This is a genomic window from Enterobacter sp. A103 (assembly GCF_034427535.1).
Lineage (GTDB): Bacteria > Pseudomonadota > Gammaproteobacteria > Enterobacterales > Enterobacteriaceae > Enterobacter > Enterobacter asburiae_B.
On record NZ_JAXQPQ010000009.1, the window covers coordinates 1 to 56,604 of the forward strand.

Sequence of the window (56,604 nt, forward strand, 5' to 3'; positions counted from 1 at the left end):
CACCAGCGCCTGAAGAATTGCCAGTAACAGACTCATGTCAGGCTCCTCGTGAAATCACAATGACCACCAGCACCGCCAGCTCGATGACCGCCAGACGGCGGAACAGCGCGGGTGCGGCGGCGCTCTGCCAGCCGGGTACCCAGCCTACCGGGTTCAGCCAGTGGCGCAGCTTCAGCACGGCGGCGAAGTTCTCCTTCACCGGCATGGCAAAACCGTGGGCGGTGATAACCATCGACTGTTCGTGTTCGTAGCCGCAGGCCCACGCCGCACCGCGCGAGCGGGAGGCGAGCCGGTCGCGTTTGAAGAACAGCATCAGGACGAGCGGCAGCAGCGGTGCGCCAATCAGCAGCAGCGCAATCATGGGCTGAGAGACGGTGGTATTCGCCACGGTCAGCGGCAGAGGAATAGCGTTGCCCAGCAGCGGCAGCAGCCACGGCGCGGCGACGCCGCCCGCGATACAGCACAGCGCCAGCGCGACCACGCTGATGCCCATCAACAAGGGTGCGCAGCAGGCATTTTCCGCTTCGCGGGTGCGCGGCGCGCCGAGGAAGGTCACGCCGTAGACTTTCGCCATGCACATCACCGCCAGCGCCCCGGTAATCGCCAGACCGACCGCCAGCAGCGGGCCGAGCAGGCGTGCGATAAATGCGTCGCTCTGGCCGAGCGCGAAGAAGGACTGATAGATCACCCACTCCCCGGCAAAGCCGTTCAGCGGCGGCAGCGCGGCCATTGCCATCAGCCCGACCAGCATCACCAGCGAAATCACCGGCATCTTTTTGCCAATCCCGCCCAGCTTTTCGATATCCCGATGACCGGTGCGGAACCAGACGCTGCCCGCGCCGAGGAACAGGGTGCTTTTAAACAGGCTGTGGTTGACGAGGTGATAAAGACCGCCGATAAACCCGGCGGCAATCAGCGCCGGATGATTGAGCGCCAGCCCGGTCACGCCCGCGCCAATGCCGAGCAGGATAATGCCGATATTTTCCAGAGTGTGGTACGCCAGCAGGCGCTGGATATTGTGCTCCATCAGCGCGTACAGGCCGCCGACGAACGCGGTAATCATTCCGGCGACCAGCAGCACGACGCCCCACCACAGCGGCGGTTGTCCGCCGGTCAGCGTAATCGCCAGAATCCCGAACAGACCCACTTTCATCACCACCGCAGAAAACAGCGCGGCGGCGGGCGCGGAGGCATTCGCATGCGCCTGCGGCACCCAGCCGTGCAGCGGGATAATCCCGGCGAGCAGGCCAAAGCCGAGCACGCCCAGCAGCCAGACGTCGTTCCCCAGCGGATGGCCGTTGAGCGCAGCGAAGTCCAGCGTGCCGAAGCGGTGCCACACCAGCCAGCAGGCCAGCGCCAGCAGCAGCGTCCCGAGGCGTCCCAGCGCAAACCACAGCTTGCCGGAGGTGCTGCAGCCGGTCAGGAACACGCCGCACAGCGCCATGATTTCCGCCATCACCACCAGCGCGCCGAGGTTGCTGGCGATAACGGTGCAGACCGCCGCCGCCATCAGCAGGTTAACCAGCAGGCCGTTAGCCCTGGCGTGCGGATGGCGGTGCCAGTCGATATTGGACAGGCTGATAAACAGCCCGCACAGGCCAAACGTCACCAGCCAGATGGCGTTCAGCGGCGTGATCGCAACCGTGTGGCGAATCAGCGGCATCACGGCCTCTGCGGACCGGCCGCCGAGCAGGACATCGCCGCCTGCCGCCAGCGTCATCAGGCTAGCAACCGCCCCGCCGAGCCCGGCGATCGCGCCGCTCAGAGTTTTATGGAATGAGAAGATCAGCGCCAGAACAGCGGCGGCAGCAAAACAGGCTACCGCGCTGGTAATCATCATCGCCGCGTTCATTTCGCCCCCTCGTTAAGCGCCTGTAGCAGAGAAAGGTCGCCAAAATCACTGTTGATGGTCAGCTCGCGTTTACGCTTGCTGGTACGGGCGATGTCGCGAATGTTAACCAGAATCAACGCCTTAGTCGGGCAGGTGCGCACGCAGGCCGGGCCCTGTTCATCGAAGCTGCACAGGTCGCATTTCACCGCAACGGCACGGATGCCGGGCACCCAGTCCAGCAGCGTACTTACACGTGCCGGAGCCGGTGGCGCGGGCGGGGCTTTTGGCGAGTTGGCGTTCGCCGGAATATGCAGCGGACGGCTGCCGGAAAATTCAATCGCGCCGAACGGGCAGGCAATGCCGCACAGCTTGCAGCTTACGCACAGGCTTTCGTTCAGCTGGACAGCGCCATCAACGCGGGTGATGGCATTCACAGGGCAGACACCCGCGCAGGGGGCGTCTTCACAGTGATGGCAGAGCTGCGGGGCAGACTCTTTTTCATTACGCATGACGTGCAGGCGCGGCATGGACTGCAGCCCATGCAGGCGATGTGTTTCCGAACACGCCGCCTCACAGGTTCGACAGCCAATACAGACCGTCGAGTCGGCAATTACAAAACGGTTCACCGGGTTATCCTCTGGTGATAGTCATTTTTGACGAAAAACTGTCTTGTCGACACTTCTCGACACGCAGGAGTCAGGCCACGTTCGCTGAGGCATTTCCGTCCATCAGCTGCTTCAGGTTGACCGGGAGATCGTGTTCAACGGCGGCGTACAGGCCGTTATAGACCGGCGCGATTTTTTCCAGATAGTGCTCCAGCACCTGCTGGCGATCGCGGTTGCTGACGTGGCCGTCCACCATGCCATCGGCCATCAGCTGCGCCTTCGCAATACACTGTTTTTCTCCGTCTTTTGTCTCGAGGTGGTACTCAATGGTGTGGCTGTTGAAGTTATCCGCCAGGGTAACGTTGATGATGAAATGGCCGAACAGGACGAAGCGCATGTCGCCCTGCGCCGCGCAGCTCATCGCGTGGTGAAGACGCGCTTTCGAGAGGGTTATGCCCTGAACCAGAGAGTTGCAGTAGAGGTGCCACTGGTCCTGCAGCTGCTGATGACGCTGCGCGATGTAATCCGCTTTTTCGCTGATTTCCCAAATAGTCATAGAAGGTATCCGGTTAATGGAGATAGCGGCTGTTAAGCAGATTCCATGCCAGTTTTTATATTGCTGATTTTAAATAGATTTAATTACAAAACCGCTGTCAACGCCGCGGTGTCGACGTGTCATTTCGACAGCGTTGACATCGTCACGCCTTAACAAAAATCAAGCTGGCACCGTTATTGCATTCAATGGCGCAATTCATTGAGGAGGCGTCATGCACGAAATCACCCTCTGCCAGCGGGCCCTGGAGCTTATCGAACAGCAGGCAGTGCAAAACCACGCGAAACGCGTCACCGGCGTCTGGCTGAAGGTCGGGGCGTTTTCCTGCGTCGAGCCCAGCGCCCTGCATTTCTGTTTTGAGCTGGTTTGTCGCGGCACGCTGGCGGAAGGCTGCGAGCTCCATATTGAAGAGCAGCAGGCGGAGTGCTGGTGCGAGCAGTGCCAGCAGTACGTCACCCTGCTGTCATCAAAGGTTCAGCGCTGTCCGCAGTGTCAGAGCACCGGTCTTCGCATCGTGGCGGACGACGGCATGCAGATCCAACGCCTCGAAATCGAGAAGGAGTAAAGTATGTGTAGCACCTGCGGTTGCGCCGAAGGCAACCTGTATATAGAAGGGGATGAACACCGTCCCCATTCCGCGTTTCGCTCCGCGCCCTTTTCGCCTGCCCCGCGGCCAGCTGCGGCTTTAACCGGTATCACCTTCGCCCCGCAGCGCTCCGCTGCGGGCGATCTGCACTACGGCCACGGCGAAGCGGGTACCCACGCGCCGGGCATCAGCCAGCGCCAGATGCTGGAGGTGGAAATCAACGTGCTGGACAAAAATAACCAGATCGCCGCCCGCAACCGCGCGCGCTTTGCCGCCCGCAAACAGCTGGTGCTGAACCTGGTCTCCAGCCCCGGCTCCGGCAAAACCACGCTGTTAACGGAAACGCTCAAACGCCTGAACGGGCGCGTCTCCTGCGCGGTGATTGAAGGCGACCAGCAAACCGTTAACGACGCGGCGCGCATTCGCGAAACCGGCACCCCGGCGATTCAGGTCAATACCGGCAAAGGCTGCCACCTGGATGCGCAGATGATTGCCGACGCCGCCCCGCGTCTGCCGCTGGCGGATAACGGCATTCTGTTTATTGAAAACGTCGGCAATCTGGTCTGCCCGGCGAGCTTCGATCTGGGCGAACGCCACAAGGTGGCGGTGCTTTCGGTGACCGAAGGCGAAGACAAGCCGCTGAAGTACCCGCATATGTTTGCCGCCGCGTCCATCATGCTGCTGAACAAAGTCGACCTGCTGCCGTACCTGAACTTCGACGTGGATAAGTGCCTGTCCTGCGCCCGGGAAGTGAATCCCGAGATTGAGATCCTGCTGGTATCCGCCACGCGCGGCGACGGCATGGACGCCTGGCTGAACTGGCTGGAGAGTGAACGATGTGCATAGGCGTACCGGGACAAATCCATTCCATTGACGGGAACCAGGCCAAAGTGGAGGTCTGCGGCATCCTGCGCGACGTGGACCTGACGCTGGTGGGCAGCAGCGATGAAACGGGCGCATCGCGTCTCGGCCAGTGGGTGCTCGTCCACGTGGGGTTTGCCATGAGCGTGATTAACGAAGCGGAAGCCCGCGACACGCTGGATGCCCTGCAAAACATGTTCGACGTGGAGCCGGACGTGGGCGCGCTGCTGTACGGCGAGGAGCGTTAGCCATGCGTTACGTTGATGAATACCGCGCGCCGGAGCAGGTGCTGCAGCTTATCGGGCACCTGAAAACGCGCGCGGCGCTGCTGGACTACACCAAAGAGAGACCGCTGCGGATCATGGAGGTGTGTGGCGGACACACGCACGCCATCTTCAAATTTGGCCTCGACCAGCTGCTGCCGGAGAACATCGAGTTTATCCACGGCCCCGGCTGCCCGGTGTGCGTGCTGCCGATGGGGCGCATCGACAGCTGTATTGAAATTGCCAGCCAGCCCGACGTCATTTTCTGCACCTTTGGCGACGCGATGCGCGTGCCGGGGAAAAACGGCTCGCTGCTGCAGGCAAAAGCGCGCGGGGCCGACATCCGGATCGTCTATTCGCCGATGGATGCCCTGACGCTGGCGGAGGACAACCCCGCGCGCAAGGTGGTGTTTTTTGGCCTGGGGTTTGAAACCACCATGCCCGCCACCGCCATCACGCTGCAGCAGGCGAAAGCGCGCGGCGTCAGGAATTTTTTCTTCTTCTGCCAGCACATTACGCTCATCCCCACGCTGCGCAGCCTGCTGGAAGAGCCGGGAAACGGCATTGACGCCTTTCTGGCACCGGGGCATGTCAGCATGGTAATTGGCACAGACGCCTACGGTTTTATCGCTGAACAGTACAATCGTCCGTTAGTGGTCGCTGGTTTCGAACCACTTGATCTACTGCAAGGTGTCACCATGCTGGTTGAGCAGAAAATAGCGGCCCTGAGTGCAGTGGAAAACCAGTACCGCCGCGTGGTGCCGGATGCGGGAAATGAACGAGCGCAGCAGGCGATAGCCGACGTGTTCAGCGTTGAGGGCGACAGCGAATGGCGTGGCCTGGGTCTGATTGCCGAATCCGGCGTGCGCCTGACGCCGGCCTATCGCGCGTTCGACGCCGAAGCGCATTTCCGCCCGCAGCCGCAGCAGGTTTGCGACGATCCCCGGGCCCGCTGCGGCGACGTGCTCACCGGTAAATGCAAACCGCATCAATGCCCGTTATTTGGCAATACCTGTAACCCGCAAACGGCGTTTGGCGCGCTGATGGTCTCCTCCGAAGGGGCGTGTGCCGCGTGGTATCAGTATCGCAACCAGGAGAGTGAAGCATGAATACGGTTGAAATGGCGCACGGCAGCGGCGGACAGGCGATGCAGCAGCTGATTAACCGGCTGTTTATGGAAGCCTTCAACAACCCCTGGCTCGCCGAACAGGAAGACCAGGCGCGCATTGACCTCGCGACCCTCACCGCGCAGGGCGACAGGCTGGCGTTCTCCACCGACAGCTACGTGATTGACCCGCTGTTCTTCCCCGGCGGCGATATCGGCAAGCTCGCCGTCTGCGGCACGGCCAACGACGTGGCGGTAAGCGGCGCCATTCCGCGCTACCTCTCCTGCGGGTTTATCCTCGAAGAGGGGTTACCGATGGAGACGCTCACGGCAGTGGTCAACAGCATGGCGCAGACCGCGCGCGAGGCGGGGATAGCTATCGTCACCGGCGATACCAAAGTGGTGCAGCGCGGCGCGGCCGACAAGCTGTTTATCAACACCGCCGGCATGGGGGCGATCCCCGCCGGTATTCACTGGGCGGCACAGCATCTTAGCGTGGGCGACGTGCTGATCGTGACCGGAACGCTGGGCTGCCACGGGGCGACCATCCTTAACCTGCGCGAAGGTCTGGGGCTGGACGGGGAACTGCGCAGCGACTGCGCGGTGCTCACCCCGCTGATCCAGACGCTGCGCGGTATTCCCGGCGTGAAAGCCCTGCGGGACGCGACGCGAGGCGGCGTGAACGCCGTGGTCCACGAATTTGCAGCAAGCTGCGGGTACGGGATTGAACTCACCGAGCGCAGCCTGCCCGTTAAGCCTGCCGTTCGCGGCCTTTGCGAACTGCTGGGCCTTGACCCGCTCAACTTCGCCAACGAAGGCAAACTGGTGATTGGCGTTGAACGCGCGTCAGCGGAAGCCGTTCTTGAACAGCTGCGGGCTCATCCGTCAGGAAAAGAGGCGGCGATGATTGGTGAAGTGGTTGAGCGCAAAGGGGTGCGCCTGGCCGGGCTGTATGGCGTGAAGCGGACGCTGGATCTGCCGCATGCGGAACCCTTACCCCGTATTTGCTAGAACCGCGCCAAAAGCGGTCAGCACTGAATGTCTCTTTTTTGCCAGTTTCTATTGGAAAGCAATATGCCGTATACACCGATGAGCGATCTTGGACAGCAGGGCCTGTTTGACATCACGCGCACACTTTTACAGCAGCCCGATCTCGGTGCGCTGAGCGATGCCCTGACGCGGCTGGTCAGGCAATCGGCGCTGGCGGACAGCGCCGCGATTGTGCTCTGGCATAGCGGAACGCAGCGCGCGAGCTACTACTCGACGCGTGATAATGGCAAAACGTTTGAATACGAAGACGAAACGTATCTTGCGCACGGCCCGGTGCGCCGCATACTCTCCCGGCCTGAAGTGCTGCACTGCAACTTTGCGGAGTTCCGCCAGGCGTGGCCGAAGCTGGCGGAAAGCGACCTCTATCAGCCTTTCGGGCATTACTGCATGCTGCCGCTGGCGGCTGAGGGCCAGATTTTTGGCGGCTGCGACTTTATCCGCACGACCGACCAGCCCTGGAGCGAGGCGGAATACGAGCGCCTGCACACCTTTACCCAGATTGTGGCCGTCGTCGCGGAGCAGATCCAAAGCCGCGTGACCAATAACGTTGATTACGACCTGCTGAGCCGCGAGCGCGACAACTTCCGCATTCTGGTAGCCATCACCAACGCCGTGCTCTCCCGCCTGGACATGGACGAGCTGGTCAGCGAAGTCTCGAAAGAGATCCACCACTATTTCAAAATCGACGCCATCAGCATTGCGCTGCGCGGCCATCGCAAGGGCAAGCTGAACATCTACTCCACGCACTATCTCGATGAAGCCAACCCGGCGCACGAGCAGAGCGAGGTGGACGAAGCGGGCACCCTTTCCGAGCGGGTCTTCAAGAGCAAAGAGATCCTCCTGCTCAACCTGAACGAGCAGGACCCTGTCGCGCCGTACGAGCGGATGCTGTTTAACACCTGGGGCAATAAAATTCAGACCCTTTGTCTGCTGCCGCTGATGTCTGGCAACACCATGCTGGGCGTGCTAAAGCTGGCGCAGTGCGAGGAGGGCGTGTTTACCACCGCCAACCTGAAGCTGCTGCGCCAGATTGCCGAGCGTATTTCCATCGCGCTGGATAACGCCCTCGCCTATCAGGAAATTCATCGCCTGAAAGAGCGGCTGGTGGATGAGAACCTGGCCCTGACCGAACAGCTCAACAACGTGGACAGCGAGTTTGGTGAAATCATCGGGCGCAGCGACGCCATGTACAGCGTGCTTAAGCAGGTTGAGATGGTGGCGCAAAGCGATAGCACGGTGCTGATTCTGGGCGAAACCGGCACGGGCAAAGAGCTGATAGCCCGCGCCATCCACAACCTGAGCAACCGCAACAGCCGACGGATGGTGAAGATGAACTGCGCCGCGATGCCTGCGGGACTGCTGGAAAGCGATCTGTTCGGCCACGAGCGCGGTGCATTCACCGGGGCCAGCAGCCAGCGGCTGGGCCGTTTTGAGCTGGCGGACAAAAGCTCGCTGTTCCTCGACGAAGTGGGCGATATGCCGCTTGAGCTACAGCCGAAACTGCTGCGCGTCCTGCAGGAGCAGGAGTTTGAGCGCCTTGGCAGCAACAAGCTTATCCAGACCGACGTGCGGCTGATTGCGGCCACCAACCGTGACCTGAAAAAAATGGTCGCCGACCGCGAGTTTCGCAGCGATCTTTACTATCGTCTGAACGTCTTCCCGATCTTCCTGCCGCCGCTGCGCGAGCGCCCGGAAGATATCCCCCTGCTGGTCAAAGCCTTTACCGCGAAGATCGCGCGCCGGATGGGGCGCAACATCGACAGTATTCCTGCCGAGACGTTGCGCACTCTTTCATCGATGGAATGGCCCGGCAACGTGCGCGAGCTGGAAAACGTCATCGAACGCGCGGTGCTGCTGACGCGCGGTAACGTGCTGCAACTCTCCCTGCCTGAGGTTACGCTTCCTGACGTGACCGCGCCCGCCGCCGAGACAGCGAAAGAGGGAGAAGATGAATATCAGCTCATTATGCGCGTGCTGAAAGAGACCAACGGCGTGGTCGCCGGGCCAAAAGGTGCCGCCCAGCGCCTGGGGTTAAAACGCACCACCCTTCTGTCACGCATGAAGCGTCTCGGGATTGATAAAGAGAGCCTCATTTAAGACCTTATTCCGGCGGTGTTTTTCTGACACCGCCTTTTGTTCCCCTGCGCAATTGTCCCTCATTGACACAAAATCGTTTCCTCTGTATAAAATTCCGCCTTAATAATGAGTTTCATTTGCATCAATAATAATTTTAATGAAGGGTAGCGTTTCATGAAAAAGGTCATCTGCGCGTTAGGCCTGGCGATTGCGTCGGTCGGTTCTGCTCTGGCAACCACCTATCCCCTGACGATTGAAAACTGTGGCTACAAAGAGACGTTCACCAAAGCGCCGGAACGCGTCGTGGCCCTGGGCCAGAACACCGTCGAAATTTTGCTCCTGCTGGGCCTGGAAGATAAGGTGAAGGCCAGCGCCTTCTGGCCGACCAAAGTGCTGCCGCAGCTGGCGGAACAGAACGCAAAAATCAAAACCCTGACGGTCGAAATCCCGACCCTTGAATCCGTTCTTGCGCAAAATCCTGACTTTGTCCCCGCGCAGTCCCCGCTGCTGCTGGGGCCTGAAAGTAAGGTCGCAAAACGCGAAGACCTGATGACCCTGGGCGTGAACAGCTACGTGTCGCCGGGCATGTGCGCGACCAAAAAAGCCACAGGCGATATGTACGGCAGCCGCCAGAAGCTGTGGGATATGACGTATCTCTATAAAGAGATTGAGGATTTCGCCAAAATCTTTAACGTTGAAGACCGCGGTCAGGCCGTTATTGCCGATTTCAAAAAACGCGAGGCCGACCTGCGTAAGGAATTCGGCAAGAGTAACAAAGACCTTTCGTTTGTCTTCTGGTTCTCCAGTTCATCCCCTTCTGCAGACGCCTACGTCGGCGGTAAAAATAGCCCCTCAGGGTTTATCGCCAGCCTGATGGGCGGCCATAACGCCATTACGTCCGAGACCGAATGGCCAACCGTGGGTTGGGAAAGCATTATTGCCGCCAATCCGGATGTCATTGTGGTGTCCAGCCTGGACCGCAACCGCTGGGCGCTGGATAACGCGGAAGAAAAAATCAAATTCCTGAAGAGCGATCCGGCGGTCAGCCAGCTGGACGCGGTGAAAAAAGGCCATATCGTGGTGATGGACGGCCAGGCGATGAACCCGACGATCCGTACGATTTACGGGGCTGGGCAGGTCGGCGAACAGCTCAGAAAGCTGGGGCTGAACTGATGACAACCGCCGTTCTTCAGGCCCGGCAGAGCCTGGTTCTGACGACCTCGGGTTTGCTCGCCCTGGTACTGTTATTTCTGACGATCGCGCTGAGCGTCAGCGTCGGCGAGCTGTCCATCCCGCTGGATAAGGTGTTTTACGCCATCAGCAATAAAATGGGGCTCACCGAGGTTCCGCTCACCCGCATCTATGAGAGCGTGATCTGGGACTTTCGCCTGAGCCGCGCGCTGGTGGCGGCCTGCTGCGGCGCGGGGCTGGCCATCTGCGGTGCCGTATTGCAGAGCCTGCTGAAGAACGCCCTGGCGGAACCTTACGTGCTCGGCGTGTCGGCAGGTGCCTCAACCGGGGCGGTGTCGGTCGTCGTATTGGGGATTGGCACCGGTGCGGTGTCGTTGTCTGCCGGGGCCTTTGCCGGGGCGTTCGCCGCCTTTGCGTTTGTCGCGTTTCTGACGAACGGCGCGCGCGGGGGAAATGAACGTACCATTCTGGCTGGCGTTGCCGCCTCACAGCTGTTCAACGCCATTACTGCCTACACCATCAGCACCTCCGCCAGCGCCCAGCAGGCGCGCGACGTGATGTTCTGGCTGCTGGGCAGCTTCAGCGGCGTTCGCTGGCCGGAATTCCAGCTGGCGCTGGTGGTGGTGCTGACTGGATTAGCCGTTTGCCTCTACTATTCCCGGGCGCTGGATGCCTTCACGTTCGGTGATGACGCTGCGGCCTCTTTAGGTATTGCCGTCCCGTGGGTGCGCCTGACGCTCTTTACCACTACCGCGCTGATTACCGCGACGATTGTCAGCATGGCGGGCTCAATCGGCTTTGTCGGGCTGGTGGTCCCGCACGTGATGCGTTTCCTGTTCGGGCCGCTGCACCGCACGCTGCTGATTGCCAGCGCGCTGGCAGGGGCGATCCTGATGGTGCTGGCAGACATTGCCTCGCGCATGCTGATTGCGCCGCAAAGCCTGCCCGTCGGCGTGGTCACCGCGCTGGTTGGCGTGCCTTTCTTTGCCGTGATTATCTACCGTTCAAGGAATAAGTGATGAGTATCTGCGCTGAAAATATTACCTGGAAGGTCGGCAAAAAGGTCATCGTTAACAACGTCTCGCTGAAGGTGTCACGGGGCGAAACGGTAGGGCTGCTTGGCCCTAACGGCTGCGGTAAATCATCGCTTCTGCGCATTCTGGCTGGTCTGCGCCGCCCGGATGCTGGCTGTGTGACGCTGGACGGCCAGGACATCTCCCGCATCGCCAAAAAGCAGCTGGCGCGCCGGGTCGCCTTCGTCGAGCAGCACGGCATGACGGACGCCAACATGCGCGTGCGCGACGTGGTGAAACTCGGGCGTATTCCGCACCACTCCGCTTTTTCCAACTGGAGCAACCACGATGACGAAACCGTCACTGCCGCCCTGCAGCGCGTGGATATGCTGGATAAAAGCGACCAGGGCTGGCTGAGCCTCTCCGGCGGAGAGCGCCAGCGCGTGCATATTGCCCGCGCCCTGGCTCAGACCCCAACGGAAATCCTGCTGGACGAGCCGACCAACCACCTGGACATTCATCATCAGATGCAGCTGATGCAGCTGATCAGCGAATTACCGGTCACCAGCATTGTCGCTATCCACGATCTCAACCACGCCTCGATGTTCTGCGACTCGCTGATTGTGATGCAGAAAGGACAAATTGTGGCGACGGGGACACCGCAGGACATCTTATCCGAGTCTTTGTTGTGGGATGTCTTCCGGGTGAAAACCAAAATCGAGATCTCGCCGTTCCATGGCAAAAAGCACATCCACTTTATCGTTTAGGGACGAGTGAACGACGATGCCCCTTCGCCCTGCCGCCACGCTCTGGCCGCCCGTCTTACTGGGTAGCCAGTTTGTTTTCAACATTGGCTTTTACGCCGTCGTTCCCTTCCTGGCGATATTCCTGCGCGACGACATGCTGCTCTCCGGCGGACTGATCGGGCTGATCCTGGGCCTGCGTACCTTCTCGCAACAGGGGATGTTTATCGTTGGCGGTGCGCTCTCGGACCGGTTTGGCGCGAAAGTGATTATCCTGAGCGGTTGTATTGTTCGTGTTTCAGGTTATCTGCTGCTGGCCTTCGGGGAATCCCTGTGGCCGATTATTCTGGGCGCGTGTCTGACGGGCGTTGGCGGCGCGTTATTTTCTCCCTCAATTGAGGCACTGCTGGCAAAAGCGGGCACTCAAAGCGAGACAAAAGGCAAACGCAGCCGCGCGGAGTGGTTTGCGCTCTTTGCCGTCTGCGGAGAGCTCGGCGCGGTACTGGGCCCGGTTGCTGGCGCCCTGCTCACCGGCCTCGGCTTTCGTCAGGTGGCGCTGGCGGGAGCTGGCGTCTTTATCATTGCGCTAGTGGTGCTCTTCTTTTGCCTGCCTGCTGCTGGCCACCGTTCACAAACGCTGAAAATACAGCCCTGGTGGACAACGTTCCGCCAGCCGCGCTTTGTCGCCTTTATCATTGCCTACAGCTCGTGGCTGTTAAGCTATAACCAGCTTTATCTGGCGCTGCCGGTGGAAATCCAGCGTTCTGGCGGTAACGAGAAAGATCTCGGCCCGCTTTTTATGCTGGCCTCCGTTCTGATCATCACCTTACAGCTGCCGCTGGCGCGCTTCGCCCGTCGCGTGGGCGCGGTGAGAATTCTGCCGGTGGGATTTTTGCTGCTGTCAGCCGCATTTGCGAGCGTGGCGACGTTTGCCCCGATGACGCCGCCGGAAGGCTGGCTGCGCTTACTGCCTTCTGTCTGTTTTGTGACGCTGTTGACGCTGGGGCAAATGCTGCTGGTGCCATCGGCTAAAGATCTGATCCCTCGGTTTACGGAGGAATCCACGCTTGGCGCGCACTACGGCGCACTCGCCACCGCCGGAGGCATAGCGGTACTGGCGGGAAACCTGGTGTTTGGCAGCCTGCTGGACCGCGCGCTGGTGCCCTCAACGCAGGCGATGTACCCCTGGCTGCTGCTGGCCCTCTTCCCGCTCAGCAGCGCGCTGGCCCTGAAGGTGATTTGCCGCCCGCTGAGACGCTGAACCGATCACTTTTTCGGACGGTATTTCTCCGGCAGTTCCGGCACGGGACGACGGTCATCCATCAGATGGCGAACGGTAAGAATAGGATGACGCCATAACATACGCGGGCCTGCCCAGCGCATAACCTGCTTCATCTCTTCACGTCTGGCAGGCTGGTAGCAGTGTACGGGACACTGCTTGCAGGCCGGCTTTTCCTCACCGAAAACGCATTTATCCAGGCGCTTATCGGCATACGCGTTGAGCGCCTGATAATACCCTTCCTCCTGAGAGGCCTGCGGGCACTGCTTTTCATACAACGCGATCATTTTCGCGATGGTCTCTTTTTCTCGTGAGATGCGTTTACCGGACATAGCGGATTACCGAATAATAAAGTGCATCGATAATACACCTTTCAACACTGGATTTCAGCGGTTGCATTTCGTTTCCTGAAGGCTGATTCCAGTTTTAGCCCTGCACCGGCGAACAATCACTGGTATTTTATACAGGCATCAGAAATGACCTTTTTCCGTGTTGTCTGGAGACCCTATGCAAGAGCTCACGATCGGCAAACCCTATCGCCATTTGAAAGTGGGATATTTTAGAAAGCGCCATGAAGACCGCAATACAAAGATACCGAAGCGCTACAGCGTACATGCGGCGCTGAGCTTAAAAGGTGACTGGCTTGAAAAGGCGGGGTTTACGACCCATTCCCGAGTCAGGGTGGGCGTGGAGCATGGAAAAATTGTCATCGAATTAATGGCGGAAGATGCCTCGTAAAGCCACGACATTTTTCTGCGCCGGACCTTTTTTTCATGCGACAATAGAAGGAACAAACGGCCATTGAGCCCATCAAAACGGTTTATTTTCAAAGAAATGGACATCATAACTCCATGAGCACAATCGACAATTTCGACGCACATACGCCGATGATGCAGCAGTATCTGAAGCTGAAAGCACAGCATCCGGAAATCCTGCTGTTTTACCGTATGGGCGATTTTTACGAGCTGTTTTATGACGATGCTAAGCGTGCATCGCAGCTGCTCGACATCTCGCTGACCAAACGTGGCGCATCGGCAGGCGAGCCCATTCCTATGGCAGGTATCCCGCACCACGCGGTAGAAAACTACCTGGCGAAGCTGGTGAATCAGGGCGAGTCCGTTGCCATCTGCGAACAGATCGGCGATCCGGCGACCTCAAAAGGCCCGGTGGAACGCAAAGTCGTGCGCATCGTCACGCCTGGCACCATCAGTGATGAAGCCCTGTTACAGGAGCGCCAGGATAACCTGCTGGCAGCGCTGTGGCAGGACGGTAAAGGCTTTGGCTACGCGACGCTGGATATTAGCTCCGGACGTTTTCGCCTGAGTGAACCGGCTGACCGTGAAACGATGGCCGCCGAACTGCAGCGCACCAACCCGGCAGAATTGCTCTATGCCGAAGATTTCGCCGAAATGGCGCTGATTGAAGGTCGTCGCGGGTTGCGCCGTCGTCCGCTGTGGGAATTCGAAATTGATACCGCGCGCCAGCAGCTGAATCTGCAGTTTGGCACCCGCGATCTGATTGGCTTTGGCGTTGAAAACGCCCCGCGCGGGCTATGTGCGGCCGGTTGTCTCCTGCAGTACGTGAAAGATACCCAGCGCACCGCACTGCCGCATATCCGCTCTATCACCATGGAGCGCCAGCAGGACAGCATCATCATGGATGCCGCCACGCGCCGTAACCTGGAGATCACGCAGAACCTGGCGGGTGGCGTAGAAAATACGCTCGCGTCGGTCCTCGACAGTACGGTAACGCCAATGGGCAGCCGCATGCTGAAACGCTGGCTGCATATGCCGATCCGCGATACCGAGACGCTGGTTTGCCGTCAGCAGACGATTGCCGCGCTGCAGGATCGCTATACCGAGCTGCAGCCGGTTCTGCGCCAGGTGGGCGATCTGGAGCGTATCCTTGCGCGTCTGGCACTGCGAACGGCACGACCACGCGATCTCGCGCGGATGCGTCATGCTTTCCAGCAGCTGCCGGAACTGCGTGCGCAGCTGGGTGACGTTGACAGCGCGCCGGTACAGAAACTCCGCGAAACCATGGGCGAATTTACCGAGCTTCGCGAACTGCTGGAGCGCGCTATTATCGATGCGCCTCCGGTTCTGGTGCGTGATGGAGGCGTGATTGCCCCAGGCTACAACGAGGAGCTGGACGAATGGCGCGCGCTGGCCGACGGTGCGACGGACTACCTCGATAAGCTGGAAATCCGCGAGCGCGAACGTCTTGGGCTCGACACACTGAAAGTGGGGTATAACGCGGTACACGGTTACTACATTCAGATTAGCCGCGGGCAGAGCCACCTGGCGCCGATTCACTACGTGCGTCGCCAGACGTTGAAAAACGCCGAACGCTACATCATTCCTGAGCTGAAAGAGTACGAAGACAAAGTCCTCACCTCGAAAGGCAAGGCGCTGGCCCTGGAAAAACAGCTGTATGACGAGCTGTTCGACATGCTAATGCCGCACCTGGGCGACCTGCAGCAGAGCGCCAGCGCGCTGGCGGAGCTGGACGTGCTGGTGAATCTGGCAGAGCGCGCTGAAACGCTGAACTACACCTGCCCAACCTTTACCGACAAGCCCGGCATTCGCATCACCGAAGGCCGTCACCCGGTGGTAGAACAGGTGCTGAACGAACCGTTCATAGCCAACCCGCTGAGCCTGTCACCGCAGAGAAGAATGTTGATCATTACCGGTCCGAACATGGGCGGTAAGAGTACCTATATGCGTCAGACGGCGCTGATTGCGCTGCTCGCGTATATCGGCAGCTACGTCCCGGCGCAAAATGTGGAGATTGGCCCCATCGACCGTATCTTTACCCGCGTCGGGGCAGCGGACGATCTGGCGAGCGGTCGTTCAACCTTCATGGTCGAGATGACCGAAACGGCAAACATTCTGCATAACGCGACGGAGCACAGCCTGGTGCTGATGGACGAAGTCGGGCGCGGAACGTCAACCTATGACGGTCTGTCGCTGGCATGGGCCTGTGCGGAAAGCCTTGCGAATAAAATCAAGGCCATGACGCTGTTTGCCACCCACTATTTCGAACTGACGCAGCTGCCGGAGAAAATGGAAGGGGTTGCGAACGTTCATCTGGATGCGCTGGAGCACGGCGATACCATTGCCTTCATGCACACGGTGCAGGATGGCGCGGCGAGCAAGAGCTATGGCCTGGCCGTCGCGGCGCTGGCAGGTGTGCCGAAAGAGGTGATCAAGCGCGCGCGTCAGAAACTGCGTGAACTGGAAAGCCTGTCACCGAATGCGGCAGCGACGCAGATTGATGGTACGCAGATGTCGCTGTTGGTGCCTGCGGAAGAGACGTCGCCTGCGGTGGAAGCGCTGGAAAACCTCGACCCGGATTCACTGACGCCGCGTCAGGCGCTGGAGTGGATTTACAGGTTGAAGAGTCTGGTTTAGTTTTCTGCGGTCTGTTTTGTCGGGTGGCGGCTTCGCCTTACCCGACCTACAAAACCGTAGGCCCGGTAAGCGCAGCGCCACCGGGCTTTTTTTTTACAGCAGCGGCGGAATTGTCGGCACCTGCGGCGCCTCGTCAATATCCTTCTGCGTCATGCGGAACGCTTCCGGGTAATGCTCGCGGCTGGTACGGCGAAGCGGTTCGGTATCGCGCCAGGTATACAAACAATGCTGGCACTGGTAAACGGTCCAGACCCCTTTTACCGGCGACGTCGCCATCACTTCAATATGCTCATCGGCACAACGTGGACAAATCATCTTTTCCTCCTTATTGACGTGCTGCCAGCATCGCGGTCAGTTTTTCTGCCCAGGCTTTGGTTTCAGGCAGATCCTGTACCGGCTGGCTGTAGTGGCCCCGTGTGTCCGGCGCGACAGGCGTGGTGGCATCGATAATCAGTTTGTCGGTAATGCCAGCCGGGCTGGAACCGGGATCGAGTTCAAGGACCGACATGTTCGGCAGTTGCACCAGATCGCCTGCGGGGTTCACTTTCGACGACAGCGCCCACATCACCTGCGGAAGGTTGAACGGATCGACATCCTCATCCACCATAATTACCATCTTCACGTAGCCGAGGCCGTGCGGCGTGGTCATGGCGCGTAAACCGACCGCGCGGGCAAAACCGCCGTAGCGTTTTTTGGTGGAGATAATCGCCAGCAGACCGTGGGTGTACATCGCGTTCACCGCCTGCACTTCCGGGAATTCCGCTTTCAGCTGCTGGTAGAGCGGCACGCAGGTGGCTGGTCCCATCAGATAGTCAATCTCGGTCCACGGCATGCCGAGGTAAAGGGATTCGAAAAACGGCCTGGTGCGGTAAGAGACTTTGTCGATACGGACCACCGTCATGTTACGGCCACCGGAATAGTGTCCGGTAAACTCGCCAAACGGCCCCTCGATTTCCCGCTTGCGGCCTTCAATCACTCCTTCCAGAATCACTTCAGAACCCCACGGCACATCGAAGCCGGTCAGCGGCGCGGTGGCAATCGGGTACGGGCTTTCACGCAGCGCGCCGGCCATTTCATACTCGGACTGATCGTATTTCAGCGGCGTGGCGCCCATCAGGGTGATGATCGGGTCGTTGCCCAGCGTAATCGCAATCGGCAGGTCTGCACCGCGCTCTTCCGCCTTGTGCAGATGCAGGGCGATATCGTGCATCGGAACAGGCTGCAGGCCGAGCTTGCGCTTACCCTTCACTTCCATGCGGTAGATCCCGACGTTCTGCTTGCCGAAGTTGTCCGGGTCGAGCGGATCGCGCGAGACAACGCACGCTTTATCGAGATAAAAACCGCCGTCACCGTCGTTCAGACGAAACAGCGGCAGGATATCGAACAGGTTAATGTCTTCACCGTCCACCGTATTCTGCGCCCAGGCCGGGTTGGCGCGGCGCTCCGGCGTGACGGGAAATTTATCCCAGCGGCGGATAAATTCGTCGATCTGTTTTTTTACCGGGGTGTTCGCAGGGAGCCCCATCGAAATGGCGTGGTTCTGCCAGGAGCCGATGGTGTTCATCACCACGCGGGCATCGGTAAAGCCACGAATGTTGTCGAACCACAGCGCGGGCGCGCCGTCGCCAATGCGGCCGGTCGCGTTGGCTGCCGCCGCCAGATCGGGCTCGGCGTTAACCTCTTCCTCAATTTTCAGCAGCTGCCCTTGCTCATCGAGCGCCTGCAGGAAGCTTCTCAAATCATCAAATGCCATTTTTATTCTCCTGTGAAAAATGTTTCGCCTCCCGCAGCCCGTTCCAGCGGCGCGCCTTTTTATGCTCCAGCCCGAACTGATCGAGCACGCGGGTCACGATGTGCTGGGTAATGTCATCTGCGGTTTGTGGGTGGTTGTAATACGCAGGCATGGGCGGCACCATCGCCACGCCCATGCGGGAAAGTGCAAGCATGTTCTCAAGATGAATGGTGCTGAGCGGCGTTTCACGCGGAACCAGCACCAGCTTGCGCCCCTCTTTCAGCACCACGTCAGCCGCGCGTCCCACCAGCCCTTCGGCGTAGCCCGCGCGGATCCCCGCGAGCGTTTTCATGCTGCAGGGAATGACGATCATGCCGTCGGTGCGAAACGAGCCGGAGGAGATGGTGGCGGCCTGGTCAGCCGGACTGTGGACAACGTCAGCCAGGGCAGCAACGTCCTGCGCGGTGTAGGGCGTTTCCAGCTCAATGGTGGTTTTTGCCCACTTAGACATGACCAGATGCGTCTCCACCTCCGGCATTTCCCGCAGCGCCTGCAGCAGCGCCACGCCCAGCGGTGCGCCCGTTGCCCCCGTCATTCCCACTATCAATCTCATTCATCACCTCAATATTTTGTTCGTGTACGAACATTATAAATAAGCTACTCCAGGATCGTTTACCTGACAAGATCGTTCGTATACGATCACACGAATGGCTAAAAGATGCCGCGTTAAAATTGAGAGCAATAGCGGCTATCATAGGGGAGAGATTTTTTCCGTCGGAGTGTTCATGGAACTAAGACAAGAGGCGTTCCACCTGTTACGTCAGCTTTTTCAACAGCATACCGCGCAGTGGCAACATGCCTTACCGGAACTGACCAAGCCACAGTATGCGGTGATGCGCTCTATTGCCGAGCATCCGGGTATTGAACAGGTGGCGTTGACCGAAGTGGCGGTCAGCACGAAAGCAACCCTGGCGGAGATGCTCAGCCGCATGGAGGCGCGCGGGCTGGTGAAACGCGAGCACGATCCGGCCGACAAGCGCCGCCGGTTTGTCTTCCTGACCCCAGAAGGTGAAGCCCTGCTTGCGGGCTGTAAACCGGTTGGCAACGAGGTGGATGAGGCGTTTTTAGGACGTCTTAACAAGGCCGAGCGCGAGCAGTTCTCTGCGCTCATCAAAAAGATGATGCACGATTAATTCACGCTGGTGCGCATAAAATCGATAAACGTGCGCACCTTCGCCGACACGTGCCGGGCATCGGGATAAACCGCATAGATGCCCTGCTGCGCAAAGGTATATCCCGGTAAAACCGGGACCAGTTTTCCCGCATCAAGCGCATCGCGCGCCAGCCATTCCGGCAGTAACGCCACGCCTCCGCCAGCAAGTGCAAAGGCCATAAGAGCCTGCGCGCTGTCGGCAAACAGGCGCGGCGCTTTTTTTATCTCCAGCGTTTCAGGCGCACCGCTGGCATCCTTCACCTGCCAGCGCAGCGGCGAGGCCAGGCGCTCGTGAATAATCCAGTCGGCGTTGGCAAGGTGCGCAAGCGTTTCGATCGGATGGTTAACGAGCCACCCGGGCGTCGCGACGGGGAGAATCGAGAAGTGCGAAATCAGCGCGGCGTGGTTGCGCGAATCGGCAAGCGTTCCCAGCCGGATAGCTACGTCAAAGCGCTCCGAGATAAGGTCGGCGTGCAGGGAGGACGAAACGTGCCGCACGCGAAGATCCGGGTGTTGCTGGCTAAACCTGGCCAGCAGCGGCACCACCACCTGTGAGCCATACTCGGGCGTCGTCGTGATCCGCAGTTCGCCAGTGAGCCCCGCATGATTCGCGCGGACATCTTCCTGCAGCCGTTCCGCATCCTTCAGAAGCGCCACGCTGCGTTGATGAAAAAGCGCGCCCGCCTCGGTTAACGTCAGACGGCGGGTGGAGCGCAGCAGCAGCGTAACGCCCAGCTCATCTTCAAGCTGGCGAATATTGAAGCTGACCACGGCTTTTGTCAGCCCCATTGCCTCGGCTGCGGCAGTGAAACTGCCGGTATCGGCCACCGCGACAAACATCTGCGCCCGCTGCAGGTTAATCATCATCACGCCTTTTACTGTCAAAATATTTTTGACAGTATATCGCGCTTTGTCAGGTTTATCCGTTCTTCCCGGATCGATACGATACGCCACCTCACCGGAGGATCCACCATGACGTATCGCAGCAAAGTCGCCGTTGTTTACCTGCTGGGCTTTTTTCTTGATTTGATCAACATGTTCATTGCCAGCGTCGCCTTCCCGGCAATGGCTCACGCCTTTAACACCACGCCTTCAGCCCTTGCCTGGGTCAGTAACGGGTACATTGCCGGCCTGACGCTGGTGATCCCGTTTAGCAGCGTGCTCACGCGCCGCATCGGGCCAAAGCGAGTCATCCTGCTCTCGCTTTTTCTGTTCAGCGCAGCCTCCGCTGCGGCGGGCCTGTCTGCAACGCTTGAAAGTCTGATCGCCTGGCGAGTACTCCAGGGCGTGGGAGGGGGCTTACTGATCCCCGTCGGACAGGCGCTGACCTGGCAACAGTTTAAGCCTCACGAGCGTGCCCGACTCTCCTCGGCGGTGATGCTGGTGGCGTTGCTTGCCCCGGCATGCTCTCCTGCTATCGGAGGACTGCTGGTGCAGACGCTCAGCTGGCGATGGATATTTTTCGCCACGCTACCGGTCGCTATCGTGACCTTTGTTTTGGCCTGCCTGTGGCTTAAACACGAAATGCCCGCGATGAATGCGGCCAGACTGTTAAACCTGTCGTTGCTCGCGGACCCGCTTTTGCGTTTTTCCATGCTTGTCTATCTCTGCGTACCCGGCATGTTTATTGGGGTGAACGTCACGGGCATGTTTTATCTTCAGCACGTGGCGAACATGAGCCCAGCCGCAACGGGGATGCTCATGCTGCCGTGGTCCGTGGCATCCTTTATCGCCATCACGGCAACGGGACGCTATTTTAACCGTATCGGCCCCCGACCGCTGATCGTCATCGGCTGCCTGCTGCAGGCGACGGGTATTCTGCTTTTGATTAACGTCAGTTCGGCTACGCTGCTGCCTGCCGCTGCGTTTATCCTGATGGGCGCGGGGGGAAGCCTGTGCAGCAGTACGGCTCAAAGCAGCGCTTTTCTGACGACGCGCCGGGAAGAGATGCCGGATGCCAGCGCGCTGTGGAATCTTAATCGTCAGCTGAGCTTTTTTGCCGGCGCCCTGCTGCTGGCGCAGGCGCTGAGCCTGGCGCAGACCTGGCTGACACCGCTCGCCGCATGGCACGGAATGTTTATTTTTGCCGCAGGCATGACCTTGCTGCCTGTACCGTACGTTTTTCGTCTTAACAATACGCAGGTGCTCACCCAGCTGCGACAGGAGAATTCATGACGCCTTTCGAACACGACATTATCGACCTCCACATTGCGCTTGAAAACTGGTTAGGCAAAGGTGAAGGAGATCCCGACGCCCTGCTCGCCCGCTTCAGCCCGGATTTTCTGATGATCCCGCCGGGCGGCGTTCAGATCGACTATATCGGTCTTGCCAGTTTTCTGGAAAACCAGCGCGGAAGCCGTCCAGGACTGAAGATCGTCATTGACGAATTATCCACGATCCAGCGCTGGGATCGTGGCGCGGTGCTCCACTACCGGGAGACGCAAACCCGGCCGGACCTGCCCGTCAACGTGCGCTGGTCAACCGCGGTGCTCAATCAGGAAGGCGATCGGATAGTGTGGCGTCTGCTGCACGAAACGGCTAAGCCGTAGCGCAAAAGAAAAAGGCCCCTCTCACGACGGGCCTTTTTTGACGAAAGGTTGCTTATTCGCGGAACAGCGCTTCGATGTTCAGACCTTGCCCCTGCAGGATTTCACGCAGGCGGCGCAGACCTTCAACCTGAATCTGACGAACACGTTCACGGGTCAGGCCAATTTCGCGGCCGACGTCTTCCAGTGTCGCAGCTTCATACCCCAGTAAACCGAAACGACGTGCCAGCACTTCACGCTGTTTGGCGTTCAGCTCGAACAGCCATTTGACGATGCTCTGCTTCATGTCATCGTCCTGCGTGGTGTCTTCCGGACCGTTGTCTTTTTCATCGGCCAGGATGTCCAGCAGCGCTTTTTCGGAGTCGCCACCCAGCGGGGTGTCAACGGAGGTAATGCGCTCGTTGAGACGCAGCATACGGCTTACGTCATCAACCGGTTTATCGAGTTGTTCGGCAATTTCTTCTGCGCTTGGCTCGTGGTCCAGTTTATGGGACAACTCGCGCGCGGTGCGCAGATAAACGTTCAACTCTTTGACGATGTGAATCGGCAGGCGGATCGTACGGGTCTGGTTCATAATAGCCCGTTCGATGGTCTGACGAATCCACCAGGTCGCGTAGGTTGAGAAACGGAACCCGCGTTCCGGGTCAAACTTCTCAACTGCGCGGATGAGACCTAAGTTGCCCTCTTCAATCAGATCCAGCAGAGCCAGACCACGATTGCCGTAACGGCGGGCAATTTTCACGACCAGTCGCAGGTTACTTTCAATCATGCGACGACGCGAGGCGACATCACCACGCAAAGCACGACGTGCGAAATAGACTTCTTCTTCGGCCGTTAGCAGTGGGGAGTAACCAATCTCCCCAAGGTAAAGCTGAGTCGCGTCCAGTACACGCTGTGTGGCACCCTGCGATAACAGCTCTTCTTCAGCCAAATCGTTATCACTGGGTTCCTCTTCTACTAAGGCTTTTTCGTCAAAAGCCTCTACTCCGTTCTCATCAAATTCCGCGTCTTCATTTAAATCATGAACTTTCAGCGTATTCTGACTCATAAGGTGGCTCCTACCCGTGATCCCTGAACGAGACACCCTGGCTGGCATGCCCCGTCAAATTATCGCTGCGGCAAGTACTGCAGCGGGTTTACGGATTTCCCCTTGTAACGAATTTCAAAATGCAAGCGTGTAGAACTGGTTCCGGTGCTACCCATGGTAGCGATTTTTTGCCCCGCCTTAACTTCTTGTTGTTCCCGGACCAGCATTGTGTCGTTATGGGCGTAGGCACTCAGGTAATCATCGTTATGTTTGATGATAATAAGATTACCGTAACCGCGCAGAGCGTTACCGGCATACACAACGCGCCCGTCTGCGGTCGCGATGATAGCCTGTCCTTTACTCCCTGCGATATCGATCCCTTTATTTCCCCCCTCGGAGGAAGAGAAGTTCTCGATAACCTTGCCGTCAGTTGGCCAGCGCCATGCAGAGATTGGCGAACTGGAGGTCATACTGCTGGCAGTCGGTTCAGTAGAGCTAACCACAGGTGCCGTCACCGGTGCTGTGACAACAGTCGCAGTCCCTTTATTATTCGGCAACATTTTGTTAGCAGTCTGATCACCTGAATCCTCAGAATACGTAATTACAGGTTGTGAAGCAACCACCGTGGTGGATTTTTGTGCAGGCTTAACGCTGTTATTTTGAGCCGTCACATCGGCCGCTGAAACGGTGTTGCCAGGCGTAAGCGGCGTGCCCGTCGCGTTACCAACCTGGAGCGTTTGCCCGACTTCCAGACCGTATGGGGCCTGGACGTTATTGCGCTGCGCGAGGTCACGGAAATCGTTCCCGGTGATCCACGCAATGTAGAACAGCGTATCCCCGCGTTTCACGGTATAGGTGCTGCCACCGGTATAGCTGCCTTTCGGAATGTTCCCATACTGACGGTTATAGACTATGCGGCCATTCTGGGTCTGAACAGGCTGTTCCACTGGCTGAATCTGCGTCGGCTGCGTCATTGGACGCTGAACCGGCTGGATTGGCGGATTTTGTTGCGCTGTAGAGGTACCCATTTTAGGCGGAGGAGTGATCAACATTCCGCCGGACGTGTTACCCGAGCCGCTGTTTCCGCCGACAGAACTGACGGGCGCAGGCGCGTTATTAGAACTTGTACAGCCTGCCAGCCAGAGCGAAACCAGTGATAATGCCGCAACACGGCTGATGGTGAATTTAGGGCTTCCCGCGCTCATTTATCCCCCAGGAATGTGTTAACTACCAGTGACTTAAAATTTACCGTGATGGCACGAATCTTTCGCGCCACACCATACGCTGAATTTGCCTTAATAACCCTGGATAATTCCGAGTCTCAGGCCAACTCCCCCTTTACCAGAGGCACAAAGCGCACGGCTTCCACGGTGTCGATAATAAACTCGCCGCCGCGCCGACGAACGCGCTTCAAAAGCTGCTGCTCGTCCCCGACGGGCAGAACAAGAATGCCCCCCTCATCCAGCTGCGACAACAGGGCCGCAGGAATTTCAGGCGGGGCCGCCGTCACGATGATCGCGTCAAACGGCGCGCGCGCCTTCCAACCCTGCCATCCATCACCGTGTCGTGTCGAAACATTATGTAAATCAAGTTGTTTCAGGCGACGACGCGCCTGCCACTGTAAACCTTTAATCCGTTCAACGGAGCATACATGATGAACCAGATGCGCCAGGATCGCGGTTTGATACCCCGACCCGGTGCCAATCTCCAGCACGCGGGAGTCAGGCGTCAGCTCCAGCAGCTCCGTCATGCGCGCCACCATGTAAGGCTGCGAAATCGTCTGGCCCTGTCCGATGGGCAGCGCCACGTTTTCCCACGCTTTGTGTTCAAACGCCTCGTCTACAAATTTCTCACGCGGAACCTGAGCAAGCGCTTCAAGCACGTGCTCGTCGCGGATCCCCTGCGCGCGGAGTTGTTCCAGAAGAGTTTGTACACGTTTGTTTACCATTGCGCGTTCACTCCTGCGCGATCCAGCCAGCCCGACACCACATCATGCGCGCTATACGCGGTTAAATCTACGTGCAGCGGGGTAACCGAAACATAGCCTTCCTCCACGGCGGCAAAGTCGGTATCCGGACCCGCATCGCACTTATCGCCGGGAGGGCCAATCCAGTAAAGCGTGTTGCCGCGAGGATCCTGCTGCGGGATCACCTGATCGGCAGGATGTCGGCTTCCGCAACGGGTGACGCGAATGCCTTTAATTTCATCGAGAGGAAGATCCGGCACGTTGATGTTGAGGATGCGCCCGGTACGCAACGGCTCGCGGCCGAGCGCCCGCAGGATCGAACAGGTCACCGCGGCGGCGGTGTCGTAGTGCGTGTGGCCGTTTAACGAGACCGCCAGCGCCGGGAATCCAAGATGGCGCCCTTCCATTGCGGCCGCCACGGTGCCGGAGTAAATCACGTCATCGCCGAGGTTAGGACCGGCGTTAATGCCGGAAACAACGATATCCGGACGCGGCCGCATCAGCGCGTTCACGCCCAGAAAAACGCAGTCGGTTGGCGTGCCCATCTGCACGGCAATATCGCCATTTTCAAAGGTAAAGGTGCGAAGCGACGACTCCAGCGTCAGGGAGTTAGACGCTCCACTGCGGTTACGATCGGGCGCCACGACCTGCACGTCCGCGAATTCGCGGAGGTGTTTCGCCAGGGTCTGAATGCCTGGCGCGTGGATACCGTCATCGTTACTCAGCAATATTCGCATAATCACCCGAGGTGTTGATAAGTTCCCTGACAACACTGGTGGCAAAGCTACCTGCCGGTAGCCAGAAGCGTAACTCGACGGTCACGTCATCCCACCAGTTCCAGCTTAACTGCTGCGGATAGAGCAGCATCGCGCGGCGTGCCGCTTCGACTTTTTCCCGCACCAGCAAGGATTGCAATTCTGGCGCATCCGCTACGGCTAACTGCTCGGCAGCCAGCGCGTCGCCCTGTGTTCCCCAGTCGCCCGTACCAGGCAGCGCGGCGGTAATCATCAGCGCTTTTGCGTCCACGCGCGACTGCACATCGGCCATTTCTTCAGCCGTTGCCACAAACCAGCTTCCGCGTCCCGCTAATTGTAGCGCATCGCCAACAACAACTTGATTCGCGTCCGGTTTTTTCAGCCTTTCGCTCACAATCTGATTAAACAACGCGCTGCGGGCCGCCGACAACCAAAAACTGCGTTTATTCCTGTCGCGCACCGGGGCATCGCTTTGCGCCCAGCGCAGCGCACCCTGCAGGTTGCTGCCGCCAATGCCAAAGCGCTGCGCGCCAAAGTAGTTCGGTACACCGCGTTCACTGATCGCGTTCAGACGTTTTTCAACGTCTTCGCGGTGAGACACTTCACGCAGCACCAGCGTAAAGTCGTTCCCCTTCAACGCCCCCAGACGCAGTTTGCGCTTGTGGCGGGCGAATTCCAGTACCTTACAGCCTTCAAGCTCAAATTTGCTTAAATCAGGCATCGTATTGCCGGGAACGCGCGCGCAGAGCCACTGTTCCGTGACGGCGTGTTTATCTTTCTGTCCGGCAAAGCTCACTTCGCGGGCATGGATTTTGAGGAATTTTGCCAGCGCGTCGGCCACAAAGCGGGTATTGCAGCCATTTTTCAGAATACGCACCAGGATATGTTCGCCTTCGCCATCCGGCTCAAAGCCCAGATCCTCCACCACGAGGAAATCTTCCGGGCTGGCTTTCAGCACCCCGTTCCCCTGCGGTTTAGCGTGCAGGTATGTCAGGTTGTCGAAGTCTGTCATTTGCTCGCCTTCAGCAGCAGCGCCACGGCTTCACAGGCAATTCCTTCTCCACGCCCGGTAAAGCCCAGCTTCTCGGTCGTCGTCGCTTTAACGTTCACGTCGTCCATATGGCAGCCCAGATCTTCTGCAATAAACACGCGCATCTGCGGAATATGCGGCAGCATTTTCGGGGCCTGGGCAATAATCGTCACGTCGACGTTGCCGAGGGTGTAGCCTTTCGCCTGAATGCGGCGCCACGCTTCGCGCAGCAGTTCGCGGCTGTCCGCCCCTTTAAATGCCGGGTCGGTGTCCGGGAACAGCTTGCCGATATCGCCCAGCGCGGCAGCGCCCAACAGCGCGTCGGTCAGCGCATGCAGTGCCACGTCGCCATCAGAATGCGCCAGCAGTCCTTTTTCATAGGGAATGCGCACGCCACCAATGATAATTGGGCCTTCTCCGCCAAAGGCGTGTACATCAAAACCGTGTCCAATTCGCATTATGCCTTCTCCTGATGGGTCGAACGGGTAAGATAAAATTCCGCAAGCTGTAAATCTTCCGGACGCGTCACTTTAATATTATCAGCGCGTCCTTCAACAAGCTCAGGGTGGAAACCGCAATACTCCAGCGCGGAGGCTTCGTCCGTGATGGTCGCACCTTCTTTAAGCGCTCGCGTTAAGCAGCCGTGGAGTAATTCGCGGGGGAAAAATTGTGGCGTCAGCGCGTGCCATAAATCGACGCGATCGACGGTGTGGGCGATAGCCTGTTTGCCCGGCTCGGCGCGCTTCATAGTGTCGCGCACCGGCGCGGCCAGAATCCCGCCAACCTTGCTCGTTTCGCTCAGCGCCAGCAGGCGCGCAAGATCGTCCTGATGCAGGCACGGACGCGCCGCGTCATGTACCAGCACCCACGGCGCGTTTCCGGCGGCCTGAATGCCCGCCAGCACGGAATCGGCGCGTTCGGCGCCACCGTCAACGACGGTAATGTGTGGATGATTTGCCAGCGGCAGCTGCGCGAAGCGCGCATCGCCAGGGCTGATAGCGATGATCACACGCGTCACCCGCGGGTGCGCCAGCAGCGCCGCCACGGCGTGCTCGAGGATCGTTTTATCGCCAATAGAGAGGTACTGCTTGGGACATTCTGTCTGCATGCGCCGGCCAAAACCTGCGGCCGGCACCACGGCGCATACGTCCGAAAAAGTTACTGCCATGTCGTAATCCTGGGCCTGATTATCGATTGTTTTGTGCTGAGCCCTGATTGCGTTTAGACGCATCCGGAACCAGACGATAAAAGGTTTCGCCCGGCTTAGTCATACTGAGTTCATTGCGTGCGCGTTCCTCAATCGCCTCTTGCCCGCCATTGAGGTCATCAATTTCAGCAAAGAGTTGATCGTTTCGCGCCTTAAGTTTGGCGTTTGTTGCCTGCTGAGCCGCGACGTCATCGCTCACCCGGCTATAGTCGTGCAGTCCGTTCTTACCGAACCACAGCGAATATTGCAGCCAGATTAGCAAAGCCAGCAACAGCAGCGTTAGTTTACCCATCCTGCCCCCTGAAAAACGGCATCATCATCCCAAGACTTCCCCAGAGCACTACGCCGGGGTAACAGAGATGCCGCAACATCGCGGGCAAATGTACCACATTTTTTCCGCAGAATCGTCCTGCTCAATATCGTTACACAGTTGGTTACGGTTTGAATTATGGCTGAAGTTAGCCCATGAGCCACAAAAATAACAGACCAAACATGAGAACCACCGTCACAATCGTGACCACGGTGCTGTACAGGAGCTTACCGTTGAGCAGCGAGTGCAGCGCAATGCCGACGACAACCGCCACGGGCATCAACGCCAGAAAGAAAGGCCAGGTGTAGAGAAAGAAGAACAGCGTGTTGCCGCCGTAGATGAGAAACGGAATGCCAAGCGCCAGCAGCCATGAGACGAAGCCAATGATGGCCCCAGGAAATGACCAGGTCGTTTCGTCGTCGGTCGCTAGCGGCTCCGACCCGGTGGTGGTGATGTAATGTTCACTGTTGCGCATAGCTAATCCTGTGACCGTGACTGATCGTTCGGGAAGACAGCTCCCGAACGATACCGCCTCAGGATCTGATAATATCGTCCCGTCTGAGCAGGTCTAATAATTGGCTTACTAAATTTGTTACCAATTGTTGACCTTCCAGGTGAATTTCAGGCGATTCAGGCGCTTCGTATACCGCGTCAATTCCGGTGAAGTTGCGCAGTTCTCCGGCACGCGCTTTCTTGTACAGCCCTTTCGGGTCGCGCGCTTCGCAAATCTCCAGCGGCGTATCGACAAACACCTCGATAAAGCGATCCTGGCCCACGCGTTCGCGCACCATCTGGCGCTCGGCGCGGTGCGGAGAGATAAACGCGGTCAGCACCACCAGCCCGGCGTCAGCCATCAGGCTGGCGACTTCGCCCACCCGGCGGATGTTCTCTTTGCGGTCATCGTCGCTAAACCCTAAATCGCTGCACAGGCCGTGACGCACGTTGTCGCCATCCAGCAGGTACGTGCTTACGCCCTGCTGATGCAACGCCTCTTCCAGCGCGCCTGCCACCGTCGATTTACCCGAGCCGGACAGCCCGGTAAACCACAGCACAACCCCACGATGACCGTGGAGCTGTTCGCGCTGGGCGACGGTGACCGGATGAGGATGCCAGACGACGTTCTCATCATGGGCGGCCATTACTTGCCTCCCAGCAGATCGCGTGCACCCCAGTGCGGAAAGTGTTTACGCACCAGCGCGTTCAGTTCCAGCTCGAAGGCGCTGAATTCAGACGTCGCGGCAGCCTGTTTAATCGGTTCGCGCACCATACCGGCCCCGACGGTAACGTTGGTCAGCCTGTCGATAAAGATAAGACCTCCCGTGACCGGGTTCTGCTGATACGGATCCAGCACCAGCGGTTCGTCGAAGGTCAGATCGACCAGACCAATGCCGTTCAGCGGCAGCTCGGTGACGTCACGCTGGGTCAGGTTGTTGATATCCACCTGGAACTGAATACCGTCCACGCGGGCGCGGGTTTTCTTGCCGGCAATTTTGATGTCATAGCTCTGGCCAGCGGTCAGCGGCTGTTCTGCCATCCAGACCACGTCCACGGAAGCCCCCTGCACTGCCGCCAGCGTTTCCTGCGCGTCGACCAGCAGGTCGCCCCGGCTGATATCAATTTCGTCTTTCAGCACCAGCGTTACGGCTTCACCGGCGCCCGCTTCCTGCAGGTCACCGTCGAAGGTGACGATGCGGGCGATGGTCGATTCAACGCCGGATGGCAGCACCTTGACGCGCTGACCTACCTTCACGGAGCCTGACGCGAGGGTGCCTGAGAAGCCGCGGAAATCGAGGTTTGGACGGTTCACGTACTGCACCGGGAAGCGCATCGGCTGGGTATCGACCACGCGCTGAATTTCAACGGTTTCCAGCACTTCCAGCAGCGTCGGACCGCTGTACCACGGCATGTTCGCGCTCTGGGAGGCGACGTTATCCCCTTCCAGCGCCGAGAGTGGTACAAAGCGAATATCCAGGTTGCCCGGCAGCTGTTCGGCAAAGGTCAGATAGCTCTGGCGGATCTCCTCGAACTTCTCTTCGCTGAAGTTCACCAGATCCATCTTGTTGACCGCCACCACCAGGTGTTTGATCCCCAGCAGCGTCGAGATAAAGCTGTGACGACGGGTCTGATCCAGCACGCCTTTACGCGCGTCCATCAGCAGGATCGCCAGGTCGCAGGTAGACGCGCCGGTCGCCATGTTGCGGGTGTACTGCTCGTGCCCCGGGGTATCGGCGATAATAAATTTGCGCTTCTCGGTAGAGAAGTAGCGGTAGGCCACATCGATGGTGATGCCCTGCTCGCGCTCCGCCTGCAGGCCGTCCACCAGCAGCGCCAGGTCGAGTTTTTCACCCTGGGTGCCGTGACGTTTACTGTCGTTATGCAGGGAAGAGAGCTGATCTTCGTAAATCTGGCGCGTATCGTGCAGCAGGCGGCCAATCAGGGTACTTTTCCCGTCATCCACGCTGCCGCAGGTCAGAAAACGCAGCAGGCTTTTGTGTTGTTGCGCGTGCAGATACGCTTCCACGCCGCCTTCGTTGGCAATTTGTTGAGCAATAGTGGTGTTCATGGCGGCTCCTTAGAAATAACCCTGACGTTTCTTCAGCTCCATGGAGCCTGCCTGGTCGCGGTCAATCACGCGCCCCTGTCGCTCGCTGGTGGTGGACACCAGCATCTCTTCGATGATCTCCGGCAGCGTCTGCGCGCTGGATTCCACCGCCCCGGTCAGCGGCCAGCAGCCGAGGGTACGGAAGCGCACCATCTGTTGTTTGATCACTTCGCCCGGCTGCAGGTCGATGCGATCGTCGTCGATCATCATCAGCATGCCGTCGCGCTCCAGCACCGGGCGCTCGGCGGCCAGATACAGCGGAACGATTTCGATGTTTTCCAGATAGATGTACTGCCAGATGTCCAGCTCGGTCCAGTTGGAGAGCGGGAAGACGCGAATGCTTTCGCCTTTGTTGATCTGGCCGTTGTAGTTGTGCCACAGCTCCGGACGCTGGTTTTTCGGATCCCAGCGGTGGAAGCGGTCACGGAAGGAGTAGATACGCTCTTTGGCGCGGGATTTCTCCTCGTCACGGCGCGCGCCGCCGAAGGCCGCGTCAAAACCGTATTTGTTCAGCGCCTGCTTCAGCCCTTCGGTTTTCATGATATCGGTGTGCTTGGCGCTGCCGTGCACGAACGGGTTAATGCCCATCGCCACCCCTTCCGGGTTTTTATGCACCAGCAGCTCGCAGCCGTAGGCTTTCGCGGTACGGTCGCGGAACTCGTACATTTCGCGGAATTTCCAGCCGGTATCCACGTGCAGCAGCGGGAACGGCAGCGTGCCCGGATAAAACGCTTTACGCGCCAGATGCAGCATGACGCTGGAATCTTTACCGATGGAGTACATCATCACCGGGTTAGAAAACTCGGCGGCCACTTCGCGGATGATATGGATACTCTCCGCTTCGAGCTGCCGCAGGTGTGTAAGACGTTTTTGGTCCATAACCGTTCCTTAAGCCAAATTTACGACAGAAGAACCAAAGCCTTCTGTATCGGTTGTGTGTTGGAACCAGGCGAGCGTGCTGTGCAGCTGCACCACTTCACCCACCACGATCAGGGCGGGCATCGGGGCGTCTTTCGCCAGGGTTGCAAGATGTTCCAGCGTGCCCGTCGCAACGTGCTGATCGACGCGCGTGCCGCGAGAAATGACGGCAACGGGCGTCGTCGCCTCGCGACCGTGCTGAATAAGCTGTTCGCTGATATCCGCCGCCTTCATCGTGCCCATGTAGATCGCCAGCGTCTGGCGGCTCTGGGCGAGATGCGACCAGTCGAACGGCGTGCTGTCGGCCTTGTAGTGGCCGGTCACAAAGGTCACGCTCTGGGCGTAATCGCGGTGGGTCAACGGAATACCGGCGTAGGCCGTTACCGCAGAGGCCGCCGTGATGCCGGGTACCACCTGGAACGGTACGCCCGCTTCGGCTGCCGCCTGCAGCTCTTCGCCGCCGCGACCGAAAATGAACGGATCGCCCCCTTTCAGGCGCACCACGGTTTTACCCGCTTTGGCGGCGGCAACCAGCATCTGGTTGGTGTCGTGCTGCGGCACCGAGTGCTCGCCAGCCCGTTTGCCGACGCAGATTTGCTCCGCGTCGCGACGGATCAGCTCGCGCACGCCGTCGGTGACCAGATGGTCGTAGAACACCACGTCCGCGTCCTGTAGCACCTGCAGGCCGCGCAGCGTCAGAAGCCCGGCATCGCCCGGCCCTGCCCCCACCAGAATGATCTCCCCGCCCGTGCTGCCGGGGTTATCCAGTTCGTCCTCGAGGATTTTCTGCGCTGCCGTCTCATTACCGGCATGCATCAGGCTGGCAAAGCGGCCGCGAAACACGCGCTCCCAGAAGCGACGGCGTTCCGTTACGCTGGTCAGGCGCGTTTTCAGGTGGTTGCGCCAGTAGCTGGCTTTTTCCGCCATGCGCCCGAGGCTGGTCGGCAGCAGCGCTTCGATTTTTTCACGCAGCACGCGCGCCAGCACCGGTGCGGTACCGCCGGAGGAGATCGCCACCAGCAGCGGAGAACGGTCAACGATCGACGGGAAGATGAACGAACATAACGGCTGGTCGTCCACCACGTTCACCAGGCGGTAGCGGGCCTGAGCGGCATCGGAAATCCGCCGGTTCAGGTCGCGATCTTCGGTCGCCGCAATTACCAGCACGACGCTGTCGATTTGTGATTCGTCAAAATCCGCTTCTGCCACTACCCGCACCTGCGCCCCTGCGCGCTGCAAAAACGCGATTTTGCGATCGGCAATTTCACCCGTGCCAACAACCAGCACCGGCTTCTCTTTTATCGCGGCAAATAAGGGCAGATAGTCCACAAGCAACAACTCACTAACAACGAGGAATAAAGGGACTATAGGGGGCGGCTTAGACCGAATGAAATTACGAATTGGAATGAGTAGTTACTCAATGGAATAACGCCGTGAAAAAGCTAATACCAAAAAGTGCTTAACACGCGAAATATCGGGCATTTAAGAGCAATTCAAATTGTGTATGGACGATCACAGTTTCATACTAGGCGGGTTAATATTTTGCTCAGTTTTTAAGGACTCACTATGTTTTCCGCAACGCGCCACCGTATTGCTGCCCTGGCGCTCGGCGTTTGCTTTATTCTTCCTGCCCAGGCAAAAAACCAACCTTATGGTGAAATCGCCACTATGCAGGCGCGGCATATTGCCACCGTCTTCCCTGGCCGCATGACCGGCTCGCCTGCGGAGATGCTCTCTGCGGACTATCTTCGCCAGCAGTTTGCCGGGATGGGCTACCAGAGCGATATCCGGTCGTTTCACAGCCGCTACGTCTATACCTCACGAAATAAAACGAAAAACTGGCATAACGTGACCGGCAGTACGGTTATCGCGGCGCATGAAGGTCGCGCGGCTGAACAGATTATTATCATGGCGCACCTTGATACCTACGCCCCGATGAGCGATGCCGATACGGATAACAACCTCGGCGGGCTGACGCTGCAGGGCATGGACGACAACGCGGCGGGCCTGGGCGTGATGCTCGAACTGGCCGAGCGGATGAAAGATATTCCAACCCAGTATGGTATTCGTTTCGTTGCCACCAGCGGTGAAGAAGAGGGCAAACTCGGCGCTGAGAATCTCCTTAAACGCATGAGCGCTGAGGAGAAGAAAAATACGCTGCTGGTGATCAACCTCGATAACCTGATCGTCGGCGATAAGCTTTATTTCAACAGCGGGCAGAGTACGCCGGGACCCGTGCGGAAACTGACGCGCGACCGGGCGCTGGCGATTGCCCGCAGCCATGGCGTTTTTGCCACGACCAATCCGGGCGGGAATCCTGCTTTCCCACGCGGAACAGGCTGCTGCAACGACGGGGAAGTCTTCGATAAGGCGGGCATTCCGGTGCTGTACGTGGAAGCGACAAACTGGGCATTGGGCAAGAAAGATGGCTATCAGCAACGCGCTAAATCGAAAGCCTTCCCGGACGGTACAAGCTGGCACAACGTGATGCTGGATAATCAGCTGCACATTGACAGCGCGCTGCCGCAGCGGATTGAGCACCGCAGTCGTGATGTGGTGAAGGTCATGCTGCCGCTGGTGAAGGAGCTGGCGAAAGCGGGGAAAGCCTAGTGCTTATTTTCCCCTCACCCCTGCCCTCTCCCTTAAGGGGCGAGGGAGAAAAGACGGCTCCGAGCAATCCCCTCTCCCCTTAGGGGCGAGGGTTAGGGTGAGGGGGGGATAAGGAATCATCCTTCGTGCAGCCCGCACTCGCGCTTCAGCCCAAAGAATCGCGTCTCTTCTTCCGCCATTCCCGGTTCCCATTTGCGCGTGGTGTGGGTGTCGCCCACCGACAGATAGCCCTGGTCCCACAGCGGATGGTACTTCAGCCCGTGTTTTTGCAGATACTGATACACCGTACGGTTATCCCAGTCGATAATCGGCAGCACTTTAAATACCCCGCGCTGGACCGCCAGCACCGGTAAGGTTGCACGGCTGCCGGACTGCTCGCGGCGCAGCCCCGCAAACCACGTCTGCGCATTGAGCTCTTTCAGCGCCCGGTTCATCGGCTCGACTTTGTTGATCTCATTGTATTTCTCAATGCCCTCAACGCCCTGCTCCCACAGCTTACCGTAGCGCGCCTCCTGCCAGGCCGCGCTTTCCGCCGCACGGTACACTTTGAGGTTCAGCTTGAGCTTGTCCGTCAGCTCGTCAATAAACTGGTAGGTTTCAGGAAACAGGTAGCCGGTATCGGTGAGGATCACCGGAATGTCCGGACGGATCTGATTCACCAGATGCAGGCTGACCGCCGCCTGAATACCAAAGCTCGACGAGAGCACATAGTCTCCCGGCAGGTTTTCCAGCGCCCACGCCACGCGCCCTTCGGCGTCCAGCTTTTCAAGGCGGGCATTGGTTTCTGCCAGCGCCAGAATGCGTTCGACTTTAGGCAGATCGTTAAGGGCGTTTAGATCGAGTACGGACATAATTACCTCTCGTGGTTACTCCCAGAAATCCCTTGCGGGATCGAGCACCGGGCGAATGATGCCCGCACGCACCGTAAAGTCGCCGAAGCCTTCACCCGCTTCGCGCTCTTTCGCCCAGCGCCCGACAAGCTCGTCGATGGAATCAAGGATTTCCGGCTCGGTAATGTTCTCGCGGAACATACGCGGAATGCGCGTGCCGATACGGTTACCGCCCAGGTGCAAGTTGTAACGACCCGGCGCTTTCCCCACCAGACCCAGCTCGGCCAGCATCGCGCGGCCGCAGCCGTTCGGGCAGCCGGTGACGCGCATAACAATATGCTCGTCCGGAATACCGTGTTTTTCCAGAATCGCCTCCACTTTGTCAGTGAATGACGGCAGGAAACGTTCCGCTTCGGCCATCGCCAGCGGACAGGTCGGGAACGACACGCAGGCCATGGAGTTTTCACGCTGCGGCTTAACCGCATCCATTAACCCGTGATCGCGCGCCAGCTTCTCGATCTTCGCCTTCTGGCTTTCCGGCACGCCGGCAATAATGAGATTCTGGTTAGCGGTAATGCGGAATTCGCCTTTATGGATCTTAGCAATTTCCAGCAGACCGGTTTTCAGCGGACGGCCCGGATAATCCTGAATACGACCGTTTTCGATAAACAGCGTCAGGTGCCATTTATTGTCGATACCTTTCACCCAGCCAATGCGATCGCCGCGACCGGTGAATTCGTAAGGGCGGATCGGCTCAAATTTGATGCCCGCACGACGCTCCACTTCCTCTTTGAACGTCTCAACGCCCACGCGCTCCAGGGTGTATTTGGTTTTCGCGTTTTTACGGTCGGTACGGTTGCCCCAGTCGCGCTGCGTGGTCACTACCGCTTCCGCCACGGCCAGCGTGTGCTCCAGCGGCAGGAAGCCGAACTCGCTCGCGGTGCGGGCGTAGGTTTTCTTATTACCGTGTTCAATGGACAGGCCGCCGCCCACCAGCAGGTTAAAGCCAATCAGCTTGCCGTTTTCAGCAATCGCCACGAAGTTCATGTCGTTGGCGTGCAGGTCGATATCGTTCTGCGGTGGGATCACGACCGTGGTTTTAAACTTACGCGGCAGATAGGTCTGGCCAAGGATCGGTTCTTCGTCCGTGGTCGCGACTTTTTCCTGATCGAGCCAAATCTCCGCATAGGCGCGGGTGCGCGGCAGCAGGTGCTCAGAGATCTTCTTCGCCCACTCGTACGCTTCGGCGTGCAGCTGGGACTCATACGGGTTCGACGTGCAGAGCACGTTACGGTTCATGTCGTTGGCGGTCGCCAGCGCGTCCAGCCCGACCGAGTGCAGCATCTGATGCACCGGCTTGACGTTCTTCTTCAGAATGCCGTGGAACTGGAAGGTCTGACGGTTGGTCAGGCGGATGCTGCCATAAATCGTGTTTTCACCGGCAAACTTGTCGATGGCCTGCCACTGTTTGGTGGTGATCACCCCGCCCGGCAGACGGCAGCGCAGCAGCATCGCATGACGCGGCTCCAGCTTCTGTTCGGCACGCTCGGCGCGGATGTCGCGATCGTCCTGCTGGTACATACCGTGGAAGCGGATCAGCAGGAAGTTGTCGCCTTTGAAGCCGCCGGTGAGACCGTCATTCAGATCTTCAGCAATGGTGCCGCGCAGATAGTTGCTTTCCAGCTTCATGCGCTCGGCGTCTGTCAGTTTACCTTCGACCACCAGTGGCCCTGGATGTTTTTCGCTCATTAGTAGACATCTCGCTGATAACGGCGCTCAACGCGCAGCTCACTTAAAAATTCATCCGCCGTTTCGGCATCCATACCGCCGAATTCGGCAATCACTTCCAGCAGTGCCTGCTCAACGTCTTTCGCCATGCGATTGGCGTCGCCGCAGACATAAATGTGGGCGCCGTCATTGATCCAGCGCCACAGCTCTGCGCCCTGTTCGCGCAGTTTGTCTTGTACGTATACTTTTTCTTTCTGGTCGCGGGACCAGGCCAGATCGATGCGGGTCAGTACGCCTTCTTTCACATAGCGCTGCCACTCAACCTGGTAGAGGAAATCCTCGGTAAAGTGCGGGTTGCCGAAGAACAGCCAGTTTTTACCCGGCGCTTCATCTGCCGCGCGCTGCTGCATGAAGGCGCGGAACGGCGCAATGCCTGTGCCTGGGCCAATCATGATGACCGGCGTTTCCGGGTTCGCCGGCAGGCGGAAGTTGTCGTTGTGCTCGATAAAGACGCGCACTTCGCCCTCTTCTTCCACGCGATCCGCCAGGAAGCTTGATGCCCCACCCGCGCGGGCGCGGCCTTCGATGTCGTAGCGCACCACGCCGACGGTAATATGCACTTCACTCTCCACTTCGGCCTGCGAAGAGGCGATGGAGTACAGGCGCGGCGTCAGCGGACGCAGCAGGCCGATCAGCGCATCGGCATCCAGCTGAGCCGGAGAGAAACGCACCATATCGACAATTGGCGTCGTCGCGGCGTAATGCTGCAGTTTCGCCTTGTCGCCCACCAGCGGCAGCAGGGATTCGCTGCGCGTTAAGGTGGCATAATTTTCGACGATGTTCGGGGTGTTGACCGTCAGTTCGAAATGCCACTGCAGCGCCTCTGCAAGCGGCTGGGTTTTGCCGTCAACGGTGACGGGCTCGTCACCCTTCAGCCACAGCAGCTCAACCAGCTCTTTCACCAGCGCCGGATCGTTCTGATACCAGATACCCAGCGCGTCGCCCGGCTGATAGCGCAGGCCAGAGTCGCCGAGATCGATTTCGATATGGCGCACGTCTTTTTCCGAATCGCGGCCGGTGATTTTCTGGTTCACCGACAGGCTCGCCGTCAGCGGCGCCTCTTTGGTGTACGGGCTGGTGTGAATGTCGTTGACGGCACCCGTCGCGGTGAACGCGGCCTGCGCCGACGTCTCTTTCGGCACGCGCGCTTTCAACACCTCAACGATGCGCGCACGCCATTCGGCGGCGGCGGTCTGGTATTCAACATCCGCGTCAACGCGGTCCAGCAGGCGCTCCGCGCCCAGCTCCGCCAGCCTGCTGTCGAAGTCTTTACCGGACTGGCAGAAGAATTCATAGGAGGTATCGCCAAGGCCAAATACGGCAAACGCCGTGCCATCCAGCTTCGGCGCTTTTTTCGAGAACAGGAACTTATGCAGCGCCACCGCTTCTTCAGCAGGCTCACCTTCGCCCTGGGTAGAGGCGACCACCACCAGCAGTTTTTCTGACGCGATTTGCTTAAATTTATAATCCCCGGCGTTGACCAGGTTCACGTTCAGTTTAGCGGCCAGCAGATCGTCACGCAGCGCTTCGGCCACGCGGCGCGCATTGCCCGTCTGCGAGGCGGAAATCAGGGTAATGGCCGGAATTTCAACGGCCGTTGCCGGTGCACCCGCCACAGCGCCAGGCTGCTGATTGAGCATTCCCCAGAAATAACCGGAGACCCAGGCAAGCTGAGTGGGAGAAAAATCAGAGGTGGCAGCCTGAAGGCGCGCCAGTTGCTCCGGGTTCAGGGGAAGCAAATTTGAAGGTGGGGCCTGTGTTGTCATGCGTCGTTATGTTCCAGTAGCCAAGCGGACTTTAAGCGAATAAATCCAAACTGAAGATAAGGTTAACGGCGAGGATAATAACAATTAAAGAAGGGATGGAAATAATAAATAACCAAATGGACTAACCTGTTTTAGTTGTCATACTTAGCGATAAAACCGATTAATTAACCCTCTGAAAATTATCGATAAAAGCATCAAAAAACGCCTGTTAACGAGACGCCAGGCTTCAGAGCCGTTTTAGTTAATGCTAAAAATTGTGCTTTCCGGTACTATGCGGCGGTTTTTTCCGCATTACTGAGAGCGATCATGTCCACCACACTGTTTAAAGATTTCACCTTCGAAGCCGCCCACCACCTTCCGCATGTCCCTGAAGGGCATAAATGCGGCCGTCTGCACGGGCATTCGTTCATGGTGCGTCTTGAGATCACCGGTGAAGTTGATCCGCATACCGGTTGGATCATGGATTTTGCCGAGCTGAAGGCGGCGTTTAAGCCGACCTACGATCGTCTGGATCATTACTACCTGAATGATATCCCGGGCCTTGAAAACCCGACCAGCGAAGTGCTGGCGAAATGGATTTGGGATCAGATGAAGCCGCTGGTGCCGCTGCTGAGCGCGGTGATGATCAAAGAGACCTGTACCGCCGGCTGTATCTATCGCGGGGAGTAAAAAAAGCCCGGCTAAACCGGGCTTTTTTTTAGGCAATATTCAGGTACTTATGCGTCTGCATCGACAGGCGCCAGTTGCGCGCAATACAGGTTTCAATGCACAGGCGCGTCGCGTCGTCTTTCTGGCTGATCGGCTGTAGCGCAATGACGCGCTGCTTTTCATCCGTCAGCGTTGCCAGCAGTTCATCCAGCGCTTCGATATCACGCACGCGCCCAACCGGGTGCTTAATCTCATCCGCGCGTTCCAGCGCCTGAGACAGCACGTCATACCCGCCGCGCATATTCACTTTTGGCGATACCGTCACCCAGGTGGTGTGTGAACAGCGCACTTCATGGGTGCCGCTGGTTTCAATCTGGCAGCTGTAGCCGTTCTTTTCGAGCAGCTCGGTCAGCGGCGTCAGATCGTGGATACAGGGTTCACCGCCGGTGATCACCACGTGGCGCGCCGTCCAGCCCTGACGACCAATAATGGCCAGCAGATCTTCTGAACTGCCCGCGCCCCACTTATCGCTCTCTTTGGTTTTCGCCAGTATGCTAAACAGCGACACTTCCCGATCTGCGAGCTTATCCCACGTATGTTTGGTATCACACCAGGCACAGCCAACCGGGCATCCCTGTAAACGAATGAAAATAGCGGGAACGCCGGTAAAGTAACCCTCGCCTTGCAGGGTCTGGAACATCTCGTTAATCGGGTACTGCATAGTCATCTCAGTAAAGGGGATAAACGATAAGTATCGCAGATCCCCGCCGGATGGTCATGCTCCATCGGTGCTTTGCGCGCCAATCGCCGCCATAAAACGCTCGGTAATTTGCTGTGGACGGGTGATGGCGCCGCCGACGACGACCATATGCGCGCCCAGCGCCAGGCATCTGGCCGCGCGTTCAGGCGTATCCACGTTGCCTTCGGCAACCACGGGAACCGTCACGGCAGCCAGCGCGGCCTTCAGGAACGCGCAGTCATTCTCCGGAAGCGAATGGCCCGCCGTTTCCGCCGTATAGCCGTAAAGCGTGGTCCCGACGCAGTCAAAGCCAAGCGCCTGCGCCGTCACTGCCTCTTCGACCGTGGAAATATCGGCCATCAGCAGTACTGAGGGGTAGCGCGAGCGGATGCGCGTGACCAGCGTTTCCAGGGATTCTCCACCGGGGCGCTCCCGCGCCGTCGCATCAAGCGCAATGATTTCCGGAGAGACGGTCATGAGCTCATCCACCTCTTTCATCGTGGCGGTGATAAACACCTCGCTTTCCGGGTAATCCCGTTTGATGATGCCGATAACAGGCAAAGAGACCTGCTGCTTAATGGCCTCGATATCCACCACGCTGTTGGCACGAATGGCAGCGGCTCCGCCCTGTGCCGCCGCCAGCGCCATGCGCGACATAATAAACGGGCTATGCAGCGGTTCATTTTCCAGCGCCTGACAGGAGACGACCAGTTTTCCCTTCAGGTTATCCAGTACAGTTTTCATTACGATAAGATCTCTTCCACTTCGTTTTTGATAATCGTGACGTGCGGGCCATAAATGACCTGAACCCCGTTACCGCGTACGATAACGCCGCGCGCGCCGGTGGCTTTCAGCGCCGCATCATTCACTTTGCTGCCGTCCTTCACCGTGACGCGAAGACGCGTGGCGCAGCAGTCCACCTCTTCCAGATTCTCTTTTCCGCCTAATCCCGCGATCACCGCAACGGCGCGCTCGCTCTGCGAGAAGGTCACCTCATTGGCCATCGCCTCCTTTTCCCGACCCGGCGTGGCAAAATCAAAACGGTTAATCAGGTAGCGGAAGGTGAAGTAGTAAAGGAAGAACCACGGCACGCCCACCAGGGGAACGAACATCCAGTTAGTTTTAGCCTCTCCCTGCAAAATGCCGAACAGCACGAAGTCAATAAAACCGCCGGAGAAGGTTTGCCCGATGGTGATATGCAGCATGTGCGCGAGCATGAACGCCAGCCCGTCAAACAACGCATGAATGACGTAAAGCACAGGCGCAATAAACAGGAAGGAGAACTCGATAGGCTCGGTAATCCCGGTCAGGAACGAGGTTAATGCCGCAGAGAGCAGCAGCCCGGCAACGCGCTTTTTGTTCTCCGGTTTTGCCGTGTGGTACATCGCCAGACACGCGCCGAGCAGGCCAAACATCATCGTAATAAAGCGCCCGGACATGAAGCGCGACGTGCCCTCATAGAAATGCTGCGTGTTCGGGTCGGCCAGCTGGGCGAAGAAGATCCGCTGTGTGCCCTCAACGAGGTGACCGTTGACAATCTCACTGCCGCCGAGCGCGGTGGTCCAGAACGGCAGATAGAAGATGTGGTGCAAACCAAACGGGCCCAGCATGCGTAAAATGAAGCCGTACAGCAGGGTGCCCAGATAGCCGGTGGCATCCACCAGCCCGCCGAGACCAAAAATCAGTTTCTGAAAATGCGGCCAGACCACCGTCATGAGCGCGCCGACGAGTATCGCCGCCAGCGAGCTGATGATGGGAACAAAGCGCGACCCGCCAAAGAACCCGAGGAACTGCGGAAGCGCAATTTTATTAAACCGATGATGGAGCGTGCAGGTCACCAGACCAATCACCACGCCGCCAAACACGCCGGTTTCCAGCGTCTGGATCCCCAGCGTCATGCCCTGCCCAACTGCACCCGGATTCTCATGCGCCAGTTTGCCGGTGAGGATCAGCAGCGCGTTGATGGTGGCATTCATCACCAGAAACGCGAGCAGCGCCGCCAGCCCAGCCGTGCCCTTATCGCTTTTTGCCAACCCGACGGCAACACCAACCGCAAACAGCACCGAGAGGTTCGCAAACACGATTGAACCGGCGCTGCTCATGATAGTGAAAATGGCCTGCAGCCAGCCCACATCTAAAAACGGATAAGCCGCCAGCGTATTGGGATTCGATAACGCGCCGCCTATCCCCAGCAGCAGGCCCGCCGCGGGCAGCACGGCGATGGGCAACATAAAGGATTTACCAAAGCGCTGCGCTTTTTCAAACCATCCCCCCGAAGAAGCACCACTGAACATTTGCATCATTTTTTCATCTCCCCGTTAAACGATGAAAATTTTTACCACATAAACATCACCAAGTGAAAATTATCATCAAAAACCAGGAAGCCGATCATACTTTTTCAAAATGACTGGCATCTTTCCCCTCCTTTCCGCCACACTAGTCGCAGCGAAACACATTAAGGACGTGGCATGTCGGACCATGAAAATCTGCTGCTGAAGCTCCGCCAGGAGGCTTCCGGGTACAGCCCAACGCAACAAAAACTCGGTGAGTTTGTCCTCAGCGATCCTGCCCGGGTGCTCTACCTGACGATCACTGAACTGGCGCGCGAGAGCCGCACCAGCGAAGCCAGCGTCACGCGCCTTTGCCGGACGCTGGGCTGCAAGGGCTATAACGAATTTAAAATGGCGCTTGCGCTGGATATTCAGCAGGGCCAGCCCGCGCGTCAGGCGGGGGATGAGATTGATAACGTCGTGGATGAGTCGGTGCAGGCTTTGCAGGATACCGCCAGACTCCTCGACCGCGCGCTGCTTGAAAAAGCGGCGCTGGCGCTGCATCAGGCGCAATCCGTGCAGATTTATGGCGTCGCGGCCAGCGCGATCCTCGGGGAGTATCTGCATTACAAGCTGCTGCGGCTGGGCAAACCCGCACAGCTGTTTAGCGATATGCACCGTGCGGCCATGAATGCGACAACGCTTTCGAAAGATACGCTGGTTGTGGCCATCTCCAGTTCGGGTTCAACGCGGGATTTACTCCACGTGGTGAAGCTTGCCCGCAAGCGCGGCGTTAAGGTTCTGGCGCTCAGCAATACGCCCCGCAGCCCGCTGGCGTCTCTGAGCGACATGCAGCTGGTTGCCGCCAAACCAGAAGGCCCTCTAAGTGCAGGCGCGCTCAATGCTAAGGTTGGAGTGATGCTGCTGGTCGAGCTGTTGACCACGTCCATGATTGCGCTGGATGGTCATTACGGCGACGTTAGCCAGCAAACAGCCAGCGCCACGCTTCCCCTTTTGCTCTGAAAATCATTCGCAGGCTAAATAAATCGGCCTGCGACTTATGTTGTCTGATTTGAGTTAAGGGGTATTTAAAACATTTATTCGATAAATGTTTGGTGTAACAAATTATTATATTTATTACATTTTGAATTACGTTCACCATTCGGCACAGACCTCATAAAAACATTTAAATTCAATTAGTTAAAATTTAAATCTTAATAGAGTGAATTTTTACCCTTGTGATACTGTCCAATATATCCACCTGATTTCCTTTCCTTAAAATAAGCTTAAGACGCCATTGATTTCGGCGTTTTATTATTTAAATGCCGTTTACTTTTGCACGCCTACAATCCGCCTCATCAATCATAATGAGACGGTATTAATGAAGATGTTATTGATTACAGGCGTGACCGGATTTCTGGGCGGTGCAGTTCTTGAAAAAATCCTGACCAGCGATCAACCCGCAAAACTCCTTTTGCTTGCGCGCGCCAGCGATCCGCAGAGCGGGCTGGATCGCGTGCTGGAGAACATGCGCAAGTTCAACGTTCCCGAGGACAAACTGGCCTCACTGGGCGTGGATAATATCCTGATTGGCGACCTCAGCCAGCCGGATGCCTTCCTGAACGATCCCCGTCTGGATCGGGTCACGCACGTGATTAACTGTGCGGCCGTCGCCTCATTTGGTAATAACCCGCTGATCTGGAAGGTCAACGTTGAAGGTACGCTCGCGCTGGCGCGCCGTATGGAGCAGGTTACAGGACTGCAGCGTTTCCTCCACGTCGGCACCGCAATGTCATGCACGCCGGAGCAGGATTCACTGGTCGCCGAAAGCGCTGAATTCAGAGAGAATGCTGAACACCTGGTGGAATACACGTTTTCGAAGTCAACCATCGAACAGCTGATGCGCCAGGAGTGCCCTAACCTGCCGCTGCTCATCGCCCGTCCGTCCATCGTTGTCGGCCATACCCGTCACGGCTGCACGCCGTCGAGCAGCATTTTCTGGGTCTTTAGCATGGGCCTGATGCTGCAGAAGTTTATGTGCTCAATGGAAGACCGGATTGACGTTGTTCCGGTGGATTATTGCGCCGACGCGATGTTAATGCTGCTCAACAGCAATGCTCGTCCGGGAGAAGTGGTGCACATTTCTGCGGGAGAAGAGAACAGCGTTCGCTTTGCGGATATCGATCAGGCAATGGCGCAGGCGCTGGAGAAAGCCCCCGTCGGGGATAAATATGCGCAGGTTAGCTACGAAACGCTGGTCAGAATGCGCCGTGAGCTGAAACATATTTTTGGGCCGTGCAACGAACGTCTGATGCTGAAAGCCATGCGTTTATACGGTGCATTTGCCACGCTTAACGTGCGCTTCAGCAACGATAAACTGCTGAGCATGGGGATGCCGAAGCCGCCCCGGTTTACGGATTACATCGCCCGCTGCGTGCAAACCACCCAGGGGCTGACCATTCCGGAGCAAATGGCGGTCGATTTTAAATAGCTAAAAAAAATGCCAGTCATTCGACTGGCATTTTCATTTTAAGGCTTAAGCAATTATGCCTGGCCTTTGATCTCTTTCAGACCGTTGTATGGTGCTTTTTCGCCCAGCGCTTCTTCGATACGAATCAGCTGGTTGTATTTAGCAACACGGTCAGAACGGCTCATAGAACCGGTTTTGATCTGGCCTGCAGCGGTACCTACAGCCAGGTCGGCAATGGTAGCGTCTTCAGTTTCGCCAGAACGGTGAGAGATAACAGCGGTGTAGCCAGCGTCTTTCGCCATTTTGATCGCAGCCAGAGTTTCGGTCAGAGAACCGATCTGGTTGAATTTGATCAGGATGGAGTTAACGATGCCTTTCTCGATGCCTTCTTTCAGGATCTTGGTGTTGGTTACGAACAGGTCGTCACCAACCAGCTGGATTTTGTCGCCCAGTACTTTAGTCTGGTATGCGAAGCCAGCCCAGTCAGACTCGTCCAGACCGTCTTCGATAGACACGATTGGGTACTGTTTGGTCAGGTCTTCCAGGAAGTGAGTGAACTCTTCGGAGGTGAACGCTTTGTTGCCTTCGCCAGCCAGAACGTATTTACCGTCTTTGTAGAATTCAGATGCTGCACAGTCCATCGCCAGGGTGATGTCTTTGCCCAGCTCGTAGCCAGCAGCTTTAACTGCTTCTGCGATAACGGCCAGTGCTTCTGCGTTAGAACCCAGGTTTGGCGCATAGCCACCTTCGTCACCAACAGCAGTGTTCATACCTTTAGCTTTCAGAACTTTAGCCAGGTTGTGGAACACTTCAGAACCCATACGTACCGCTTCTTTCAGGGATTTCGCGCCAACTGGCTGAATCATGAATTCCTGAATATCAACGTTGTTGTCTGCGTGCTCACCACCGTTGATGATGTTCATCATTGGTACAGGCATGGAGTATTTGCCTGGGGTGCCGTTCAGTTCAGCGATGTGCTCGAACAGTGGCATACCTTTCGCAGCAGCAGCCGCTTTGGCGTTCGCCAGAGAAACTGCCAGGATTGCGTTCGCACCGAAGTTAGATTTGTTTTCAGTACCGTCCAGATCGATCATGATCTTGTCGATGCCAGCCTGGTCTTTGGCGTCTTTGCCAAGGATTGCCTGAGCAATCGGACCGTTTACAGCGCCAACCGCTTTCAGTACGCCTTTGCCCAGGAAGCGGGATTTGTCGCCATCGCGCAGTTCCAGCGCTTCGCGAGAACCAGTAGAAGCACCTGATGGAGCAGCAGCCATACCAACGAAACCACCTTCCAGGTGAACTTCGGCTTCAACGGTCGGGTTACCACGGGAGTCGATGATTTCACGACCGATGACTTTAACGATTTTGGACATTAGATTTTCCTCAGTACAAGTTAAACTAAAACTCCAGACAAACAACGCGTACCAAAGGTACGCGTTGCCGTTCTAACTTTTTTTACTTCGCCTGACGCTTCTGGTAGTCGCTGGCGGCCTTCACGAAGCCTGCAAACAGCGGATGCCCGTCACGTGGCGTTGAAGTAAATTCCGGGTGGAACTGGCAGGCGACAAACCACGGATGGTTTGGCACTTCAATGATCTCGACTAACTGATCATCCCCGGAGCGGCCCGCAACACGCAGGCCCGCGGCTTCAATAGGTTTCAACAACATGTTGTTGACTTCATAGCGGTGACGATGGCGCTCGGTGATGACCGGCTCGCCGTACAGCTTGCGAACCACGCTATCGTCAGACAACTGGCAGGCCTGTGCGCCAAGACGCATGGTGCCACCCAGATCGCTCTTCTCGGTACGGACTTCGACGTTACCTTCTTCGTCACGCCATTCAGTGATAAGCGCCACAACAGGGTACTTACAGTCTGGCACAAATTCCGTAGAGTTCGCGTTTTCCATTCCCGCTACGTTGCGCGCAAATTCGATCAGCGCAACCTGCATACCCAGACAGATGCCGAGGTATGGAATATTGTTTTCACGCGCATAGCGCGCGGTAGCGATCTTACCTTCTACACCACGGTAGCCGAAGCCGCCAGGGATGAGGATAGCATCCAGATCTTTCAGGATTTCAACGCCACGCGTTTCAACATCCTGCGAATCAATCAGCTTGATGTTCACGGAAACACGGTTCTTCAGACCACCGTGTTTCAGCGCTTCGATCACTGACTTATAGGCATCCGGCAGTTCAATGTATTTGCCGACCATACCGATAGTCACTTCCCCTGCCGGGTTGGCTTCTTCATAAATAACCTGTTCCCATTCAGACAGGTTCGCTTCCGGACAGTTCAAGCTGAATCGTTTACAAATATAATCGTCCAGGCCCTGAGATTTCAACAGGCCCGGGATTTTATAAATGGAATCGACATCTTTCATTGAAATAACGGCTTTTTCAGGCACGTTACAGAACAATGCAATTTTCGCACGTTCGTTCGCCGGAACCGCACGATCGGAGCGGCAAACCAGGATATCTGGCTGAATACCAATGGAGAGCAGCTCTTTCACAGAGTGCTGAGTCGGCTTGGTTTTCACTTCACCTGCGGCGGCCATGTACGGCACCAGAGTCAGGTGCATGAACAGCGCGTGCTCACGGCCAATATCTACCGCCAGCTGACGAATCGCTTCCAGGAATGGCAGGGATTCGATATCACCCACGGTACCGCCGATTTCAACCAGCACCACGTCGTGGCCTTCGCCACCCGCAACAATGCGTTCTTTGATTGCGTTAGTGATGTGCGGGATAACCTGAACGGTTGCACCAAGATAGTCACCACGGCGCTCTTTACGCAGAACGTCGGAGTAGATGCGGCCAGTCGTGAAGTTGTTACGACGGGTCATTTTGGTGCGGATGAAACGCTCGTAGTGGCCAAGATCCAGATCGGTTTCAGCGCCGTCTTCAGTAACGAACACTTCCCCGTGTTGGATTGGGCTCATGGTGCCTGGATCGACGTTGATGTACGGATCCAGTTTCATCATGGTCACATTGAGGCCACGGGCTTCAAGAATGGCTGCGAGGGAGGCTGCGGCAATGCCTTTACCCAGAGAGGATACGACCCCGCCGGTCACAAAAATATAGTTCGTTGTCATGCTGAACCTGAGAAGTTAGGGTGAAACGATGGAATAACCAGGACGGGAAAGTAGTATACCCGAACACGGCGAGCGCCACAAACTTTCATTCTCCGTCTCCATTCCAGGCCATGACAAACATAAGGAGTGAGAAAATAGCCCCTTTTGGGTAAATGTTTTTGACGCAAATCAAGCGCTTGTCATTTAAAAAATCACACAAATTGCGCTTGATCGCAAAATCTCGTTAGAGATCAGATTCCTGGCGCTTTACTTCCTGCCAGACTTCTTCCATTGCCTCGAGGTCAATTCCGCTCATTTCCAGGCCTCGCGAGGCGACAATCCGCTCAACTTCGCGAAAGCGTCGTTCGAATTTTAGGTTGGCTTTTTGCAGGGCGGTTTCCGCTTTTACACCCAGATGGCGAGAAAGGTTGACGGTTGCAAACAGCAGGTCGCCCATCTCCTCCTCAAGCTTTGCTTCATCCACCACCGCCTGCTGCGCTTCGTGCATGACTTCGTCAATCTCTTCGTGCACTTTATCCAGCACCGGGCCGAGGGAGGTCCAGTCAAAACCGACGGCGGAGCAGCGTTTCTGGATTTTATGCGCGCGCATCAGCGCGGGCAGGCTCAGCGGAATATCATCCAGCGCCGAGTGCTGGGATTTTTCCGCCCGCTCGGCGCTTTTGATCTGCTCCCAGCGGGCCAGCACCTCAGCGCTGTTCTCTGCGGTGGCATCGCCGAAGATATGGGGATGACGGCGCTCAAGCTTGTCGCTAATGGCAGCGCAGATATCGTCAAAGTTAAAGCGCCCCTCTTCCTGCGCCATTTGCGCATAGAACACCACCTGGAACAGCAGGTCGCCCAGCTCGCCGCGCAGGTCGTCAAAATCTTCGCGGGAAATGGCGTCCAGCACCTCGTAGGTTTCTTCGAGGGTATAAGGCGCAATGGTGGCGAAAGTCTGCTCTTTGTCCCACGGGCAGCCGTTTTCCGGGTCGCGCAGGCGTTTCATGATGCCGAGCAGGCGGTCGATTTGAGTCATAGTGTTTTCCATTAAAAAAACAAGCCGGGTGGCGGCAAAGCCTTACCCGGCCTACAGAAGAGTGTGTTTAACCGCCGTGCAGACGACGCGCGTCAATCACATCCGGCACCTGGTTCAGTTTGCCAAGCACGCGGCCCAGCACCTGCAGGTTGTAGATTTCGATGGTCATATCGATGGTGGCAAGCTGCTCGCGGGTATCGCTGCGGCTGGCGACGCCCAGCACGTTGACCTTCTCGTTGGCGAGAATGGTCGTGATGTCGCGCAGCAGGCCGCTGCGGTCGTTGGCAGTGACGCGCACCACCAGCGAGTAGCCGGCAGAATAGCTCTCACCCCAGACCGCTTCCACGATGCGCTCCGGCGCATGCGACTGCAGCTCGGCAAGCTGGTCGCAGTCGGAACGGTGAATCGAAATCCCGCGTCCCTGAGTGATAAAGCCGACGATATCGTCGCCCGGAATAGGCTGACAGCAGCGGGCGATGTGGTGCATCAGGTTGCCCACGCCCTCGACTACCACGCGGCCGTTGTCTTTGCTGCGCTGCTGCGGCGCATAGGTTTTCTGCTGCAGCTGCTTCAGCGCCGCCGCGTCCTGCTCTGCCGCGCTTGGCTTATTGAACTGCGCCTGCAGGAAGTTCACCATCTGATTCAGACGGATATCACCGCCGCCAATGGCCGCTAGCAGCTCGTCAAGCTCGTTGAAGTTGTAGCGCGGCAGCAGGAATTTCTCCGCCTCTTTCAGGCTTATCCCGATATGCTCCAGCTCGTCGTCAAGGATCTGGCGGCCGGCAAGGATGTTCTTGTCACGATCCTGTTTACGGAACCAGGCGTGAATTTTCGAGCGCCCGCGGCTGGTGGTGACGTAGCCCAGGTTCGGGTTAAGCCAGTCACGGCTCGGGTTGGGCTGCTTCTGGGTAATGATTTCAATCTGGTCACCCATCTGCAGCTGATAGGTGAACGGTACGATACGTCCGCCAATTTTCGCCCCGATGCAGCGGTGCCCCACATCGCTGTGGATGTGGTAGGCAAAATCGAGCGGCGTAGAGCCCGCCGGCAGGTCAACAACGTCCCCTTTTGGGGTAAAGACGTAGACGCGATCGTCAAAGACCTGGCTGCGCACTTCGTCGAGCATCTCGCCGGAGTCGGCCATCTCTTCCTGCCACGCAATCAGCTTGCGCAGCCAGGCAATGCGGTCTTCGTGGCCAGAACGCGCTCCGCCGGAGGTACCTTCTTTGTATTTCCAGTGCGCGGCCACGCCCAGCTCGGCGTCCTCGTGCATCTGTTTGGTGCGGATCTGAATCTCGACCGTTTTGCCGCCAGGGCCAAGCACAACGGTATGGATAGACTGATAGCCGTTCGGTTTGGGGTTGGCGACATAGTCATCGAACTCATCGGGCAGATGACGGAAGTGAGTGTGTACTATCCCCAGCGCGGCGTAGCAGTCCTGCAGACGCTCCGCCACGATACGCACGGCGCGCACGTCAAACAGCTCGTCAAACGCGAGGTGTTTCTTCTGCATTTTGCGCCAGATGCTGTAGATATGCTTAGGCCGGCCGTAGACTTCGGCGCGCACGTTCTCTTCTTTCATCGCCTGGCGCAGGCCGCCGACAAATTCCTCGATATAGTGCTCGCGGTCGATACGGCGTTCATGAAGGAGTTTGGCAATACGTTTATATTCCGCCGGGTGCAGATAGCGGAAGCAGTAATCTTCCAGCTCCCATTTCAGCTGACCAATGCCTAAGCGGTTCGCCAGCGGCGCGTAGATATTTGTACACTCTTTGGCCGCCAGCACGCGCTCGTCTTCCGGCGCATCCTTCACCTCACGCAGATGGGCAATCCGCTCGGCAAGCTTGATGACCACGCAGCGGAAATCATCCACCATGGCCAGCAGCATCCGGCGAACGTTATCGACCTGCTCAGAGGAGACGGAATCGGTGTGCGCGGCTTTGAGCTGGCGAATGGCCGCCATATCGCGCACGCCGTGGATCAGCGCGACGACGGATTTCCCGACGCTGTCGCGCAGCACGTCTTCGCTGACCACGTCCGCATCCGCGAGGGGGAAGAGAAGCGCGGCCTGCAGCGTTTCAATATCCATGTTCAGCATGGATAAGATTTCCACCATCTCCACGCCGCGCCACAGGAGAAGATCGGCGTCGGGATGCCCCTGCGTGGTGCGCAGACAATAGGCCCAGGTTTCGGTTAAGCGTTCACACGACTGCTGGCTGGAAATTCCCAGACTTGCGATCCATTTTTGTGGGTCAAATTCCCCAGCTTTATTGAGATGTGCACTTCTTACCGCAACCATTGTCCTCTCCTTTAGGGACTTGGGCCTGTCGAAGTCGACAAGCCAAACAAATTAGATGTGCTCGAACAACACCATCGATTCCAGATGTCCAGTGTGCGGGAACATGTCCAGCATTGCCAGACGCTGAATCTGGTAACCCGCGCTGATTAATGCCTCGCTGTCCCGGGCAAGCGTTGCCGGGTTACAGGAAACATAGACCACACGCTTCGGCGCGAGTTTAATAATATGTGCCATCACACCCGGGGCACCGGCACGCGCCGGGTCGAGCAAAATTTTATCAAAGCCCTGTTTTGCCCACGGCTGTTGGGTGACATCTTCTTCAAGATTTTGATGAAAGAATGTCACATTTTGCAAGCCGTTCTGCTGCGCGTTCTCTTGCCCTTTAGCCACCAGCGCCTCGACGCCTTCCACGCCGACGACGCTGGCCGCTTTTTGCGCCAGCGGCAGCGTGAAGTTGCCCATTCCGCAGAACAGGTCGAGCACCCGATCGCTTTTCTGAACATCCAGCCACGTCAGCGCTTTCTCAACCATCAGTTGGTTAACGCCGTCATTCACCTGAATGAAATCCCGCGGGCTGAACGTTAAGCGTAGCCCGTTTGACGCATACCAGGGCGCCTCACCGGTAACCTGCTCAAGTATCTCGCTTTGTGGTGCAAGGAAAAGCGCCAGGTCGTGGGAATGCGAAAAGCGTTCCAGTTTTTCGCGATCTTTTTTCGACAGCGGCGCGGTATGGCGCAGCACCATCAGCGGTCCATTGTTGGCCATGACCAGTTCGACATGCCCGAGGTGGCGAACGCCGTCCAGCCCGGAGAGACAGGTGCGCACCTCCGGAAGCAATGCCTCAAGATGGGGCACCAAAATGGGGCACTGCTGCACATCGACGATGTCACTGGAACCGGCCTTGCGAAACCCCATCTCCAGCCGCGCCGTTTTTGGCTGATAGCTGAGGCTCAGGCGCGCGCGTCGCCGATAGCCCCAGGGCACATCGGCGAGAATTTCGTTAACGTCATGTTTAAGCTGACGCGCCAGCGCGCGGCTTTTGCTTTTTTGCTGTAATTCTGTGCTCGCATGCTGTTGCTGGCAGCCTCCGCAAACGCCAAAATGTGGGCAGCGGGGCTTCACGCGATCCGGGCTATCGTTGAGGCGACGCTTAACCTGTCCGCGCGCGAACTGGCGTTTATCTTCCGTCAGCGTAATTTCTGCTCGTTCTGTCGGCAGTAAACCTGTTATAAACAGAGCCTTACCGTTGTGACGTGCCACTCCCTGACCAAACGGATCGAGGTCCGTGGCTTCAACAGTAATGATTTGACGCGTCGTCACGCGTCGCTTTGCAGAGTAGAATTGCGCCATCGCCGAGATTTTTCTCACATAAACATAATTATCTTAATTGTCCCATAACGGAACGCCATGACCAACTACAGCCTGCGCGCGCGCATGATGATTTTGATCCTCGCCCCCACCGTTCTCATCGGTTTGCTGCTGAGTATCTTCTTTGTTGTGCACCGCTATAACGATTTGCAGCGACAGCTTGAGGATGCAGGCGCCAGCATTATCGAACCGCTTGCCGTTTCCAGCGAGTACGGCATGAACCTGCAAAACCGCGAATCCATTGGCCAGTTAATCAGCGTGCTCCACCGCCGTCACTCGGACATCGTACGCGCCATTTCCGTTTACGACGAACATAACCGCCTGTTTGTCACCTCGAATTTTCATCTCGATCCGGCGGCCCTGAAGATCCCGGACGGTACGCCGTTCCCGCGCCACCTCACCGTCTTGCGGCGCGGCGATATCATGATCCTGCGCACGCCGATCGTGTCGGAAAGCTATTCCCCCGATGAGTCAGCGCAATCCGACGCCAAATCCAGCAACAATATGCTGGGATATGTGGCGCTGGAGCTGGATCTCAAGTCGGTCCGGCTACAACAGTACAAAGAAATTTTTATCTCTGGCGTGATGATGCTGTTCTGCATTGGCATTGCGCTGATCTTCGGCTGGCGCCTGATGCGCGACGTGACGGGCCCCATCCGCAACATGGTTAATACGGTTGACCGCATCCGCCGGGGACAGCTCGACAGCCGGGTGGAAGGGTTTATGCTGGGCGAGCTGGACATGCTGAAGAACGGCATCAACTCAATGGCCATGTCGCTCGCGGCGTATCACGAAGAGATGCAGCACAACGTTGACCAGGCGACGTCCGACCTGCGCGAAACGCTGGAGCAGATGGAGATCCAGAACGTTGAGCTGGATCTGGCGAAAAAGCGCGCCCAGGAAGCGGCACGTATTAAGTCGGAATTCCTGGCCAATATGTCGCACGAGCTGCGTACGCCGCTCAATGGCGTGATCGGCTTTACCCGCCTGACGCTGAAAAGCGAGCTTAACCCGACTCAGCGCGATCACCTGCACACCATTGAACGTTCGGCTAACAACCTGCTGGCGATCATCAACGACGTGCTGGACTTCTCCAAGCTGGAAGCGGGCAAGCTGATCCTGGAAAGCATTCCGTTCCCGCTGCGCAGTACGCTCGATGAGGTGGTGACGCTGCTCGCGCACTCGTCGCACGACAAGGGCCTTGAGCTGACGCTCAACATTAAAAACGACGTGCCGGATAACGTCATTGGCGATCCGCTGCGCCTGCAGCAGGTCATTACCAACCTTGTCGGGAATGCGATTAAATTCACCGAAAGCGGTAACATTGACATTCTGGTAGAAAAACGCTCTATCAGCAGCAATAAGGTGCAGATTGAAGTCCAGATCCGCGATACCGGCATCGGTATTCCTGAGCGGGATCAGTCGCGTCTGTTCCAGGCGTTCCGTCAGGCGGACGCCAGTATCTCCCGCCGTCATGGCGGTACCGGCCTGGGGCTGGTGATCACGCAGCGCCTGGTGAACGAGATGGGCGGCGATATCTCTTTCCACAGCCAGCCGAACCGCGGTTCAACCTTCTGGTTCCACATTAATCTGGACCTCAATCCGAACGTTTTGACCGATGGCCCGGTGACGGACTGCCTGAAAGGCAAGCGCCTGGCCTACGTCGAACCTAACGCGGCGGCAGCGCAGTGTGCGCTCGATATTTTAAGCACCACGCCGCTGGAGGTAGTTTACAGCCCAACCTTCTCAGCGCTTGCCGTTGAGCATTACGATATTCTGCTGATGGGGATCCCGGTCACCTTCACCGGCGAACTGACCATGCAGCAGGAGCGGCTGGCGAAAGCCGCCTCAATGACCGACTATCTGCTGCTGGCGCTACCCTGCCATGCCCAGATTAATGCAGAGGAGTTGAAAAACGACGGAGCCGCCGCGTGTCTGCTTAAGCCGCTCACCTCAACCCGCCTCCTGCCCGCGCTCACGGAGTATTGCCGTCTTAGCCAGCATGCTCTCCCTCTGATTAACGACGAGCAAAAATTGCCGATGAGCGTGATGGCGGTGGATGATAATCAGGCCAACCTGAAGCTGATTGGCGCATTGCTTGAGGACCAGGTTCAGCACGTTGAGCTCTGCACCAGCGGCGCGCAGGCGGTTGAACAGGCGAAGCAGATGCAGTTCGATTTAATCCTGATGGATATTCAGATGCCGGGCATGGATGGCATTCGGGCCTGCGAGCTGATCCACCAGCTGCCGCACCAGCAGCAAACCCCGGTCATTGCGGTCACCGCGCACGCGATGGCCGGTCAGAAAGAGAAGCTGCTGAGCGCCGGAATGAATGACTATCTGGCGAAGCCCATCGATGAAGAGAAACTTCATAACCTGCTGTTACGCTATAAGCCGGGTCACATTGGCGGGACGTACACGGTTTCCAGCGAGCCGGTTGAAATCAGCGTTAACCAGAACGCCACCTTTGACTGGCAGCTCGCGCTGCGCCAGGCGGCAGGTAAACCCGATTTAGCCCGCGAAATGCTGCAAATGCTGGTCGCGTTTCTGCCGGAAATTCGCAATAAGGTAGAAGAGCAGCTGGTGGGTGAAAATCCGGAAGCGCTGCTGGAAGCGATCCACAAGCTGCACGGCAGCTGCGGGTACAGCGGCGTGCCGCGGCTGAAAAACCTCTGCCAGCTGCTGGAGCAGCAGCTGCGTGCCGGCACGCCGGAATCGGAGCTTGAACCGGAGTTTCTGGAGCTGCTGGATGAGATGGATAACGTAACGCGCGAAGCGACGAAGTTGCTGGGAAGCTGAGATAAAAGCCCGGTGGCGCTACGCTTACCGGGCCTATGATTGCGGGTGCGGCCTGATGCCCTCACCCCGCCCCTCTCCCTCAGGGAGAGGGATAACTACATTCCCTGCCCCACCTTCAGTACCGCCGCGATATTCCTGGCGGCCATCCTGACGTTCTCGCTGGCATTTTCCAGCGCATCCTCCAGTGAGCAGATGGTGTAGATCACGCTAAACACCGCATCAATGCCGTGATCGTGTACCACGCCAACGTCCGCCGTCAGGCTGCCTGCAATGCCGATGACGGGTTTGTTAAAGCGTTTCGCCACTTTCGCCACGCCCACCGGGACTTTGCCGTGGATCGTCTGGCTGTCGATGCGGCCTTCTCCCGTGATCACCAGATCCGCATCGGCCACATGGTCGGCCAGGTGTAGCGCATCGGTCACGATCTCAATGCCCTGGCGCAGCTGCGCGCCGCAAAAGGCGTACAGCGCGGCCCCCATGCCACCCGCCGCGCCGCCGCCAGCCAGGTTTAGCACATCGATATCCAGATCCCGGGCAATGACTCTCGCATACTGCGCCAGCGCGTTGTCCAGGGTGACGATCATCTCGGGAGTGGCCCCCTTTTGCGGACCAAATACGGCTGATGCGCCATCCTTTCCGGTGAGCGGATTCGTCACATCACAGGCGACCTCAATCCGGCACTCCGCCAGACGTCTGTCCAGCCCGCTCAGGTCGATACGCGCGAGTTTTCCCAGCTCGCCCCCGCCCTGCCCAAGGGGCTGCCCGCTGTCGTCCAGCAGCTTTGCCCCCAGCGCCTGCACCATCCCTGCCCCGCCGTCATTGGTGGCGCTGCCGCCAATGCCGATGATGATATGCTTAACGCCTGCGTCCAGCGCGTGACGAATAAGTTCGCCCGTGCCCCACGAGGTGGTTTTCAGGGGATTACGCTGCGAAGGAACGACCAGCTCCAGGCCGCTTGCCGCCGCCATTTCAATAAAGGCACTTTGCTCGTCACCGGATAAGCCATAAAATCCTTCCACGCGCTCACCCAGCGG

Annotated in this window: 53 protein-coding genes (1 of these 53 only partly in view); 20 read left to right on the plus strand and 33 right to left on the minus strand. The window is 57.8% G+C overall.

All coding sequences use genetic code 11. The annotated features are described in order from the left end of the window. Window positions 1-37 precede the first annotated feature (37 nt). The 3 genes from hycC to hycA form a co-directional block, all read right to left on the minus strand. Window positions 38-1,852: a formate hydrogenlyase subunit 3 gene (hycC, locus tag SPH27_RS18800; RefSeq protein ID WP_182071569.1), complete on the minus strand. Its 1,815-nt coding sequence runs from the start codon at window positions 1,850-1,852 to the stop codon at window positions 38-40. Next, window positions 1,849-2,457, minus strand: a complete 609-nt coding sequence (locus SPH27_RS18805; RefSeq protein WP_023308971.1) for a 4Fe-4S dicluster domain-containing protein — start codon at window positions 2,455-2,457, stop codon at window positions 1,849-1,851. The genes hycC and SPH27_RS18805 overlap by 4 nt, the downstream gene beginning before the upstream one ends. Window positions 2,458-2,527: 70 nt before the next feature. Next, window positions 2,528-2,992 carry a formate hydrogenlyase regulator HycA gene (hycA, locus tag SPH27_RS18810; RefSeq protein ID WP_023333209.1) on the minus strand — a complete coding sequence of 155 codons (465 nt, stop codon included), beginning with the start codon at window positions 2,990-2,992 and terminating at the stop codon, window positions 2,528-2,530. Window positions 2,993-3,203: 211 nt separating this feature from the next. Here hycA and hypA point away from each other — a divergent pair, with 211 nt between their 5' ends. The 10 genes from hypA (at window position 3,204) to SPH27_RS18860 (ending at window position 13,138) form a co-directional block, all read left to right on the plus strand. Beyond that, the gene (gene hypA, locus SPH27_RS18815) at window positions 3,204-3,554 is read left to right on the plus strand and encodes a hydrogenase maturation nickel metallochaperone HypA (RefSeq protein ID WP_047059961.1); all 351 of its coding nucleotides are present in this window, start codon (window positions 3,204-3,206) and stop codon (window positions 3,552-3,554) included. Window positions 3,555-3,557: 3 nt separating this feature from the next. Next, window positions 3,558-4,421: a hydrogenase nickel incorporation protein HypB gene (gene hypB, locus SPH27_RS18820; RefSeq protein WP_039263378.1), complete on the plus strand. Its 864-nt coding sequence runs from the start codon at window positions 3,558-3,560 to the stop codon at window positions 4,419-4,421. Beyond that, on the plus strand, window positions 4,412-4,684 hold the full coding sequence (locus SPH27_RS18825) for a HypC/HybG/HupF family hydrogenase formation chaperone (protein WP_023308975.1): 273 nt from the start codon (window positions 4,412-4,414) through the stop codon (window positions 4,682-4,684). The genes hypB and SPH27_RS18825 overlap by 10 nt, the downstream gene beginning before the upstream one ends. Window positions 4,685-4,686: 2 nt before the next feature. Beyond that, complete coding sequence (hypD, locus tag SPH27_RS18830) at window positions 4,687-5,808, plus strand: hydrogenase formation protein HypD (protein ID WP_182071568.1); 1,122 nt, start codon at window positions 4,687-4,689, stop codon at window positions 5,806-5,808. Next, on the plus strand, window positions 5,805-6,815 hold the full coding sequence (hypE, locus tag SPH27_RS18835; RefSeq protein WP_182071567.1) for a hydrogenase expression/formation protein HypE: 1,011 nt from the start codon (window positions 5,805-5,807) through the stop codon (window positions 6,813-6,815). The genes hypD and hypE overlap by 4 nt, the downstream gene beginning before the upstream one ends. Before the next feature lie 63 nt (window positions 6,816-6,878). Further along, on the plus strand, window positions 6,879-8,951 hold the full coding sequence (flhA, locus tag SPH27_RS18840) for a formate hydrogenlyase transcriptional activator FlhA (protein WP_182071566.1): 2,073 nt from the start codon (window positions 6,879-6,881) through the stop codon (window positions 8,949-8,951). Window positions 8,952-9,104: 153 nt separating this feature from the next. After that, window positions 9,105-10,103, plus strand: a complete 999-nt coding sequence (locus tag SPH27_RS18845; RefSeq protein WP_182071565.1) for an ABC transporter substrate-binding protein — start codon at window positions 9,105-9,107, stop codon at window positions 10,101-10,103. Then, the gene (locus tag SPH27_RS18850) at window positions 10,103-11,140 is read left to right on the plus strand and encodes a FecCD family ABC transporter permease (RefSeq protein ID WP_048979267.1); all 1,038 of its coding nucleotides are present in this window, start codon (window positions 10,103-10,105) and stop codon (window positions 11,138-11,140) included. Before SPH27_RS18845 ends, SPH27_RS18850 begins: the two co-directional genes overlap by 1 nt. Beyond that, on the plus strand, window positions 11,140-11,901 hold the full coding sequence (locus SPH27_RS18855) for an ABC transporter ATP-binding protein (RefSeq protein ID WP_058841079.1): 762 nt from the start codon (window positions 11,140-11,142) through the stop codon (window positions 11,899-11,901). The genes SPH27_RS18850 and SPH27_RS18855 overlap by 1 nt, the downstream gene beginning before the upstream one ends. Before the next feature lie 16 nt (window positions 11,902-11,917). After that, complete coding sequence (locus tag SPH27_RS18860) at window positions 11,918-13,138, plus strand: MDR family MFS transporter (RefSeq protein WP_048979265.1); 1,221 nt, start codon at window positions 11,918-11,920, stop codon at window positions 13,136-13,138. Between the two features lie 5 nt (window positions 13,139-13,143). On the opposite strand, the gene SPH27_RS18865 is transcribed toward SPH27_RS18860, so the two are convergent. Then, the gene (locus tag SPH27_RS18865) at window positions 13,144-13,488 is read right to left on the minus strand and encodes a nitrous oxide-stimulated promoter family protein (RefSeq protein WP_048979264.1); all 345 of its coding nucleotides are present in this window, start codon (window positions 13,486-13,488) and stop codon (window positions 13,144-13,146) included. A 175-nt stretch (window positions 13,489-13,663) separates the two neighbouring features. Between SPH27_RS18865 and SPH27_RS18870 the strand changes: the two genes are divergently transcribed. Continuing rightward, on the plus strand, window positions 13,664-13,894 hold the full coding sequence (locus tag SPH27_RS18870) for a SymE family type I addiction module toxin (protein WP_023333217.1): 231 nt from the start codon (window positions 13,664-13,666) through the stop codon (window positions 13,892-13,894). Window positions 13,895-14,007: 113 nt separating this feature from the next. Beyond that, on the plus strand, window positions 14,008-16,569 hold the full coding sequence (gene mutS / locus SPH27_RS18875; RefSeq protein WP_182071563.1) for a DNA mismatch repair protein MutS: 2,562 nt from the start codon (window positions 14,008-14,010) through the stop codon (window positions 16,567-16,569). 93 nt (window positions 16,570-16,662) lie between these two features. Here the strand turns inward: mutS and SPH27_RS18880 are convergent, their stop codons facing one another. The 3 genes from SPH27_RS18880 to SPH27_RS18890 are packed head-to-tail and all read right to left on the minus strand — an operon-like array spanning window position 16,663 to window position 18,914. Beyond that, window positions 16,663-16,884, minus strand: a complete 222-nt coding sequence (locus SPH27_RS18880) for a non-oxidative hydroxyarylic acid decarboxylases subunit D (RefSeq protein WP_003862116.1) — start codon at window positions 16,882-16,884, stop codon at window positions 16,663-16,665. A gap of 10 nt (window positions 16,885-16,894) precedes the next feature. Further along, window positions 16,895-18,322, minus strand: coding sequence for a non-oxidative hydroxyarylic acid decarboxylases subunit C (locus SPH27_RS18885; protein ID WP_182071562.1), 1,428 nt, complete (start codon window positions 18,320-18,322; stop codon window positions 16,895-16,897). After that, window positions 18,312-18,914, minus strand: a complete 603-nt coding sequence (locus SPH27_RS18890; RefSeq protein WP_048979262.1) for a non-oxidative hydroxyarylic acid decarboxylases subunit B — start codon at window positions 18,912-18,914, stop codon at window positions 18,312-18,314. The genes SPH27_RS18885 and SPH27_RS18890 overlap by 11 nt, the downstream gene beginning before the upstream one ends. Before the next feature lie 172 nt (window positions 18,915-19,086). On the opposite strand from SPH27_RS18890, the gene SPH27_RS18895 reads away from it, so the two are divergent. Further along, complete coding sequence (locus SPH27_RS18895; RefSeq protein WP_023308984.1) at window positions 19,087-19,494, plus strand: MarR family winged helix-turn-helix transcriptional regulator; 408 nt, start codon at window positions 19,087-19,089, stop codon at window positions 19,492-19,494. On the opposite strand, the gene SPH27_RS18900 is transcribed toward SPH27_RS18895, so the two are convergent. Continuing rightward, the gene (locus tag SPH27_RS18900; protein ID WP_182071584.1) at window positions 19,491-20,378 is read right to left on the minus strand and encodes a LysR family transcriptional regulator; all 888 of its coding nucleotides are present in this window, start codon (window positions 20,376-20,378) and stop codon (window positions 19,491-19,493) included. The two genes, SPH27_RS18895 and SPH27_RS18900, sit on opposite strands and share 4 nt — an antisense overlap. 108 nt (window positions 20,379-20,486) lie before the next feature. Here SPH27_RS18900 and SPH27_RS18905 point away from each other — a divergent pair, with 108 nt between their 5' ends. Continuing rightward, window positions 20,487-21,689 carry an MFS transporter gene (locus SPH27_RS18905; RefSeq protein WP_182071561.1) on the plus strand — a complete coding sequence of 401 codons (1,203 nt, stop codon included), beginning with the start codon at window positions 20,487-20,489 and terminating at the stop codon, window positions 21,687-21,689. Continuing rightward, on the plus strand, window positions 21,686-22,063 hold the full coding sequence (locus SPH27_RS18910) for a DUF4440 domain-containing protein (protein ID WP_039263358.1): 378 nt from the start codon (window positions 21,686-21,688) through the stop codon (window positions 22,061-22,063). The genes SPH27_RS18905 and SPH27_RS18910 overlap by 4 nt, the downstream gene beginning before the upstream one ends. A gap of 52 nt (window positions 22,064-22,115) precedes the next feature. Here the strand turns inward: SPH27_RS18910 and rpoS are convergent, their stop codons facing one another. The 13 genes from rpoS to cysG form a co-directional block, all read right to left on the minus strand. Then, window positions 22,116-23,108 carry an RNA polymerase sigma factor RpoS gene (rpoS, locus tag SPH27_RS18915; protein WP_008499600.1) on the minus strand — a complete coding sequence of 331 codons (993 nt, stop codon included), beginning with the start codon at window positions 23,106-23,108 and terminating at the stop codon, window positions 22,116-22,118. A gap of 59 nt (window positions 23,109-23,167) precedes the next feature. Beyond that, entirely contained in the window at window positions 23,168-24,292 is a 1,125-nt protein-coding gene (nlpD, locus tag SPH27_RS18920; protein WP_033146405.1) for a murein hydrolase activator NlpD, read from the minus strand. 116 nt (window positions 24,293-24,408) lie between these two features. Next, complete coding sequence (locus SPH27_RS18925) at window positions 24,409-25,035, minus strand: protein-L-isoaspartate(D-aspartate) O-methyltransferase (RefSeq protein ID WP_023333224.1); 627 nt, start codon at window positions 25,033-25,035, stop codon at window positions 24,409-24,411. Next, window positions 25,029-25,790: a 5'/3'-nucleotidase SurE gene (gene surE, locus SPH27_RS18930; RefSeq protein ID WP_023333225.1), complete on the minus strand. Its 762-nt coding sequence runs from the start codon at window positions 25,788-25,790 to the stop codon at window positions 25,029-25,031. Before surE ends, SPH27_RS18925 begins: the two co-directional genes overlap by 7 nt. Then, window positions 25,771-26,820 (minus strand): tRNA pseudouridine(13) synthase TruD, encoded by a 1,050-nt coding sequence (truD, locus tag SPH27_RS18935; RefSeq protein ID WP_048979258.1) that lies wholly within the window; start codon window positions 26,818-26,820, stop codon window positions 25,771-25,773. The genes surE and truD overlap by 20 nt, the downstream gene beginning before the upstream one ends. After that, window positions 26,817-27,296, minus strand: a complete 480-nt coding sequence (gene ispF / locus SPH27_RS18940) for a 2-C-methyl-D-erythritol 2,4-cyclodiphosphate synthase (RefSeq protein ID WP_029741541.1) — start codon at window positions 27,294-27,296, stop codon at window positions 26,817-26,819. The genes truD and ispF overlap by 4 nt, the downstream gene beginning before the upstream one ends. Further along, window positions 27,296-28,006 carry a 2-C-methyl-D-erythritol 4-phosphate cytidylyltransferase gene (gene ispD / locus SPH27_RS18945; protein WP_182071560.1) on the minus strand — a complete coding sequence of 237 codons (711 nt, stop codon included), beginning with the start codon at window positions 28,004-28,006 and terminating at the stop codon, window positions 27,296-27,298. Before ispD ends, ispF begins: the two co-directional genes overlap by 1 nt. Window positions 28,007-28,025: 19 nt before the next feature. Continuing rightward, the gene (gene ftsB / locus SPH27_RS18950; RefSeq protein WP_008499609.1) at window positions 28,026-28,337 is read right to left on the minus strand and encodes a cell division protein FtsB; all 312 of its coding nucleotides are present in this window, start codon (window positions 28,335-28,337) and stop codon (window positions 28,026-28,028) included. Between the two features lie 166 nt (window positions 28,338-28,503). After that, window positions 28,504-28,830, minus strand: coding sequence for a DUF3561 family protein (locus SPH27_RS18955; RefSeq protein WP_008499610.1), 327 nt, complete (start codon window positions 28,828-28,830; stop codon window positions 28,504-28,506). A gap of 58 nt (window positions 28,831-28,888) precedes the next feature. Beyond that, complete coding sequence (gene cysC / locus SPH27_RS18960) at window positions 28,889-29,494, minus strand: adenylyl-sulfate kinase (RefSeq protein WP_010434543.1); 606 nt, start codon at window positions 29,492-29,494, stop codon at window positions 28,889-28,891. After that, window positions 29,494-30,918: a sulfate adenylyltransferase subunit CysN gene (gene cysN, locus SPH27_RS18965; RefSeq protein ID WP_023308996.1), complete on the minus strand. Its 1,425-nt coding sequence runs from the start codon at window positions 30,916-30,918 to the stop codon at window positions 29,494-29,496. Before cysN ends, cysC begins: the two co-directional genes overlap by 1 nt. A gap of 9 nt (window positions 30,919-30,927) precedes the next feature. Beyond that, the gene (gene cysD / locus SPH27_RS18970; protein ID WP_010434549.1) at window positions 30,928-31,836 is read right to left on the minus strand and encodes a sulfate adenylyltransferase subunit CysD; all 909 of its coding nucleotides are present in this window, start codon (window positions 31,834-31,836) and stop codon (window positions 30,928-30,930) included. A 9-nt stretch (window positions 31,837-31,845) separates the two neighbouring features. Then, window positions 31,846-33,204, minus strand: a complete 1,359-nt coding sequence (cysG, locus tag SPH27_RS18975) for a siroheme synthase CysG (protein ID WP_048979256.1) — start codon at window positions 33,202-33,204, stop codon at window positions 31,846-31,848. A 237-nt stretch (window positions 33,205-33,441) separates the two neighbouring features. Between cysG and SPH27_RS18980 the strand changes: the two genes are divergently transcribed. Then, window positions 33,442-34,485 carry an aminopeptidase gene (locus SPH27_RS18980; protein WP_182071559.1) on the plus strand — a complete coding sequence of 348 codons (1,044 nt, stop codon included), beginning with the start codon at window positions 33,442-33,444 and terminating at the stop codon, window positions 34,483-34,485. A 116-nt stretch (window positions 34,486-34,601) separates the two neighbouring features. On the opposite strand, the gene cysH is transcribed toward SPH27_RS18980, so the two are convergent. Genes cysH through cysJ form a run of 3 tightly spaced genes read right to left on the minus strand, consistent with a single transcriptional unit; the run spans window position 34,602 to window position 38,869 of the window. Next, window positions 34,602-35,336, minus strand: coding sequence for a phosphoadenosine phosphosulfate reductase (gene cysH, locus SPH27_RS18985; RefSeq protein WP_182071558.1), 735 nt, complete (start codon window positions 35,334-35,336; stop codon window positions 34,602-34,604). A 15-nt stretch (window positions 35,337-35,351) separates the two neighbouring features. Beyond that, complete coding sequence (cysI, locus tag SPH27_RS18990; protein ID WP_182071557.1) at window positions 35,352-37,064, minus strand: assimilatory sulfite reductase (NADPH) hemoprotein subunit; 1,713 nt, start codon at window positions 37,062-37,064, stop codon at window positions 35,352-35,354. Continuing rightward, window positions 37,064-38,869: an NADPH-dependent assimilatory sulfite reductase flavoprotein subunit gene (cysJ, locus tag SPH27_RS18995; RefSeq protein ID WP_096151351.1), complete on the minus strand. Its 1,806-nt coding sequence runs from the start codon at window positions 38,867-38,869 to the stop codon at window positions 37,064-37,066. Before cysJ ends, cysI begins: the two co-directional genes overlap by 1 nt. Before the next feature lie 306 nt (window positions 38,870-39,175). Between cysJ and queD the strand changes: the two genes are divergently transcribed. Then, window positions 39,176-39,538 (plus strand): 6-carboxytetrahydropterin synthase QueD, encoded by a 363-nt coding sequence (queD, locus tag SPH27_RS19000; RefSeq protein ID WP_023309002.1) that lies wholly within the window; start codon window positions 39,176-39,178, stop codon window positions 39,536-39,538. 28 nt (window positions 39,539-39,566) lie between these two features. Here the strand turns inward: queD and queE are convergent, their stop codons facing one another. From queE to SPH27_RS19015, 3 genes are read right to left on the minus strand one after another with little or no spacing between them, the layout of a single operon-like run. Further along, window positions 39,567-40,238, minus strand: coding sequence for a 7-carboxy-7-deazaguanine synthase QueE (queE, locus tag SPH27_RS19005; RefSeq protein WP_023333236.1), 672 nt, complete (start codon window positions 40,236-40,238; stop codon window positions 39,567-39,569). Between the two features lie 54 nt (window positions 40,239-40,292). After that, window positions 40,293-41,000, minus strand: a complete 708-nt coding sequence (locus SPH27_RS19010; RefSeq protein ID WP_207167833.1) for an N-acetylmannosamine-6-phosphate 2-epimerase — start codon at window positions 40,998-41,000, stop codon at window positions 40,293-40,295. Further along, the gene (locus tag SPH27_RS19015) at window positions 41,000-42,559 is read right to left on the minus strand and encodes a PTS transporter subunit EIIC (protein ID WP_033146417.1); all 1,560 of its coding nucleotides are present in this window, start codon (window positions 42,557-42,559) and stop codon (window positions 41,000-41,002) included. Before SPH27_RS19015 ends, SPH27_RS19010 begins: the two co-directional genes overlap by 1 nt. Before the next feature lie 165 nt (window positions 42,560-42,724). On the opposite strand from SPH27_RS19015, the gene SPH27_RS19020 reads away from it, so the two are divergent. Together SPH27_RS19020 and SPH27_RS19025 are read left to right on the plus strand one after the other, a co-directional pair. Next, window positions 42,725-43,549: a MurR/RpiR family transcriptional regulator gene (locus tag SPH27_RS19020; protein WP_182071555.1), complete on the plus strand. Its 825-nt coding sequence runs from the start codon at window positions 42,725-42,727 to the stop codon at window positions 43,547-43,549. A gap of 358 nt (window positions 43,550-43,907) precedes the next feature. Next, complete coding sequence (locus SPH27_RS19025; protein ID WP_182071554.1) at window positions 43,908-45,017, plus strand: SDR family oxidoreductase; 1,110 nt, start codon at window positions 43,908-43,910, stop codon at window positions 45,015-45,017. A 53-nt stretch (window positions 45,018-45,070) separates the two neighbouring features. On the opposite strand, the gene eno is transcribed toward SPH27_RS19025, so the two are convergent. The 5 genes from eno to rlmD form a co-directional block, all read right to left on the minus strand. Then, window positions 45,071-46,369, minus strand: coding sequence for a phosphopyruvate hydratase (gene eno / locus SPH27_RS19030; protein WP_023309012.1), 1,299 nt, complete (start codon window positions 46,367-46,369; stop codon window positions 45,071-45,073). An 82-nt stretch (window positions 46,370-46,451) separates the two neighbouring features. Then, a complete protein-coding gene (pyrG, locus tag SPH27_RS19035; protein WP_023309013.1) occupies window positions 46,452-48,089 on the minus strand; it encodes a glutamine hydrolyzing CTP synthase in 1,638 nt (545 codons plus the stop codon). A gap of 223 nt (window positions 48,090-48,312) precedes the next feature. Continuing rightward, window positions 48,313-49,104: a nucleoside triphosphate pyrophosphohydrolase gene (gene mazG, locus SPH27_RS19040; protein ID WP_039263346.1), complete on the minus strand. Its 792-nt coding sequence runs from the start codon at window positions 49,102-49,104 to the stop codon at window positions 48,313-48,315. Between the two features lie 67 nt (window positions 49,105-49,171). Beyond that, window positions 49,172-51,403 (minus strand): GTP diphosphokinase, encoded by a 2,232-nt coding sequence (gene relA, locus SPH27_RS19045; protein WP_023309015.1) that lies wholly within the window; start codon window positions 51,401-51,403, stop codon window positions 49,172-49,174. Window positions 51,404-51,454: 51 nt separating this feature from the next. After that, on the minus strand, window positions 51,455-52,753 hold the full coding sequence (gene rlmD / locus SPH27_RS19050; protein WP_182071553.1) for a 23S rRNA (uracil(1939)-C(5))-methyltransferase RlmD: 1,299 nt from the start codon (window positions 52,751-52,753) through the stop codon (window positions 51,455-51,457). A gap of 57 nt (window positions 52,754-52,810) precedes the next feature. Here rlmD and barA point away from each other — a divergent pair, with 57 nt between their 5' ends. Beyond that, window positions 52,811-55,570 carry a two-component sensor histidine kinase BarA gene (barA, locus tag SPH27_RS19055; RefSeq protein ID WP_047059997.1) on the plus strand — a complete coding sequence of 920 codons (2,760 nt, stop codon included), beginning with the start codon at window positions 52,811-52,813 and terminating at the stop codon, window positions 55,568-55,570. Window positions 55,571-55,665: 95 nt separating this feature from the next. Here barA and SPH27_RS19060 read toward each other — a convergent pair whose 3' ends face one another. After that, window positions 55,666-56,604, minus strand: the 3' portion of a protein-coding gene (locus SPH27_RS19060; protein WP_182071552.1) for a glycerate kinase. Its footprint extends 201 nt past the window's final position; 939 of the gene's 1,140 nt are visible here — the last part of the coding sequence; its start codon lies beyond the right edge, outside the window; it ends in the stop codon at window positions 55,666-55,668.

Coding starts and splice junctions, on each gene's coding strand:
- hycC (WP_182071569.1), bottom strand. CDS start 1,852: ATGAACGCGGCGATGATGATTACCAGCGCGGTAGCCTGTTTTGCTGCC.
- hycA (WP_023333209.1), bottom strand. CDS start 2,992: ATGACTATTTGGGAAATCAGCGAAAAAGCGGATTACATCGCGCAGCGT.
- hypA (WP_047059961.1), top strand. CDS start 3,204: ATGCACGAAATCACCCTCTGCCAGCGGGCCCTGGAGCTTATCGAACAG.
- hypB (WP_039263378.1), top strand. CDS start 3,558: ATGTGTAGCACCTGCGGTTGCGCCGAAGGCAACCTGTATATAGAAGGG.
- SPH27_RS18825 (WP_023308975.1), top strand. CDS start 4,412: ATGTGCATAGGCGTACCGGGACAAATCCATTCCATTGACGGGAACCAG.
- hypD (WP_182071568.1), top strand. CDS start 4,687: ATGCGTTACGTTGATGAATACCGCGCGCCGGAGCAGGTGCTGCAGCTT.
- hypE (WP_182071567.1), top strand. CDS start 5,805: ATGAATACGGTTGAAATGGCGCACGGCAGCGGCGGACAGGCGATGCAG.
- flhA (WP_182071566.1), top strand. CDS start 6,879: ATGCCGTATACACCGATGAGCGATCTTGGACAGCAGGGCCTGTTTGAC.
- SPH27_RS18845 (WP_182071565.1), top strand. CDS start 9,105: ATGAAAAAGGTCATCTGCGCGTTAGGCCTGGCGATTGCGTCGGTCGGT.
- SPH27_RS18850 (WP_048979267.1), top strand. CDS start 10,103: ATGACAACCGCCGTTCTTCAGGCCCGGCAGAGCCTGGTTCTGACGACC.
- SPH27_RS18855 (WP_058841079.1), top strand. CDS start 11,140: ATGAGTATCTGCGCTGAAAATATTACCTGGAAGGTCGGCAAAAAGGTC.
- SPH27_RS18860 (WP_048979265.1), top strand. CDS start 11,918: ATGCCCCTTCGCCCTGCCGCCACGCTCTGGCCGCCCGTCTTACTGGGT.
- SPH27_RS18865 (WP_048979264.1), bottom strand. CDS start 13,488: ATGTCCGGTAAACGCATCTCACGAGAAAAAGAGACCATCGCGAAAATG.
- SPH27_RS18870 (WP_023333217.1), top strand. CDS start 13,664: ATGCAAGAGCTCACGATCGGCAAACCCTATCGCCATTTGAAAGTGGGA.
- mutS (WP_182071563.1), top strand. CDS start 14,008: ATGAGCACAATCGACAATTTCGACGCACATACGCCGATGATGCAGCAG.
- SPH27_RS18880 (WP_003862116.1), bottom strand. CDS start 16,884: ATGATTTGTCCACGTTGTGCCGATGAGCATATTGAAGTGATGGCGACG.
- SPH27_RS18885 (WP_182071562.1), bottom strand. CDS start 18,322: ATGGCATTTGATGATTTGAGAAGCTTCCTGCAGGCGCTCGATGAGCAA.
- SPH27_RS18890 (WP_048979262.1), bottom strand. CDS start 18,914: ATGAGATTGATAGTGGGAATGACGGGGGCAACGGGCGCACCGCTGGGC.
- SPH27_RS18895 (WP_023308984.1), top strand. CDS start 19,087: ATGGAACTAAGACAAGAGGCGTTCCACCTGTTACGTCAGCTTTTTCAA.
- SPH27_RS18900 (WP_182071584.1), bottom strand. CDS start 20,378: ATGATTAACCTGCAGCGGGCGCAGATGTTTGTCGCGGTGGCCGATACC.
- SPH27_RS18905 (WP_182071561.1), top strand. CDS start 20,487: ATGACGTATCGCAGCAAAGTCGCCGTTGTTTACCTGCTGGGCTTTTTT.
- SPH27_RS18910 (WP_039263358.1), top strand. CDS start 21,686: ATGACGCCTTTCGAACACGACATTATCGACCTCCACATTGCGCTTGAA.
- rpoS (WP_008499600.1), bottom strand. CDS start 23,108: ATGAGTCAGAATACGCTGAAAGTTCATGATTTAAATGAAGACGCGGAA.
- nlpD (WP_033146405.1), bottom strand. CDS start 24,292: ATGAGCGCGGGAAGCCCTAAATTCACCATCAGCCGTGTTGCGGCATTA.
- SPH27_RS18925 (WP_023333224.1), bottom strand. CDS start 25,035: ATGGTAAACAAACGTGTACAAACTCTTCTGGAACAACTCCGCGCGCAG.
- surE (WP_023333225.1), bottom strand. CDS start 25,790: ATGCGAATATTGCTGAGTAACGATGACGGTATCCACGCGCCAGGCATT.
- truD (WP_048979258.1), bottom strand. CDS start 26,820: ATGACAGACTTCGACAACCTGACATACCTGCACGCTAAACCGCAGGGG.
- ispF (WP_029741541.1), bottom strand. CDS start 27,296: ATGCGAATTGGACACGGTTTTGATGTACACGCCTTTGGCGGAGAAGGC.
- ispD (WP_182071560.1), bottom strand. CDS start 28,006: ATGGCAGTAACTTTTTCGGACGTATGCGCCGTGGTGCCGGCCGCAGGT.
- ftsB (WP_008499609.1), bottom strand. CDS start 28,337: ATGGGTAAACTAACGCTGCTGTTGCTGGCTTTGCTAATCTGGCTGCAA.
- SPH27_RS18955 (WP_008499610.1), bottom strand. CDS start 28,830: ATGCGCAACAGTGAACATTACATCACCACCACCGGGTCGGAGCCGCTA.
- cysC (WP_010434543.1), bottom strand. CDS start 29,494: ATGGCCGCCCATGATGAGAACGTCGTCTGGCATCCTCATCCGGTCACC.
- cysN (WP_023308996.1), bottom strand. CDS start 30,918: ATGAACACCACTATTGCTCAACAAATTGCCAACGAAGGCGGCGTGGAA.
- cysD (WP_010434549.1), bottom strand. CDS start 31,836: ATGGACCAAAAACGTCTTACACACCTGCGGCAGCTCGAAGCGGAGAGT.
- SPH27_RS18980 (WP_182071559.1), top strand. CDS start 33,442: ATGTTTTCCGCAACGCGCCACCGTATTGCTGCCCTGGCGCTCGGCGTT.
- cysH (WP_182071558.1), bottom strand. CDS start 35,336: ATGTCCGTACTCGATCTAAACGCCCTTAACGATCTGCCTAAAGTCGAA.
- cysI (WP_182071557.1), bottom strand. CDS start 37,064: ATGAGCGAAAAACATCCAGGGCCACTGGTGGTCGAAGGTAAACTGACA.
- cysJ (WP_096151351.1), bottom strand. CDS start 38,869: ATGACAACACAGGCCCCACCTTCAAATTTGCTTCCCCTGAACCCGGAG.
- queD (WP_023309002.1), top strand. CDS start 39,176: ATGTCCACCACACTGTTTAAAGATTTCACCTTCGAAGCCGCCCACCAC.
- queE (WP_023333236.1), bottom strand. CDS start 40,238: ATGCAGTACCCGATTAACGAGATGTTCCAGACCCTGCAAGGCGAGGGT.
- SPH27_RS19010 (WP_207167833.1), bottom strand. CDS start 41,000: ATGAAAACTGTACTGGATAACCTGAAGGGAAAACTGGTCGTCTCCTGT.
- SPH27_RS19015 (WP_033146417.1), bottom strand. CDS start 42,559: ATGATGCAAATGTTCAGTGGTGCTTCTTCGGGGGGATGGTTTGAAAAA.
- SPH27_RS19020 (WP_182071555.1), top strand. CDS start 42,725: ATGTCGGACCATGAAAATCTGCTGCTGAAGCTCCGCCAGGAGGCTTCC.
- SPH27_RS19025 (WP_182071554.1), top strand. CDS start 43,908: ATGAAGATGTTATTGATTACAGGCGTGACCGGATTTCTGGGCGGTGCA.
- eno (WP_023309012.1), bottom strand. CDS start 46,369: ATGTCCAAAATCGTTAAAGTCATCGGTCGTGAAATCATCGACTCCCGT.
- pyrG (WP_023309013.1), bottom strand. CDS start 48,089: ATGACAACGAACTATATTTTTGTGACCGGCGGGGTCGTATCCTCTCTG.
- mazG (WP_039263346.1), bottom strand. CDS start 49,104: ATGACTCAAATCGACCGCCTGCTCGGCATCATGAAACGCCTGCGCGAC.
- relA (WP_023309015.1), bottom strand. CDS start 51,403: ATGGTTGCGGTAAGAAGTGCACATCTCAATAAAGCTGGGGAATTTGAC.
- rlmD (WP_182071553.1), bottom strand. CDS start 52,753: ATGGCGCAATTCTACTCTGCAAAGCGACGCGTGACGACGCGTCAAATC.
- barA (WP_047059997.1), top strand. CDS start 52,811: ATGACCAACTACAGCCTGCGCGCGCGCATGATGATTTTGATCCTCGCC.